This window comes from Paenibacillus sp. FSL H7-0737 (genome assembly GCF_000758545.1).
Taxonomy (GTDB): Bacteria; Bacillota; Bacilli; order Paenibacillales; family Paenibacillaceae; genus Paenibacillus_AQ.
The window spans coordinates 2652888-2710558 of the sequence record NZ_CP009279.1; the positions used below are offsets into that span (position 1 = coordinate 2652888).

Consider the following 57671-nt stretch of genomic DNA (forward strand, 5'->3'; position numbering starts at 1 on the left):
GTTCTACAACTACTTGGTGTACTGCACCGTCTCCAACTGGAGCAATGATGTTACCTTCTACAGCTGTGCCATCCAGGGTAAGACTAACTACACCTTTGGAGACATGGTTCGGGTTCTTGATTTGAATCACATAAGTATCTCCACGGAAGACACGTGTGATTTCAAAGCTATCCCATTCAGTAGGAATACAAGGATCGATCTTCAGACCATTGAAATCCGCTTGGATGCCAAGGATCGATTGAGTGATGGCTACATAGTTCCAAGCAGCAGTACCAGTCAACCAGGAGTTTTTAGCTTCCCCGTGACGAACGGCATCTTTACCTGCGATCATTTGGGAGTAGACATAAGGCTCTGTGCGGTGAATTTCGCTGATATCCTCCAGGTAAGCAGGAGCAATTTTTGCGTAAATTTCAAACGCTCTGTCGCCATGTCCAAGTACAGTTTCAGCGATCATGATCCAAGGGTTATTATGGCAGAAAATACCGGCATTTTCTTTGTAGCCCGGAGGGTACGTAGAAATTTCACCCAGGTTCAGATAGTACTTGGAATACGGTGGCTGTTGCAATACGATACCGTATTTAGTATCCAAATGCTCTTGTACGGATGATAGAGCTTTTTCAGCTTGACCATTTTCCACACCGATACCGGCCATTACGCAGATCCCTTGTGGTTCGATGAAGATTTTACCTTCTTCATTTTCTTTGGAACCGATCTTGTCGCCATAGTGATCATAAGCACGCAGGAACCAATCGCCATCGAAGCCGTGCGTCAATGTGATTTCTTTCATGTTGTCAATCTTAGCTTCTGCATCCACAGCTACATCGTTAAGTCCGCGCATCCGGCAGATTTCAGCATAGTCCGGTCCAACGAAGACGAACAGACCCGCGATAAATACAGATTCCGCAACGCGACCTTCGATGTTGGCAGTGGTTTGGAAAGATTCACCCGGCTCAGTAGAGAAGCAGTTGAGGTTCAAGCAGTCATTCCAGTCTGCGCGCCCGATCAGCGGCAAGCCGTGAGGTCCGAGATTGTTAGTTACATGCTCGAAGGAACGTTTCAAGTGCTCAAACAGCGTAGCGGTGTTATTCGGATTACTGTCAAAAGGAACCTGCTCATCAAGAATCGAGGTATCGCCAGTTTCTTTAATGTAAGCAGCCGTTCCAAGGATCAACCAAAGCGGATCATCGTTAAAGCCGGTGCCGACTTCGTTGTTACCTTTTTTAGTAAGCGGTTGGTATTGGTGATAGGCACTGCCATCTTCAAATTGTGTAGCCGCAATATCGAGAATACGTTCTTTAGCACGTTCAGGAATTTGATGAACAAATCCGAGCAAGTCTTGGTTAGAATCACGGAAGCCCATACCACGGCCAATACCGGATTCAAAGTAGGAAGCAGAACGGGACATGTTGAAGGTAACCATACATTGATATGGATTCCAGATGTTAACCATGCGATCCAGTTTCTCGTCGCCGCTTTGGATTTGATATTTAGATAGCAGGTTATCCCAGTGAGCAGCAAGTGCAGCGAGTGCAGCGTCTACTTGTGCATCTGTAGCAAATTGCGCGATCATAGCTTCTGCTGGTTTTTTGTTGATTACATTCAGGGATTCCCATTTATCTTCTTCAGGGTTCTCGATGTAGCCGAGTACAAAGATGAAGCTTTGTTCTTCACCTGGTTCAAGCGTAATGTTAAGTGCGTGTGATCCGATAGGGGACCAGCCGCTAGCTACGGAGTTAGTAGGTTCGCCTGCAACTACAGCTTGTGGGCTTTCCAGACCGTTGTACATCCCTACGAAAGCTTCACGATCAGTATCGAAACCAGCGATTTCTTTATTTACGGAGTAGAAAGCATAGTGATTTCTGCGCTCACGATATTCAGTTTTGTGATAGATAACGGAATCCTTCACTTCAACCTCACCGGTGCTGAGATTGCGTTGGAAGTTAGTCATATCATCTTGTGCATTCCAGAGACAGAACTCTGCAAAAGAGAACAGTTTCACGGATTTTTTAGCAGAGCTCGTGTTCTTCACTACAAGACGATGTACTTCAGCATTATGACCCATAGGGACAAAAGCAAGCTGGTTCACAGAAATTCCGTTCCGTTCGCCAGTAATGGAAGTGTAGCCAAGACCGTGACGGCATTCATAGAAGTCGAGATCACGTTTTACTGGCATCCAGCCTGGGGTCCAGAAATCACCATCGTCATAAAGATAGTAGTAGCGGCCGCCGGTATCCAGTGGGATATTGTTATAACGGTAACGGGTCAATCTTCTGAGACGAGCGTCCCTATAGAAGGTGTAGCCACCAGCTGTATTGGAAATAAGTCCGAAAAATTGCTCATTACCAAGATAGTTAATCCAAGGGTAAGGGGTTTTAGGTGTGTTAATTACATACTCTTTTCGAGTGTCGTCAAAGGTTCCGAATTTCATGTGAGAAAGTCTCCTTTCGATTGTGAACGCGCGTTTATAAGTTTCAGAAAAAATTCCCTCGAGGGAAGGGAGTTTTTTCAATGCTTTTAAGCAAGACAATTAAAGCAGTAGTTTCGATACCGAATCAAATAGCAGCTTCACGGAAAAATATGTAGATTTCTTCAGCGAAGGATTGATCTTAAGCTATTTCTTCGGCGGTTGACAGGAATCTCTCTCCACTAAACGAGCTGGAAAGCTGATCGTGCTAAACGTCGGCTGCTGTGAATCACACAGCTCGATTACTTTTTCAACTGCAGCCTTAGACATTTCATAGATTGGCAAGCGTACAGAGGTCAGCTTAGGCTGAATACGGGATGCTAGCTGAATGTCATCAAATCCAACCATGGAGAGATCTTCAGGGACAATGATTCCGTGTTCGGAGAACGCTTCCATCGCTGATATAGCCATATCATCGTTGGAGGAGAAGAAGGCCGTTGGCAAAGGTTCTCCAGAAGCAAGGAGCTTCTTAACCTCTTCGTAAGCAGTCTCTTTCAGAAAATCACCTTTCAGAATAAATCTCTCATTTACAGGCAGGCCATGTTTCTTCAGCGTATCTTCATAAGCCGTATAACGCTCTCGTCCAGAGTACGTATTCATTTGCCCACAGATGATGCCAATCTCTTGATGACCCAGAGAGATCAAATATTCAATCGCTTCTGTGGTGCCCTCGTAATCTTTGGAGTTCACAATGGCCAGATGATTGCGGTCAAGATGCTCCGACATAATCTCAGAAATATCATAATCAATTAATACGAGAGGAGAGTCGAGCCCTACCATTTCTCGGACGATATTAATATCCTTCTGAGTGCCGACAATGATACCGCCGTCAATCCGTTTTTGAAGAAAAGCTTGCTTTACCTTGATGAAATCGTCGGGAGAGTAAACTGTATGAATCAGTACATAACATCCGCGGGCATTCGAGGTGTCGACTACGGCATCAACGAATGGAGCAAAGTAATTATTCTGATAAATTCGGGTAGTATTCTCCTTCTCGTTCATACTGATGGCGAAGAGTCCGATCGTATCGGTCTTCTTACCGGCTAAAGCCCTTGCAAAGCTGTTCGGTTCGTACTGATGTTGCTCAATCACCCGCAGCACTTTGGCCCGGGTCTCTTCAGGGACGTTGGAATAATTGTTGATCACGCGGGATACCGTACTTCGGGAAACCCCGGCCAACTTAGCTATATCTTCGCTGCGCATGTTTCCCCTCTTTTCATAAACGCGCGTTTATGAGTTTATTGTAAGCGAAAGCATTGTATAAATCAATCGTAAATAATAAGAAATTTGTGAAGAAGGGAAGAAACTAGTTAATAGTTTGTATAAGATTTTTGCAGAGAAAGTGCATTGAAAGCTATAAAAGTCATGCTACTATTGTGATAATGATTATTGAGAATGATAATCAATGAAAATATAGCACTGGAGTGAAGGGATAATGGTAAGATGGGGTCGGAAGTTTTTATGGTCAGCAGTACTTATTATGGCATTGACCGCGCTGACGGCATGCGGAACGAATAGCAATACTACGAAAGATAATGTTGCTAAAACACAGAATGCAGAGGAATCAACCTCAGCTAGCAGCACACCGAGCGAAGGAAGTGGAAATGCTTCGGAAGAGGTTGCAACTCGGACGATTACAGGGGAATTCGGAGATGTTGAGATTCCAGTCAACCCTAAACGGGTGGCCGGGATTTACCTTGAAGATTATTTGAAGGCATTGGGGATTACCCCGGTGGTTCAGTGGTATCATCCAAGCTGGGGCAAACAGGATTACTTAAATCTCGATGTGCCAGAATTTGATATCACCGGAAGCTTGGAAGCGTTGTTGGAGAAAGACCCTGACTTGATTATTGCGGACGGAGGCGCGGATGCGGCGAGGTATGAACAATATTCCAAGATAGCACCAACGTATCGTCTCCCTGAGGCGGCGCTGCAGGACTCAAGACAAGTGCTTACAGCGATTGCAGATGCGCTCGGTATTCCGGAGAAGGCTGAGGCTGTGCTCGCCGAGTATGATCAGAAAGTGGCAGATGGAAAAGCTAAACTGCAACAGGCTCTGGGGCAAGAAAAAGTAGCAGTGATCCGGCTCAACGTAGCGGATAAGACCTTTGCTTTGTTCGGTGTTAAAAACCGTTTTATCGGTGTGATTTATTCTCAATTTGGCCTGACACCCGTGCCTATGGCTGCAGAAATGACCGAATATCAATCTATTATTTCCGAAGAACTTATTCCTCAGCTTGAAGCGGATCATATCATCGTATTCCCTGACAACGGGGGCTGGGATACTGAAGGTAATCAGGAAGCGATCCAAATTCTTGATGGGCCGCTGTGGAAGAGCCTGCCCGCAGTGAAGAACGGGAATGTTTATAGAATGGAACGTTCCCACTGGCAGACTGGTGCCATCACGGCCAATTCGATGAAGCTTGATGACCTGCTGGAAGCTATGGTGAAATAAATGGCAGCCGCCTTGAAGGAATAGCAAAAATAAGGTCTATCAGCACCCTTGATAGACCTTATTTTTTGTTTTACACTGAAGTGAATGAAAATGGTTCTCAATTGGGGGCGGGAGAATGGCAAAAGATTTGCAAGACAGCCATAGAAGGAAGCTATTCTATAGCTTGATAAATATAGAAACCCAATCCCTGTCAGGAAGCGGACAGAGTGAGGTGTTTCAGGATCATACACTACTCATTGTATCGGAAGGACAGGGGTATGTTGAGGCTGAGTTGAGGCAGTTTCCACTGGAAAAAGGTACTGGGTTCTTGTTCGAACCAGGGTTATTAAGCAAAATCAATGCCGAGGAGCGGGGGCTTAGCTTTTATCGGCTTACTTTTGAAATCATCGAAACCGGGGAAAACAGGCAGAGTGAAATAGAAGGAAGGACTAAAGAGGACATCCTTCGATCTGGTTTGTTAAGCTGTAGACCCTTTTCACAATGTAAATTACTGCTAGAGGCTATCTACCATAGCCGTAGAAGCACAGATGAGATCGAATGGTTCGCAGGCCATACGCGCTTTCAGGAGCTGCTACTGCTAATCATGCGTGCAAATTCCTCTTTCGTTCAGGTCACGGGTGATCATGAGGCAATACAGCGTTCCATTCACTATATGGAGGAGCATTATAACCAAGCCGTAACCGTTGATCAGTTGGCTGAAGTTGCAGGTATTACACGTGCGCGTTACACACAAACATTTAAAGAGGTGACAGGGAGGGTTCCCTTGGAGCATTTGAACGGGCTTCGTATCGAAAGAGCGCAGCAGCAGCTACTGCTGACGAATGACCGTATGCATGATATCGCGGTATCCGTCGGATATAGTAATGAGTATTATTTTAATCGGCGTTTTAAAAGATCGGTGGGTGTTACTCCAGGCCAATACAGAAGCTTCCATCAGGATGGATTGAGGGTGTTTGCTCCTTTTTTGGAAGATTATCTATTGGCTCTGGATATTACGCCTGTGGCGCAATATTCTCACGCCGAGTGGGGGAAACAAGAGTACTTGGCTCTCCACAATGTGCCTGAGGTAGATATTTCGACTCGTAATTGGCAGGAGCTCTCCCGGTATACGCCCGAATTGATCTTGCTGGATAATGGCTTTCATCGTTGGCATCTGGAGGAGTGCAGCCGGATCGCTCCGTTGTTCAAGCTACCTGTTCATCAAGAGGATTGGCGTGCCACTTTGTATTCCGCAGCAGCCGTCTTTGGCAGAACGGAACGTGTCCAGGAAGTGATCGACAATTATGAACATCAGGCACAGCAAGCCAAGCAGCTGCTTACCCGTTCCGTCCATAGTCAGACCATAGCTTGTTTAAGAATCTCAGTCTACGGAATCACTCTTTATGGATGTGAGCATTTGGGGTATACAGGAAGTGTGCTTCATCATGATTTGGGCTTGCAACCCCATAGCTTGGTTCGGAAGTTGACCCGTGGAAAGAATCGGGTGAACCTGACAAAAGAAGAGCTTGCCAATCTGACTGCGGATCATTTGTTTATTATCTTTGATCAGCTTGAAGGGGGAGGAAGGGAACTGCTGGATACACAACTCTGGCGCAACTTACCTGCTGTACGTAACGGCAGCGTATATGAGGTGGATTTCATGGCCTGGATGAATTACGGCGTATTGTCGCATCAGCGTAAGATTGAGGATGTATTAAGAGCGTTAGGATAAGTCAGAAACTAGACCAGATAAAAAAGAGGACAATAAGTGCCACTATACTGCTGACGCGGGTCATTAATAAATAAGCCTCACTCGGCTCAACGTCACCTTTGACCATCCATCCGTATCTCATGTACCATCCGAATCGTGGGAAAAAGATGTTAAGTAGCGCTAACAGAACAAAGAGGAAAATAAAAAAGCCCATGATTTATCACTCCTTTATGTAATGTATACGCGAAACTGTGTGGAGGGTGTCCCGATTCATGTGTGAGTTTCCATATATTTATTTAAGCTTATGCAATATAGACTGATAAAAAATGAAAATTGCTTAAGGAGCGGATAAATCGTATGGAACACACAGGTCTTTTTTTCGGAGGGGGAGTAGGTGTTTTGTTCTTTTTAATTTGGTTGATATCAATTGGCTTGGGAATCTACTTCTTCGTTCTGCTAGTAAAATTGGCACGTAGAGGAATAGTGGCTTTAGATTTATACATCTACGCTAAAAATCGTGAAATACGTACTCGTTATGAGTCGGTTCCAGACAGGTCAGAGGAAATTTAAGGCCATTAAATGATTAATGATACTTAAAGTATGAGATACCCTAGCTACCTTAACAGGTAGTTGGGGTATTTTTTGTGGAAATATTCAGGACTATGCTATCGATGAGGTATGTTTAGCGGTGTACTGTTGTGTTTACATAAAAAAGAGTTCGTTAAATAAAAAATGGTTTTCTAAAAATAAAGGAGGAATTGATCGATGTCTAACCAATATACGATGCAAGATCCTACCACTCAGTACACCAAGGCAGGACCTGAATTTCAACAGCAGCAACAAGAGCCGGGGCTTCAGAAGAAGATGAATCCCGTGCCTGATACAGGTGAAGATACCTATCAAGGCACCGGACGTCTGACTGGACGAAAAGCGATTGTTACAGGGGCAGACAGCGGGATAGGCCGAGCTGTTGCGATTGCTTTTGCTCGTGAAGGCGCAGATGTTGTCTTATCCTATATGCCGGAGGAAGAAGAGGATGCAAAGCAGGTTCTCAAGCTGGTGCAGGAAGCAGGACGAACCGCAATCGCCATCCCAGGTGATCTTAAGGACGAGGAGTACTGTGAACAGCTCGTCGATACTGCGGTCAAGCAACTGGGTGGGATTGATATTTTAGCCAATGTAGCGGGCAAACAGCAATTCGTCCCCGATATTGCTGATCTTACTACGAAGCATTTTGACGATACATTTAAGACGAATGTGTATGCCATGTTCTGGCTGTGTAAAGCGGCAGTGAAACATATGCAACCGGGTAGCACCATCATCAACACTTCTTCCATTCAAGCCTATAACCCTTCGCCGATCCTATTGGACTACGCGACGACCAAGGCTGCGATCAATACATTCAGTAAATCTCTCGCTCAGCAAGTCGCTGATAAGGGCATTCGAGTTAATGTAGTGGCACCAGGTCCCGTATGGACACCTCTTCAGGTGGTGGGTGGGCAACCAGAGGAAGTGCTGAAGGAGTTCGGCGCGAGCACACCACTAGGCCGTCCGGGACAGCCTGCAGAGATGGCTCCGGCATATGTATTTCTTGCTAGCCAGGAATCGAGCTATATAAGTGGCGAAACGCTAAATGCCAATGGCGGAACTCCAACCCCATAGAATATTTAGTGGGATGTTGCTATTGTAAATACGGAAATTATTCAAAAGTACCCTACTAATTATAGCTGTGGGGTGCTTTTGTTTTTATATAGAGAAAGGTGTATTATAGAATTTAATACTTTTTATCCCATTTTTTTATAGAATATGATCTAGAACTGATCAAGAAATGTCGAATACATAGATTTCCTGCGATTACCCAAGAAATATTTGAGTTGGTACAAGGTTTAGAGTTTAGTGTAGACCATAGAAAGAATTAGGAGCTGTATTATGTGTAAAAAGAAACTAGCAATACTCATTTTTTCCTTTGTTCTGATCATGGCGTGTTTTTCATCAGGAGCAGTCTTTGCGGATAAAGGAAACGGAGCTGCAATGGAAAGTGAAACAAAGGAAAGGCTGATGGAAAAGTATGATCTTGTAGAGCCTGAACTTACAAATCCAAAATCACTTTGGAGCCAAAGCGATTTTGGAGTCAGTAACCCTATTGCTATATTTGTAGGTATCAGTAGGTTATATCTGAATCCATATGTTTTTGCTGCGCAAGAAATGATTAATCATTTGATTGACCGAAGCCGTCCACATTAATGACCCATGAGAGGGTCATTTTTTAATAAGAGATAAATTAATCGCTCGTTATTTGTATATCTTTCAAAATATAATCCCAGCTATCATAATCGTTCATATCATCAGGAAATTCTAACACACAAATATGATTAATATTCCAATGGATTTCTCGTACTGATGTTAATTCACGAACGGGATAAAGGATAAGGACAGTGAATTCGTTCGGCTTTAATATATCAGACAAAATCGCTTGTAGCTCTACAGCCTGTTCGTATGTGGCGAACCATCTAATGAATAGAATTTTTTTACTGCTTAGTAATTTGTCCCAAAATCTCTTAATTCGTAAATCCAGCTTTGCTTTATAAGATGGATAGGTCGTAGACCAATGTTTACCTAAGGTGATAGGAAAATCATGTACCGAGATAATGTTATAAAAGGTATCCTGAATAAAATACGATTTCACTAACGTATTCTTGTTTCCATTAGGATAAGCGGGCACTCCATCCTCTAGAAAAAAATGTGTCTCTTCGAGCATTTGCAGATTTGTTAACTCCATAAAATTCTGAAATCTATTTTTATAAAGTCTGTTTACATCAGTTAATGAATAAGAAATCATCCAGTCGAGAGGCATGGAGAATGTTCTCAAGTTATTTCTTTGCATATTTATAGCAGGAGCACAAGACATACCTAAGCTTACGATTAAATCATAGCTCTTCTTTACATCTTGTAAGTTCATGGACTCACCTAATTTCGATCAGATTCAGGTTCTATTCAACGTTAAAAAAGAGCAGCAACTTAGCTGCCCTCTGAAAATATTAATGGCGTTGTAACAGCAAATAGCCGCTAATCCTTGAAGTTTTTTTACGAAACACCACTTTAAAACCTATGTCATTATCTAATAAACAAGCTAAGGCGGTGTCAAGTAGCCCGTTGGGTCTTAAGCTAGGTCGACAAGGCTCAGCATTTCCAATGATGCGGACAGAAATAATCCTACGTGCAGAGCCACGAACCAAAGGATTTCTGCTCCAAGTGATCAATACCAAATCAGGTTGACGAGTTGCCATTCTGATCCACCCCTTTCTATTAAGCTTCTCTATATAAAATGCACAATAGATTGTAATGTGCTAAACAGAAGCGGAGTGCTATTTTGATCAGCGGTGGGAATTAAAGAGTTACACTTGTTTAATTTAGGTTTTCAGAATACAATAAAGTAAATTTATGGATGTTCGAATAGCGTAAACGTAGATGACCACAAGGGAGCATATATTCATAACACCTTACGACTGAGCAAGTATTTGATCAATGATCAAATACTTTTTTATTTTCGTTTATAAGAAGCTAAATAGGGGGACACGATGAAGATAGGGAAACCGATTAGAAAGAAGGTATACGGATTTATTTTGCAAGACAATGAAGTTGGAGAAAAGACCTTATTAGTTTATCTTAATGTACCAGAAGTACCCTTTAGATTAGTAGGTGGTAATGTCGATGCCGGGGAAACAGAAGAAGAAGCCTTATTCAGGGAAATTCAAGAAGAAAGTGGACTTAAACAATTTAAATTAGTAAAGAAAATAGGAACACAATATTATTATAAGGATTATATAGATGCAAATGTTGAAAGACATGACTACCTTCTGATTCCAGAAACAAGATTACCTGAAAAGTGGAGATTCACTGGAGAGGGTGAAGGAGAGGACTGTGGAACTGTTTTTAACTACCAGTGGATAAAACAAGATGAAATATACTTATTAGATAAAGAATTTAGAGAATATATGTCGGAAAAATACATACAAGAATTGTTCGGCAATGGATAGGAGGTAACTATCATGTCCATTATATGATTCTTACTCTGAGGTGATAGATATGAATAATCGTAAAATCTTCTCTTTTCTTCCTTTGATCATTTTTTTATTTATAATATGGTACCTTTTGATGGCAGGTACATCTGCTGTTGTTAATGTAGTGTCAGTAGATAAAAGAGAAATAGTAGTACAAAATATGAGCGGTGATCAAACTACAGTCACAATCCCAAAAGGAATATTTAAGTTGATTAATATAAATGAGGAGTACTTTGTTTCCTATAATAGTAGAATAGGGCAAAAACCTTTTTTAACTTCAATAGAACCAAGTGCTAAATGATTATTGGAAGCAGATTTAACAATAGAACTTATGAATAAAATGGCTGATATATAAAGCATAAAATTGGTGGGATTACTTTGCGTGTAGTAAAGCATATCATGTTATGGTTTGTTTCGACGATTTTATTCACCTTGGCCACTTTTGGATTAGAGCTATGGGAAGGAAATAAGATCAGTACGACTGAATACTATGGGTTTCAAAATATAGGGTTTGTTTTTATTTTCTTAGCATTTCTTTTTTCAGCCGTTCTTTACCCAATTATAATTTTTCCTTTCTCTTGGGTTGTTCGAATGGTTGCAAATCCTTTGATTACCCGCATAATGATATTGCTTCTGAGTGGTATCGGGGGATATGTTTTCTTTTACAAGGCATACGATGAACGCTTTATACAGGAATATCATTTGAATAGTAGTATAGCCATTATCCTTTTTGGTATTGCCGGTTCCATTTATGTCTTGGTGGATTATTATCTTGATCAGAGGAGTTGAATATATGAGCTATTTTGAAAGAGTTAATAAAATATCAAACATTTTATTTTGTGTTTTTGGATTGTTTTTTATTTTGACTATTATTTTCTTTTCTACTAGCAGCTTCTCAGAAATCTTGCGTTATAATTTCACAAATGACTTAAGAGGAGCAATGATTACAGTCATTTGTTTTATGATCTCTTTATTTTCACTTGTCCTGGGCACTACTTTGAAATGTCTTGTAAAAGACTCTGATGAAACGATCCAGCTTATCGCCACAAGAATAAAGTAGTTGTTGAAATCTCAGCATGTATAACAAATCCCTGCAACATTTGCTTATGATGAAACCATTATATTGGATATTCGTATTCCTATAAAATGATGTTGAAAGGTCGTGTGCGTGATGGATAATGGGTATTTTGTTGGATGGGGTACATTAGCATTAATAAATGCTGGGTTAGCACAAGGTAAAAATAGGAGTGGATTAAACTGGTTTTTAATTTCTTTGCTTTGTGGCCCATTGGCTACATTTTTTCTTGTAATATCGAGTAAGCTGCAAATTCATTAGCCCATTATATTTCGGGAGGGGATTTTTTGCTGAAAGCACTAAGGCTGTTCGGTATTCTATTTAGTGCAGCAACAATCATTCTGGCAATACTATTTTTCCGCGGTCAGGATCAAGCGATCATGTCTTGGACAATGATGGGGATGTGTGGAGCTCTGATTTTTAATGGAGGAGCTACCTATTTTAAAACTAAAGATAAAATGGCTGCTCTGTCTTCGATTGTTGGGATGGTACTCTTAATATTCTCGCTTACTAAATTTCCATTTTAATAAAATACCCCATCAACCTATAAAGGTCGGTGGGGCTTTTTTACGTTTTATTTCTTTTTCAATCAAGTTATAGTAGGTTGCTGCAGGCTATGCTTATTTCTTTTTCTTCTTTGTGGGTCCAATCTGGCGCCTTACTTTATTGTTCTCATCAACCTCAATAATATAAATGTCCTTCACTGTACCGGAAAGAGTAAACCATTCACGTAGAGCATCAGCTTCAGTCATTGGTCCCAATATTCGTTTTCCCCTATAACATATAAAAAACACTCCTACTCCTTAGTGAGTTTGCGAAAATGCAATAATCCTCAAAACGATACTCATTAACGATTTTCAGTAAGTCTCATTATTTTATATTAATGCTAAATTATAGGAGATGCAATATTGAGAGATTATTCCTGTTTAGTTCAAATAACGTTTATATAAGGAACCATAGGCATGATGCCCCATTATGAGAGATAAACGGTTCCAGATATAATTGATAATCATTATCAATGTTTGAGATGTAATTAACTTAAATAGATTGTGTAACGGATCGGAGTGAAATGTAAGATGAAGTTGGAAGATCATATTGCCGCATGGATTTATGCAGCCGTTAATGTGCTGGATATTCGACATGCTGTGATGGAGCCTGGGGATAAGCTGCAAGGCTATATATTGATTTTTCGTATTATTCCGATATCTAATCTTTTGATAAGCAGCTAGATTTTGTAGTTGAGAAGCTAGTGTCAACATATGAAAAAAATAGAAAGCTAGATGATAAAACAGCTGTTATCCCTAATTTAAGAGGGAAATCGTATTTCGGTCTGTTTTTACTCCTAGGAATATTGCTGCTGCTTTCAGTAGCGGCTTCTTTCTCTTTTGGCTCTGATTCCATGAGCCTGAAGATGGCATGGACAGCGATAGAATTGAAAGGATTGTAAACAGGCTTCCACGTATTTCATGTTGCAAAAGTGGGAAGGAAATTATATATCAGTAAAGCGGAATTTAGGAATTGGTTGGAGGGTAGAAGCGATGATATTTTCCCAGAGGATCACATGAACTGATACGAAAAGTAATCGCGATTCGTATCAAATTCGTCTCACAGGGGTTTTTAATAGAATGATAAGTGAATAGAAAACAAAAAAAGCCTTGAAATTCAAGGCTTTTCGATATAGGACGGATGGGGTTCGAACCCATGACCCCTACCCTGTCAAGATAGTGCTCTCCCGCTGAGCTACCGTCCTGCGACGAATTTCATAATACCATACGATAGAGTAGGATGGCAATTCTTTTTTTACAATCTATAGGTATGATAGTTTACATAGTCTTTAAAATAAAAAAGAAAAGGGGATGCCGCTCCATCCCCATGAGCCACGTCAGATAAAGAACGGGAGTAGAAATATATCGCTTATGCCGAAAAAAGGGATGCGTCGTGGAAAGAAGCGACGTCTTGGGAAAAAGCCAGGCCGGAAACCAAATTGTCTATACGCCGATTCGTGTGTAGGCATTCCGTTTAAACGTTCTACCATTTCGTTGCTAGGAACCGCAAGAGTAACATAGTTTTGATCTACATGGGCAATAAAGCCATCAAAGGACTGACCGTCAGTCGTTGTAATACCAACGTATTTGTTCATACAATTCCAACTGACCTGTTGATGTAAATTTGCATTTGTATCCATAAATAACCTCCTCAATTGAATAACCCTGATAACAGTCTATGGTTCGTAGCCTATAACGTTCACGGCGTTAGCCCATAGGGTAACCATAAAATTTGGGTTATTTTGTGTGAGGTGGTGGTTGTGTATTGGAGCGGAATCACTTTCTTCCCTTGAATAATAGTGAAAATTATCCATTATCTGTTTGTTTGACCTTGAAACGATTCTAAAAGTTGCGTCGTATACTTAGCCGAGTGCTTTTTTATGGAAATACTCCTTAAGCACTTATGATAAAATGGAGGGTAATGTACAGCAGTTAGATAAAAATTGAAAGAAAAAGGAGCTTGAGATCTTGCCGCAAAATGAGCAGAAAAAGAATTCTTCCACGCCATGGAAATGGTTGGGGGGCGGGGCGGCGATGCTCCTGTTTAAAGGAAAGGCGATTCTGTCTCTTCTGAAAATAGGTAAAATTGCCGGGCCGTTAATCTCAATGATGATTTCAATATGGGCTTATGCTTTGATTTACCCGTGGGGGTTTGCCGTGGGCTTTGTCCTGCTCTTGCTAGTCCATGAATTAGGACATGTAATAGCAGCGAAACGGATCGGGCTTCCAGTCAGCGCTCCACTGTTTATACCGTTTTTGGGAGCTTTAATTACAATGAAGAAACAGCCGCTGGATGCCCAGACAGAAGCTTATATTGCTTTTGGAGGTCCGATCTTAGGAACCATTGGGGCTACAGCCGTTTTTGGAGCGGCTTATTACATGGATAGTCCACTTCTCTATTCCTTGGCTTATATAGGTTTTTTACTTAATCTGATCAATCTGCTGCCGATTCACCCGCTTGACGGCGGCCGTATTGCAACCGCGGTGACGCGCTGGCTGTGGCTTGTGGGGCTCGTGGGTGGTTTAGCCATCATCATCTATATGCGTTCGATCTTGTTCTTTATTATTTGGGCGTTATTTGCTTACGATCTGTATAACAAATATGTGAAGAGACGCACTAACAATCGCCTTTATTCTGTAACGAAGAGTTTCTTAATTCCAGTAGAGCCACTTAGAGATGCAGGCTACATGATTCCAGGACCAGAGCATAGAAGAGATTTACCTTTTACTACTTACAGTGATTTGGAAAGACAGCAGTATGTAGGGGTGAGATGGGATCAACTGAACTACATTGGTAGAGCTACGCTTCCGCAGCAATGCATCATTGAAAAGGTACGTATCTCGCAGCTAGAGCCTGTGACCTTAGAGAATGGGCTTCATCTAAAGATGAATTGTGATATCAGCTATTCTGTCTATGAGAACGACAAGTATTACGATGTGCCGGCTAGCTCACGCTGGAAATACGGTATCGCTTATTTTGTATTAGCTGGCTTTTTGGGAGGAATGATGTACATGGTCCATGCCGTTGGAAATGTGAATCTATAAGGGTTAGAATCGGGCAATGAAGTGATCCAATGGTTTATAAAACTCATGAACCGTCAAAGCTGTAATGAGAATAACCGCAGTTGAACGGTGAAAGGAGTAAAACCATGCCTAAATTTTTGAAATGGGAAGTCAGCGTTTGTCTGCTGTTACTGATGGTCTTGGGAGGATGTTCCGAGGCGAAGCCAACAAAAATCATGGAAATCAAAGAAATGACTAACCTAGATGGAAAGCCAAAAGGTCAGTACCCTCCATTGTCACCAGTGATGCAAGACACATACAATCGTTCGATTCCTGAAGAAGTATATTCTGCAGATTAGAGTAGTGACAGAAGACGATTTCTCATGCTCAGGCTTTTCTTTCTAGTCGAATTTTTATATAATAGACAACTATCGTTGGATATATATAGAGAGAGGAGTTTGGGACTAACATGGCGGCAGAAATCTTACGGGTAACTACAGAGGAACAGCTTCAAATGGGGCTGGATATTCGTACCAAAGTATTTGTAGAGGAACAAATGGTACCGGCTGAGGAAGAAATTGATGAATACGATGTTATCGGTCCGAATGCGCACCATATTCTAATTATAGATGAAGGTGTACCTGTGGCTACAGGAAGATTGATTTATTACAAAGCAGGTACAGCCAAAATGCAGCGTATCGCCGTACTGAAAGATTATCGAGTCAAAGGATACGGACGTGTTCTGTTGCTAGCTATGGAAGAGCTTGCTCGGGAACTTGGACTGGAAGCTTCGATTCTTGATGCACAGTGCCAAGCTGAGAATTTCTACAAGAAGCTAGGATATGAAGTGATTTCAACGGAACCTTTTTATGACGCAGGTATTCTACATGTACGGATGCAGAAAACGCTTTAAGATTTGCACACATAATTTACCGTCTCATTACGCAAGCTAGGATGTGCCATATGATGGCAAATCCAAGTGCAAGGGGCGAGCTGAAGTGCCAAATAACGAACGCGAAAGTTTCGTAGCTGTACAGAAAAATGGAGACGGAGATTTAACCAGTTTCCAGACCTCTACAGGACGTGTCCTGGCGTATGACCAAGCGCTTCAAGAAGTACAGGCCGGAAATATTGCCGGAGTGAATGCTTTTAAAGGTAAAGACGGAGGAACTTATATTCGCGGCGACGCGGATGGGGATCCAACCAACAATTTGGATAATCTTCCGAGTTTCTCATAGTTCTAAAGGCAAAGACCGTACATACGTCATCGGACGTCAATGTACGGTCTTTTTTTAATCAAATCAGAGTTTATAAATTACATGCTGCTCAATAAACTCCATCTCTCCAGTAAGTCCGACGAATTGAGGTTGTTCATCGCTATAATGCATGAGCTTGATGATACGTCGAACATCTTCAGGTAAAGACATTAACTCCTCCAGCGTGGTGTGAACAACACCTGATCCACCAAGCTGACAGTCATGCAGAATCATTCGGATGCCGCGCTCACGGACAAGGCGTATAAGTAGATCCGGCTGAAAAGTCATATCCGCGCTGTAGAAAATCTCATTATTTATTAGAAGGGAATAGCTATCTTTGCCAGGAATATGCGGCGTATGTATGATCTCGAGCGTAAGAGAAGGAGCGAGCTTGTACGTAATTCCGGGTTTCATAGGTGTAACCTCGAAGATATCCGTCAGGGAGGCTACTGCATCTTTTTGATATAATCCACCCTTTAAGGTGTTGTTCCAAAGTGGCTCAACAAGCGTCTCTGGTAAATGTAATGTCATTGTTTTCCCGTATATGTGTTTTAGCGTAAGTGCTAGCTCTTCTAGACCTCCAACATGGTCCGCATGAATATGCGTAATTAGAGTAGCGTTAACGTCACGGAAGGATTTCCCGATGGTATGCATGGCAAGTGGGGCTGTAATCCCGCAATCAATCAGTAGGGTATAATCATCAGCTAGTAGCAAGCCATTATTGTTAAAATAGTTTTTAGCAAAAGCATTGCCAGTTCCTAGCATTTGTAGGCTCAGACTCATAAGAAAGTACCCTCCTGAAATCGCTGTTAGCTAATATATCAACTTTGAACAAGTACATAATATCATTTTTCGGAAGATGAATGAAATATTTACCTACAATTAGCGCAACTTGCTGAGACAAAGTAAGTATACATTAATAGCATGAATTATTTGGAGGGTTTCAAATGAATAGATGGAAAAAAGTCACTTTATGTGTGTTTGCTTTTTCCTTGATGGGTGGCTCCTTATTGTTCGCCGATTCTGTGAGTAAGAAAATCAGGGTATGGAACAACGGGACGGAAATTGTAGACGGCGGTTATTTGATTGATGGAAAAACATATATTCCCGCTAGAGAAGCGGGCGGGGTAGTGAATTGGGATGGATCTGGAAAAGTGACGATTCTTAAGCCTAATGTTCATATTGTTCTTTTTAAGGATAATACGGTCTTTGGTAACGTAAACGTAGGCAAGCTTAAGATTAAAATATTAACCCAGGTAGATAGCTTAACAGAAGAGGTTTCAGCTGTAAAAGTAGCCATAACGGACCCCTCTGGTAATGTTAAGGATATTCAGTCGCAGGAGCTTGAAGGCTCGCAGAAGGATAATTTCTGGTTTCCGACCTCGGAGTTTACTTATGATTTTAAAGAAACCGGCAAATATCGGGTAGGCTTCTACATGAAAGCTTCCAAAAATGCGGATTACGTTCTTGTGTCAGAAAAGGTAATTACAGCTCTTAATTAAGGGTTCTAAATTGACCTGAACTAATCTAACGTGGTAGTATACCAGATGTAGGATAATACAATTCAAAGTGAGGTATTACAATGAGCGATCACAAACATGAGCATGGTGAAGCATGCGGTTGCGGGCATGATCACGACCATGAGCACGAGGAGTTTGTGCTGACCTTGACGAACGAGCAGGGCGAAGATGTTGAAATGGTATTGGTTGAAACTTTCGACATCGGTGAGAAACTATACGCGCTGCTGTTAGAAAAGGAAAATCCTGAAGCGGATGGCATTATTCTGCGTATGGAAGAAGAAGACGAAGAAATGGTATTGTACAATATCGAAGATGAAGAAGAATGGAAAGCTGTTGAAGAAGCTTACAACAATCTGCTTGCTCAGCAAGAATAGATTTTAGCGACTAAATTAAGCTGTTCTATTGTGTATATGACAGTTGATGTTTATATACAGAAACCCGATACTTATTATGGTATCGGGTTTTTGTATAAATGAATGAAGTTTTTTAGGAAAATGATGGATCTTAGGAAATAGGATCGGCTTCTACAATCACTTTTATGTTCGTGATGCTGCGATCTTCAGGACCTTTAACCGGAAGTCCGATCTCCACATGGTCAATAATATAATCGATGTTATCCTGAGTGATAACCTCGCCAGGGAGAAGAATAGGAATTCCAGGCGGATATACATATATAAACTCTGCAATAATGTAGCCAGCAGATTCACGGAATGGAACTAACTGCGTATCCGCATAAAAAGCGTCCCTTGGAATCAGAGCAAGCTGTGGAATTTCTGGAACCTGAACCTTAAGTTCGTAGATTTCACCCTTGCTGTAATGAATGGCGGACAACACCCTAAGTGCAGCTAATAATTTATCTACTGATTCTTGGGTATCACCTGGGGTAATAAGGCAAAGAATATTATACATGTCACTTAGTTCTACTTCGATGTTGTACTTTTCGCGCAGCCAGTTTTCGGTTTCGTATCCTGTGATCCCTAAATGGCGCACATGAATGTTGAGCTTAGTTGGGTCATGATCAAATGTTGCTTCTGTCCCAAGGATCTCTTTTCCAAAGCTGTACAGGCCTTCGATGGTATTGATCGTTTCGCGTGCGTAGTTGGACAGTCTGATGGTTCTTTCCGCCATTTCATGACCGTTCAGCGCGAGATTACGTCTTGATGTATCCAAAGACGCTAATAAAATATATGAGGTAGATGTTGTAGTCAGCATGCTCATAATGGTCTGTACCCGTTGCGGGTTAATCAGACCCGTCTTAGCATTAAGATTCAGTACCGAGCTTTGCGTCATGGAGCCGCCAAGTTTATGCACACTAGTGGCAGCGATGTCCGCGCCGGCCTGCATGGCCGATACCGGCAGATCCTCATGAAAATGAATCAGTACTCCATGTGCCTCGTCCACCAATACGGGTACACCGTAACGGTGAGCCAGGTCGACAATCGAACGCAGGTCGGCGCATACACCGAAGTACGTGGGATTGATTACTAGAACTCCTTTGGCGTCTGGATGACGCCTTAACGCTCGTTCCAGCGAACTGGTCGTTATGCCGTGATCTATCCCGAGATTCTCATCCTGAACAGGCGAGACAAACACAGGCTTGGCTCCGGAGAAGATAATGGCCGACATCACAGATTTATGAATGTTGCGCGGCACAATTATTTTATCACCCGGTGAGCAGACAGAGAGGATCATCGTCATGATGGCATTGCTCGTGCCCTGTACGCTAAAATACGTATAGTCGGCGCCGAAAGCCTTCGCAGCCAGCTTCTGAGCTTCCTGGATTACTCCAGTTGGCTGATGTAGATCATCAAGCGGTGCGATGTTGATTAGATCGATGGATAGAGCGTTATCGCCGATAAACTCACGGAATTCGGCATCGGTTCCTAGCCCCTTCTTATGCCCCGGGATATGAAATTGAACGGGATTGCCGGCGGCATGCTTTTTTAAAGCTGTGAAGAGGGGAGTACGGTGTTGATTCATTTAATGCTGTCACAACCTTTCGCGAATATTAAAATTTAAGGCAAGCATCAGTATAACAAAACAATCTACAGAATACTAGGATTTGGATGTGATAGAATGTCCACAAAAGCTGCGCAACGTACACATATCAGTTTGACGTCGCCATTTATCATGGAGATGTGGGTAATTATTTTTTTAGTTGAGTTTGTTAAAGGGTCGCTACTTGTCGCTTTGTTACCCGTATATATGGAGAATATTTTGGGTCTATCTGTTACGGTAGTAGGCTTTGCCTTTGCACTCCAGTATTTGGGGGATAATCTATTCCGCAGTCCTTCTGGCTGGGTTATGGAGCGCATAGGATTTCGCTGGACCATGACAAGTGCCTTGTTGTTGATCCTAGTAGCTGTTGGAATGATAATATATGCCAAAACAGCAGTTACGCTCTCGATTGCCTGTCTTATTCTTGGGATCGGGACATCCCCGCTTTGGCCTTGTGTGATGACCGGAATAACGGAATTGGCGGGATCTACTAAAAGCGGCAGCAGTGGAGCAGCTATGGGTGCTGTAGAGATGGCATCGCTCGCAGGAACGGGAATCGGTCCGATTGTAGTGAATTTTTTGATGGATCAGGGTGGACAAAGCTATCGTGTAGCCTTTTTGGTCCTGCTAGGGTGTGCTGCTGTAGTAGTTGTAGTTGCGCTTTTTCTACCTAAAAGAATCTCGTCAAGTGGCACTCATGCAGTTGTAAGGGACATGCAGGGGCTCGGCGGAGCTATTGAGCGTAAAAAAATCAGTCCATTAGAAAGTATAAAAAGAACACTGCATCAGGTCAGAACGACGCTTAAAGTCAGTCGCCTACTATATCCGGCCTTATTTCTTCAGGCTTTTGCCATTGGCTTGATGACGCCTGTAGTTACCTTGTTTGCACGTACGGAGCTTCATGTTAGTCCGAATCAATTTAGTCTGCTTCTGATTGCAGGTGGGGGAATTACGGTGCTTGCTCTAATTCCAGCAGGCAAGCTGGTGGACCGAATAGGAACAACTGTGTTTCTGAACATTGGCTTTTTGCTTGCCGCCTTTTCCCTTGCCCTGTTCTCACAGGTACGCTGGCTCCCGCTTGCTTTTATCGCGGTGGCATTGGTCGGTATAAGCTACGCGCTTATTCTCCCGGCATGGAACGCCTTTCTGGCTAAGCAAGTGCCTAAGGGGGAACGAGGGACTGTTTGGGGGCTTTTCTTGACCTTGCAAGGCTCAGGGATGGTGGCAGGACCAGTGATATCAGGGAGACTATGGGACCATGTAGGTCACGGTGTTCCGTTTCTGATGAGTGCAATTGTTATGTTGATACTCTTTGGGCTGCATTTACTAATTGTACACAGAACGAAGTTGAAATTTAAAACTAGTTGACCTTAGATGTGAAAAGCCGCTGACAACCTGAGAATTAGTTGTCAGCGGCTTTTTTTAGGAATTAAAAGGACTAAAAGAAATAAAAATTCAATCAGCGTTTGGAGAAAGTGTGTTGCGGGTAAAAATAGTCAATAAACCAAGTTACCGCTACATAAACTGAAGTATAAAATAAGACTAAGACGAACGCAAAAGTAACTACTACTTGAAGAGGTCCGGCAGCCATAAATAATCGGAAATTGAACAATTGTGTTGGCTTTGCAGATGTGAAGTAGTTAGGGGGGAGTGCCGTGAACAAAAACGACGAGGTGGAGTATTGTAACCTGGAGCTGCGTTTCGACAGACAGCATATCCAGGACCTGATCAAGGATTTGATTCAAAAAGGTTATTCCCTATATTGGAGCGAGAACGAACAGGTCTTTGTAATTTCGGTCCGTACGGGTCGTAAACTGGTGAAATTACGTTTTCAAAGGATCAAAGATGGCTATAAACTCGTGGGTGACTATATGATTCGTGATGCTCGCTTGTCAGAATGGATGGAGAAGTTAATTGGGGACATGCGAGGCCATGCCATTGTAAAGCGCTTCAGAGACCGTCAGATTATTATTGAAAATATTTTGTTCGGCGAAGTGATTCGTCTTGTTGAAATCTCGGGTTATCAGCAGCGAGTCTTATACCAGAAGGGTCCTATGCTCACCGATGAGGAGCTGACCAAGCTCTATTATTCTGTTGAAGGAGAGGAACGAATTCGCCAGCGCAGGATTGAAGTGGATGAGCAGCTGGATCGATTAAATGATGCACTTAAGGCTGAGGATATGATTCGCGCGGAGAAATGCCGAGCTCAGCTTACCTTTTTGACGAAGGAATTGTATATGTTAGAATGGTAAACAAGGTGCCGAAATAAGTTGCTTAGGGGCACCCCGAATTTCGGGGTGTCTTAGATTTGTTTGAGAACTTGCAGACAGGGGTTCACTTCTGGTGCTAAAAACGTTAAAATAGTCATTGTGATCATTTTCATATTGGCAATGGATTTGTCGATGAATTTGATCTTTATTCGCAGGGCAGGCTTTGCTGTCTCTGATAAAGGGTGGTATTCTTATACTGCGAGAAATGGATTTCCAAAAAATATAGGGTGCAAAGGGTGGAGGACCAGATGGCAAAACAACAAATCGGCGTTATTGGCTTGGCGGTAATGGGCAAGAATTTGGCTCTAAATATCGAAAGCAAAGGTTTTTCCGTATCCGTGTTTAACCGCTCACCGGAGAAGACACATGATCTTCTTGCTGAGGCGGAAGGTAAAAACCTCGTAGGCACATTTTCCGTTGAGGAATTTGTAGCTTCGCTGGAAACACCGCGCAAAATTCTGATCATGGTTCAAGCTGGTAAAGCTACTGATGCTACCATCGAGCAACTGTTGCCGCATCTTGATCAAGGCGACATTATTATCGACGGAGGAAATGCTTATTTCCCTGATACGGTTCGTCGCAGTAAATATCTGGAAGAAAAAGGTTTCCGCTTTGTCGGAACTGGGGTTTCTGGCGGTGAAGAAGGAGCTCTTAAAGGTCCTTCCATTATGCCTGGCGGTCAAGAAAGCGCGTATAAGCTAGTTGAACCAATCCTAACTGCAATCTCAGCTAAAGTTAACGGTGAGCCTTGCTGTACATATATCGGACCAGACGGTGCGGGACACTATGTTAAAATGGTGCACAACGGTATCGAATATGGTGATATGCAATTGATCTGTGAAGCTTACCAGCTGCTCAAAGACGTTCTAGGTCTGGATGCAAAAGAACTTCACAACATTTTCAAAGAGTGGAATAGCGGTGAGCTCGACAGCTACCTGATCGAGATTACTACAGATATTTTTGCTCAGTATGATGAAGAAACTGGTAAACCAATGGTTGACGTGATCCTTGATTCCGCTGGCCAAAAGGGAACTGGTAAATGGACAAGCCAAAGCTCACTGGATCTTGGTGTACCTTTGTCCATGATTACCGAATCCGTATTCTCACGCTTCCTCTCTGCAATGAAGGATGAGCGCGTAGAAGCAAGCAAAGTGCTTAACGGACCAGAAGCTACACCATTTGATGGTGACAAAGCTGAATTCATCGAGAACGTGCGTAAAGCATTGTTTGCAAGTAAAATCGTATCCTATGCTCAAGGTTTCGCTCAACTTCGCGTAGCTTCCGACGAATACGGTTGGGATCTGAAATATGGCGAGTTGGCTAAAATTTGGCGCGGCGGCTGCATTATCCGTTCCCGTTTCCTACAAAACATCACGGATGCTTACGAGAACAATGCAGATCTTAAGAACCTATTGCTTGATCCTTTCTTCAAGGATGTTATGGACAATTACCAATCCGCATGGCGTAAAGTTATCGCTTCAGCTGTAACGATGGGTGTTCCAGTACCTGGATTCTCCAGCGCATTGGCTTACTATGATAGCTATCGTACAGAAAGACTGCCTGCGAACCTGCTTCAGGCACAACGCGATTACTTCGGCGCACACACGTTCAAACGTGTAGACAAAGAAGGCGTTTTCCACCACAACTGGATGTCTGCAGAATAATCTAGTTTATTACGGTTATAAGCAATGACGCCTTCGGCGTCCCTAAAGGACGGTAAGAAGCGTTTATGCGAGAAATATAAGGTTAATGTATAACATGAAACTTGTACTTTCTTATATTTTAAAAAAGTGGCCCGAATTGCTTCACCAGAAATGGGGAGGCTTTCGGGCCTTTTTTGTTGAAGTTTTGATGTGTATTTACTATGTGAAGCAGATTGTCTAATGTTTTGACCCTGTGTTATGATATGACAAATATCGCGGTTGGAGGATAGACATGGCTGGGGATACAGAAGAATTTAAAAAGTTCAACGAAGAGCAAAGAAATAAGAACATTATTTTAGTAGGGATGATGGCAACTGGGAAGTCAACAGTAGGCGCAATTTTGGCCGAGGAACTGGGTTACGAGCTGGTTGATCTGGATCATGTCATTGTTGAAACTGAAGGCCGAAGTATTGCAGAAATTTTCGCGGAAGATGGAGAGCATTACTTTCGAAGCGTGGAAACAGCAGTACTAAAGCGTATGCTAGAGTCTGAGAATAAATTAATATCTACTGGTGGTGGCGCGGTATTGGCGCCGGGGAATACAGATTTAATGCTGAGTAAAGGGCATGTGGTTGCGCTAACGGCAACAGAAGAAGAGATTATTGCCCGCGTTAGTGGAGATCAGAATCGTCCGCTGCTCGCCGGCAATGCAGAAGAACGGGTTAGACGTATCATGGAAGACCGTCGAGAAGCTTACCTGTTCGCGCATTACACGGTCGATACAACGGGACTGACAGCGGCAGAAGTGTCGCAATATATTTTAATGCATTACCGCGGCTGAGCTTTTAAGAGAGTGTTTCATTCCATTCAATCATACCGCCGCTTAAATTTGTAGCATGATAGCCAAACTGTTGTAGATATTCGCAGACACGCTGGCTTCGAGCACCGGAACGGCAGATAAAGATCACTTTGGCATCGCTTGGAATATCCTCAGTGCGGTGTGGAATTTCTCCCATGGGGATATGCTGTGCACCGGGAATCATCCCGAAGGCAACCTCTTCGTCTTCACGAACGTCGATGAGTACAAGGTCTTCTCCTGTCTCTAGACACTGCCGCAATTCTTGCGGTGTAATTTGTGGAACATTATGCATGGTTGTGACCTCTTTTCATCAGAAGAATGGTTTAATGATAACACAAGCATGGAATACCCTGTCAAACGAGCACTACATACAACTATATCTACTAAGGAGAGTTTATATTATGGACGTTATTGTTAGGCCAACGCCATCCCTGCAAGGAGAATTTGGGGCCCTCTCTTCCAAAAACTATACCACTCGTTATTTGCTGGTTGCCGCATTGTCAGAAGGCGTAAGTACGATTTATCATCCGGCACATAGTGAAGATAGCGATGCCATCCGTCGTTGTATTGCAGATTTGGGAGCTGTACTCACAGAAGATGATGAGAAGATTGTGATTCAAGGCTTTGGACGCAAACCTAAGGATGTTAAGGAACTTAATGTGGGGAATGCTGGAGCAGTATTACGTTTTCTAATGGCTGTAGCTGCTTTAAGCCCTGAGGTCACATTCGTAAATACGTATCCTGACTCATTGGGTAAACGTCCACATGACGACCTGATCGTATCTCTAGAACAGCTTGGTGTGAAGGTAGAGCATAATGAAGGTAAGTTGCCGATCACGATCCGCGGTGGCAAACCTGTTGGGGGTAGAATTACAGTTTCGGGTGCTGTCAGCTCCCAGTTCCTAAGTGCTCTATTATTCTTGACACCATTGCTTGAAGAAGATAGTGAAATTATTGTCCTTGATGATTTGAAATCAAAGGTTGTCGTAGGTCAGACACTAGAAGTGTTGGAGCAGGCAGGAATTGTGGTTCATGCGGCGGATGATTATATGTCCTTTAAAGTGCCAGGTCGTCAAGCCTATGCGGCAAAAACATATACCGTTCAAGGGGACTATCCTGGCTCTGCGGCTATTTTAGCAGCAGCTGCGGTTACAAAGTCAGATGTTAAGGTACATCGACTTGTGGAACAGAGTAAGCAGGGAGAAAGAGCCATTGTTGATGTGTTGCGTATGATGGAAGTACCGCTTACTCATAAAGAGGGAACAGTTCACGTACAAGGGAACGGCGTTCTAAAAGCTGTTGAATTCGACGGAGATGCTGCAACCGATGCGGTGCTGGCTATGGTAGCTGCTGCCGTATTTGCTGAAGGCACTTCACGATTCTATAACGTTGAGAACCTTCGGTATAAGGAATGTGATCGTATAACTGATTACTTGGCAGAATTGACTCGTGCAGGAGCCAATGTTGAGGAACGCCGCGATGAAATTATCGTTCACGGCATGCCTGAAGGCGTCGAAGGTGGTGTGACCATTAACGCGCATTACGACCACCGTGTAATTATGGCGCTGTCAGTAGTAGGTTTACGAGCCCGTAAACCACTATTGATCAAGGATGCTCACCATGTCGCTAAGTCGTATCCGCAATACTTTGATCACCTGCGTGCGCTTGGTGCGAATGTGGAGTGGGTACAATAGAAGTAAGGGAGCTAGCGAATTTAGCTTCAGTCTTCAGTGAAGTAAATCAGGATCATAAAGTGTAACTATGGAAAGGGGCACTGTGTATGAGCTTTGAGAATCCAAGCCGGGAGCAGATCGGAGATATCCTTGCATCTGCCGGTAATATTGCAGTTGTTGGCCTGTCTGACAAAACAGACCGTACCTCCTATATGGTTGCGGGTGCTATGCAAAGTCGGGGATATCGGATCATTCCTGTAAACCCATTGGTTGATGGTGAAATACTGGGAGAAAAGTGCTATCATACGTTAGCGGAAATTCCAGAGCCGGTGGACATTGTTAATGTGTTTCGTCGAAGCGAATACTGCGCAAAGGTCGCACAGGAGGCCGCTGAAATCGGCGCACGTGTGCTCTGGCTTCAGCAGGGTGTAATCAGCCAGGAAGCTGCTGAAATCGCCGCTGAGCACGGTATGACGGCGATTATGGACCGTTGTATCAAGGTCGAAGAAGCGATCACGATGCATGGGCGGACTCGGGCATAAGGTTCGGTAGTTCAACACTTTATCTGACTATTGAGAAAAGTGAAGATCAGAGCGTGTGTCAAGGGATTTCGAACGAACCGACGAGCGGGCAAACGATGAACTGACGAGCTTATGAGCCGACAAACGAACCAACCGAGAGAACAATGAACCGGCGAGCCGACAGACAAAAGAACAAACTAACAAACCAGCGAACTAAATTTTTTGACGCTGAAGTAGTTGCAAATTTAATGTTAAAGAACAGCCAAGATCAAAAGCATTGTTTGATTACGATTGGCTGCACAGACTGTGCAATTTCTAATGCAAATCACTAACTGAGCTTGTTATACTGAAGTTAGACGAAGAACGTCCTTTATCCGCATAATTTGCGGTGAAGGGCGTTTTTTTATTTTTATAGGGGAGGATACCATAATGGAATTTGAAGAAGCACATGGTATGTTCATTAACAAGCACTTGACTGAAAGATCAGGAGAAAGAAGGGGGAGGCTGGTTAGAGGGCATAATTATGCGGAGAAGTTGTTCTTGCAGAATGTATGGTGGCCATTGTTTGAGAGCCTTGATGATTTGCATCCAGAATACGAAGTGTACGACTGGAATCGTAAATCTCAGTTTCTGGACTTCGCTTTTCTTCCGCAGAGCGGCGGCAGTCTCGGGATTGAGTGTGACGGGTTTCAAAGTCATGTGAAGGACATGGACCGCGAGAGATTCAACTACGCAGTTAATCGGGACACTTTTCTGACCGGAATGGGGTGGAAAATGATTCATTTTTCTGTTGATGATCTTCAGCACCGCCCCGAGGTGTGCCGGATGCTTTTGCAATTGGTGCTGGCACCTCATTTGGCGCGCAAATCTGCAGGCGTGGATATTTTGTCTGAGGAGAAGGAGGTTCTACGGTTGGCTTGGCGACTGGGTAGGGCGATCCGTCCAAAGGATGTGACCACCTATTTCAGCATTAACTTTCGAACGGCGCGCAGATTGTTGCACTCGTTGAGTGAGAAGGGACTAATAAAGCCTGTAATTACGGGAGAACGGGTTCGACAATACGAAGTGAAAGCTATGCGACCAGATCAAATATGGTAGGAGAGGGAGAATAATTGCACTATATACAACTATATCGGAAATATCTCTGTTCTATTGTGGTTTAGTTGTACTTTGTACACTTATTACACACCAAAGGTAAGAAAAAGGGTGAAATTATTAAAAATAATTGCACAAAGTACACTTATATGGATTTCAGTTTTTCTAGGATATAAATAGCTGCACAAAGTACAATTAACTTCTTTTCTAATCAGCGGCAGCGAAAGAAAGAGACTCAGTCAGCAGACAAAACTTAATTCAATAAAATATTACTCATTCACTTGAAGCATTATCAGCATCCATACGGAGTAACTTTTTATCGGTTTTAACCAGCTTTAGCATTGTTTGCTTTAGTGCTTTGGAATCCTGAGCCCAGAGAATGGTGTTTCTAGGTGATTTTATTGTGGAGTGAGTGTGTATTTGTTTTAAATATACCCTGATCTTTTCCTTCAGTTTATTTTGACAAAAACCCCCGCAGCGCTTACCATTCAATATAGAAAGAAAGGAGAGGGTAGCCTTGAATTGGCTCGGATCATTGCAGCAATTGGGCAGAGCCATAATGCTTCCTACCATGGTACTGCCGGCGGCAGCCATTTTGCTTAGTTTGGGCAGCTTACCTTGGTCTGCATGGGGACTTTCTTCGGTATCCGAAGTGGCTACATACGCTGGGCAGGGAATCTTTTATTTTATGCCTTATTTGTTCGCTGTGGGTGTAGCATGGGGATTATCCAATCAAGCTGGAACGGCGGGTCTTGCAGCATTGGCTGGAATGTTCACTTACGACCGGATTGTTACCCATATGGGAGACGGGCTTGTACAACCTGCAACACTTATCGGAATTTTGCTGGGTATAGTTGCCGGTATCGCTCAAAACCGGTTCAAAAATATCAAGCTTCCAGAGGCGATACAGTTTTTTGGAGGTTCGCGTTTTGTTTTGCTGTTCATGGGATTGTTTTCGGCTGGCTTTGCATGGGTGATGTTAGGGATCTCTCCACTGCTGCAAAGAGGACTGGATGATCTTTTTCAAGGAATATTGCAGACAGGCGGCTTTGGCGTATTTATTTATGGAGTGCTATATAGAGTACTAACAGCCTTCGGTCTTCACCATATTCTCAACAATGTGTTTTGGTTTCAGTTTGGAAATTTCACAACTCCTGATGGTAGCACTGTCGTTCAGGGGGATTTGCCACGTTTTTTTGCAGGCGATCCTACGGCGGGGATTTTTATGGCAGGTTTGTTTCCGATTATGATGTTCGCACTGCCAGCCATTGCTTTTGCAATTATTCAGGAAGCGCGCGAGGACTTGAAGCCTAAGATTAAAAAGACTTTTGTGCGGGCGGCTCTGGTCTGTTTTCTAACCGGGGTTTCGGAGCAGATTGAATTTGCGTTTTTGTTTGCTTCTCCCTACTTATTTGCGGTACATACAGTAATGTCCGGTCTTGCTATGGTGATTACCTACATGTTGGGGATTCATCATGGGTTCTCCTATTCCGCAGGGGCTATTGATTTCTTTTTGAATATGCATCTGTCCCAGAGGGCTTGGTTGTTAATTCCGATCGGTATAGCTTATGGGATTGTATATTATAACTTGTTCCGCTGGGCGATTCGCCGTTTTCAGATCCCGACACCAGGGCGTGAAGAAGGTTCGGAACTCGGTGATTGGGCAGGAAACATCCCTTATCAGGCACCATTGATCTTGGAGGCGCTTGGTGGTAAGGAGAATATCGTACAAGTACAATCCTGTATCACTCGTTTGAGGCTTACCGTCCATAATGATCGATTTATAGATACCGGGGCGCTCAAAGGTCTTGGCTCTGCTGGGATTATCAAGCTCGGTGGCGGGAATGTCCAGGTAGTATTTGGTACGTATTCAGAGCTGATCCGCGAGGAGATTAATAAGCTAATGCTTCGTGATTTGCCTCAGGTATTGTTCAGTTCTCCGATGCAGGGTAGAATGATGCCCATTGAGGAAGTGCCGGATCACATCTTTGCAGCGAAGCTGGTGGGTGATGGAGTTGCATTTTTGCCGGAAAAAGGGGAGCTGACTTCGCCTGTATTCGGGAAGGTTATGCACGTCTATCCTACAATGCATGCCGTTGGTATTGCTACGCCGGAAGGGCTGGAGGTACTTATGCATATAGGGATCGACACTTCGCAGCTTAAAGGGCCATTTGAGGCGGTTGTAAAAGAAGGCGACAGCGTGGAACCAGGTCAATTGCTTGTTAAATTCGACCTCGCTTATTTGCGTGAGCATGCAGCTTCACTGGCTACACCAATGGTGATTACGAATCCTGATCGAGTAAAATCATGGAGCTATGCTCCATTTAAAAATGTTAAAAAGGGGCAATCTTCAGTAATGTCCGTAGTCTTACATGAAAGTAACGTTGGAGGGATAGAAGGATGATACAAGGCATAGGCGCAGCAGCAGGTGTAGCTATCGGGAAGGCCTTTGTCTTACCGAACTGGGAGTGGAGCTTACCAGACACACAAGTGAACCCAGTGGATCTAGCTAAGGAGTTTGAGCGTTTATACGAAGGTATCCGTACCTCTAAGGACGAGATTGAATTCATCAAAAAAGAATTCAGAGAAGTAGTCGGTCCGGAGGAATCCAGCATTTTTGATGCTCATCTGGCGATTTTGGATGATCCGGTGTTTATGAGCGAAATCCGGGGGATTATTGAACGCCAGTATAAGGCGGCGGAAGTGGCTGTTAAGGAAGCGATTGATCATTTTGTAGCGATGTTTGATCTGCTGGATGATGAATACATGAAGGAGCGGGCGGTGGATATCAAGGATGTCGGTAACCGTCTGTTAAAGCATCTTTTAGGTGCTCCTGAGGTCACGCTGCCATCGGATACACAGCCGTATATTCTCGTTGCGAAGGAGTTATCTCCTTCCCAGTTAGCTCACTTGAACCCAACTTATGTTCTAGGTATTGTTACTATGATGGGCGGTAAAACCTCACATTCTTCCATTATGGCTCGTGCACTGGGCATTCCGCTCGTGGCAGGTTTGGAGAATAATTTGTCTAACCCTATTCAGACCGGAGACATGCTCGTGATAGATGGAGACACGGGATCTGTGCAAATTCATCCTGATGAGGTAACGATCAATGAATATGTTTCTCTTCGGAATAAGCAGCATAAAAAGAAAGAACAACTGGAATTGCTTGCTACAGTCGATGCCGTCACTAAAGATGGCGTTAACCTGCGATTGGCCGGTAATATCAGCTCAGTCAAAGAACTGAATTTAGCGCTCAAGTATGGAGCCGAGGGTGTAGGTCTATTCCGTACAGAGTTTCTTTACATGGATCGCAGTTCTTTTCCAACTGAGGATGAACAATTTGAAGTGTACAAACAGGTTGTCGAGAAGGTAGGCAGTAATATGGTTGTGATCCGTTCGCTGGATATAGGCGGGGACAAGCATCTGGATTACTTCCAGCTACCAGAAGAACAGAATCCGTTCCTTGGCTATCGTGCCATTCGAATCAGCTTGAATCGACAAGATATGTTCAAAACTCAGCTAACCGCCATTTTGCGGGCGAGCGCATACGGGAATGTAAAGCTAATGTTCCCTATGATATCTTCCGTAGAAGAAGTACAAGCAGCAAAAGCTGTACTGGAAGAAGTGAAGGCTGAACTGGAGCTACGGGGCATACCGTTTAATCGGAATATTCCAGTCGGTATTATGATTGAAGTTCCAGCTGCGGTTATGATTGCGGATTTACTGGCGGAGGAAGTTGACTTTTTCAGTATCGGTACGAACGATTTGGTGCAATATGTACTAGCCGTAGATCGTATGAATGAACAAATTGCGCATATGTATCATCCATATCATCCAGCGGTTCTGCGAATGATCCGTATGACTGTAGAAGCAGCCCGTAATGCAAAAATAGATATAAGTGTATGTGGTGAAATGGCGGCAGATGAGCGTTCTTTACCACTTTGGCTGGAGTTAGGGATTAGTGATCTTAGCATGTCGCCACAGGCACTGCTGAAGGTTAAACACCGTACCCTGAATACACTGGCTATAGACGCTACAAGGGTTGCCAAAGCTTGCTTCCATCATCGTACAAGCTCGGAGACAGAAGAAATCCTAAGTGCTTATGCTCAGAAAAGCGGTATTACGCTTGGAACGAGCGTGGAAACAAAGGAGAAAGCTTCTTCATAGTTATCAAGCGCTCCATCATCAAGTCCACATCAAGGTTCGGCATTCTTGCTGGGCCTTTTTCTTTTGTATTTTATAAAAAAACAAAACCGTTTGCGCTTCGGCGCAGTCTATACATAGAGCGAGTTGCACAGGAATGATTTATGCGTGAAAGCAAGGGGGGAGGACAAAACAAGCATGGAACACATTATTAATGACGAAATGGAAATAGTCGCTACGGATGAAGACATATTTTATGAGCTGGTAGCTGAACAGAAAAGAAAGCTATACAGCATTGCGTATAGCTATTTACGAAACGAAGCGGATTCGTTGGAAGTTCTACAGGAGGCAACCTGCCGTGCATGGATTAAACGTAAAAGCTTAAAAGACTCCGAGAGATTTGCTCCATGGCTAACACGTATTCTGATCAATTGCTGTAACGATGAGTTGAAGCGCAGAAAGAGGAACGCTGTCACAGAAGCTGCTCGAAGTGATGTAGGGATCATGGAGATGAAAAGCGACCGCAGATTAGACATGGAACAGGCGTTGGAAGGGGTAAAGCCGAAGTATCGCCAGGTGCTTGTACTCAAATATTACAAGGATATGACCCTTGCAGAAATTGCAGAGGTACTGGATAAACCGGAGGGCACCGTGAAGACATGGCTCAATAAAGGTCTGAAACAGCTGCGTGTCAGAATGAAACGGAAGGGGGATCTATTTTATGGCTGAGTCTGAAGAAAAGCTGCTTAACGATTATTTTCAGAGAATTGATGTCGAGGCTGAGGAGATCCCGGATGTTAAGCTGGATGCCGCGATTCGCAAGGGGATGCAGCAAGGTAGCCACAAAAGATTCTCTTTTAGAAAAAGATACGCTGTTGTTGCGTTGGCGGTCCTAGCCATCGCTTTATTAATTATTGTACCTTGGGCACATCAGATGGCCAATCCTGTTCGTGCGCAGTTACCACCAAAAAGCTGGGGTCAGCTTGAAGTGTTTAGACCCATTGTTGCTGATAATCTGACGATTAAATCAGCACTTGATGCAGGTATACTGAAGGAGGTAAATATCTCCTCTCCTGAGATGGATGGGATACAGTGGACGGTTAACGGAATCATGGCAGATCATAGAGGTATTGCTGTGCTTTATACAATCCAGAATAATACAGATCAGAAGATGCAAATGATAGGCCTGTCATTGAAAAAAAATCAAAAGAATAATTACGACCTCACCGGATATAGCGGGTTTAGCAATTCTAATGCACAAGAGGCAGGTTCACCTGGGACGACCCGCATGTTAGAACAAATCGTCTGGGATAAATATCGAGATGATCTGACAGATGAGTTGAATATTACATTATCTCTATATCCAGAATCTAAGGACCCTTCTAGCTCGAGCATGGATATTAAAAAGCTAAGTGTTAAAATTCCGCTGGAAGACGATAACAACTATTTTAAGGGAGAGATTGTTGATCTGAAGGATAGTCTGTCTATTGGTGGACAGAAAATCAAAATGGATAATATCTATATTGGACCTACGGGTATTTACATGCGGGAAACCTTTGACAAAGAGAATAAAATGAGGATTTTTAATATAATTTCACCTAAGCTGGTTATCGGGAAAGGGGAGCATCAAGAGGAGTTAATGAGGGTAAGTGGTGCTTCTTCAGTAGTAGGGGGCTTGAAAACTTATATTTTCAACAATGACAATATGAGACCTGCTGAACCAATCAAACTAGAAGTTGAAGGAATCTCCGCTCTAGATCAATCAAAGGTCGAGCTCGTGATTGACACGGAAACACAGCAGATTCTAAAGGCACCGGATAACAATCTAACGATTTCAAAGCGGATGGAGAACGAAGAGCAGGGAATTCTGGTTATGGATTACTTTATTCCTAAAGATGATATGGAGGCGTTTGCTGATAGCGGTTTTGCATTGGACGATAATTTTGTGGATAGCACTGGTAGTGGGCATTGGTTAGGATGGGTTAAAGATGGCTACTCAGGATATAAAGAGTTTAATGAAGATAGCAGGGGAACTACAGTAACCTTTTTCTTTAACGTAGGGAAGGAAAAGCTCCCCCAACCCTTGACTTTCAAATTTAATTCTTATCCAACCTTATTCAAGGAGAAGGCTTCCCTTCGGATTAAGTAATGAACTCTGATGTAGAGCGAATCAAATCACAAGCCCTGTTCCTCAAAAAGTGAGAAACAGGGCTTGTTTATTTTTTAACCAATATATTTATACAGTACCCTACTCCCCTGCTAACGCATCACAAAAAGCTTTGCCATAGGGCGGCAGATCTGGCGGGCGACGAGCAGAAATAATATGTCCATCCGTAACCACAGCTTCATCTTTCCATATCGCTCCGGCATTCTCCATATCATCACGGATGCCGGGAGTGGAGGTGACGGTTACACCTTCCAGAATTTTAGCGGAAATTAATACCCAGCCTGCGTGGCAGATCTGCCCAATAGGTTTCTTAGCTGCATTGAAATCCTGTACTAGTTTTAGTACGGCACTGTATCTACGGATTTTATCAGGAGCCCAGCCGCCAGGAACTAAAATCCCGTCATAATCTGCGGCATTAAGATCGTCCCAGGAGTACTCCGCTTTTGCTGGCACACCATATTTGCCGATGTATGTTTTATCTTTTTCCAAACCTGCCAAGTGAACCTCAGCGCCTTCTTCTCTAACTCGGTACACGGGATACCAGAGCTCCAAATCTTCAAATTCATCGTCTACGAGTGCTATGACCTTTTTTCCAGCTAGTCTCATTTTGTTAAAGCTCCTTTCGTATCACATGATCCTTCATATTCTATCAAATTTAAAATACGAAGTCATCTGAAGGGTTGTAAATTATAGACGAATTGCCAATTTAATCATTATATGCAATTAAGGAGGGTTTTAATCGAGGGAGGTCGAATATAGAAATTGAAAAGTCATACTTTGTACTTAATTCATTTCTTGCAAGAGGTGTAGAAGATGTATACAGATAACTTAATGGAGAAGTTGTGCAGCTGCGGTGGCCTCATGAACTTACATATGCATTCATTGATTTTTAATACGAGGGTGAAGATTACACATGTCCCTGTCTATACTTGTCCGAAATGTACTAGTTATGAGCCCTTGTCGTTTATTAAAGCAGATCTAGGAAAGCTAGTGAAAGAATTGAACGCGGATGTGCCAAGACAAGATTTTTCGTTTACTCAAAGAAATGAATTAGCTAGTGTCCTAAAAGAAGCTTTGACAGAGGTTGTTGTCGGAGGATTTCAAGAATTAGAGTTGGCTATCCGAGAGACAATTCAGGCTAGAGTGGATATGTTACTTGATCTATACCGACTAGCTGAGGGGCTTAAAGACCAGAATTGGATGGAAGAAACTAGTCGAAGACTGTCTCAATTAACGTTCCAAACGACTAAAAACGCAAATTATTAAAACATTCTGTGAAAATAATGAAAAACTTTCACGGAATGTTGGATTTTTCACTCACTTTTTGTTACGATAGATAGAAGTTACATTATTGTGCTCGTGAATAGGGAAACCTACACTAGTCAAAAATTGTAATTAGGGGTTACGTCTTCAGCCTTGAAAGAAATTTTGAAAGGAAAATGAAGCGTTATCATTGCACAATTGTACAAAGTGTCGTATCATATTTTTAATTAGTCGAACGATAAAATTTATCGCAATGGAGAGAGTAATTTGACGGTAACCATTTACGATGTAGCTCGAGAAGCAGGCGTATCTATGGCTACGGTATCACGGGTTGTGAACAATAACCCTAACGTGAAACCGCAGACCCGGAAGAAAGTTTTTGAAGCGATTGAGCGTTTGGGATATCGTCCCAATGCCGTGGCGAGAGGACTTGCCAGTAAGAAAACGACAACCGTTGGGGTTGTCATCCCTGATATTTCAAACTCGATTTTTGCAGAAATTGCACGCGGGATTGAAGATATCGCGAACATGTATCATTACAATATTATATTGTGTAACGCGGATAAGCGTAAAGAAAAGGAAATCCGTGTCATCAATACCCTTTTGGAGAAACAGGTCGATGGTCTGCTCTTCATGGGTGGTACGGTAACCGAAGAACATATTCAAGCTTTCCAGACTTCTGCAGTTCCGATTGTCCTATGTGCTACACGGGATGAGAAGGGAACTTATCCTTCCGTTGACATCGATCATGAAACCGCTGCTTTTGATGCAGTGAATACTTTGATTCGTCACGGTCACCGAGAAATCGCAATGATCAGTGGTACACTCCAGGATCCTGCGAATGGATATGCACGTTTCCATGGTTATAAGAAGGCACTTGAACAGGCTGGAATCGAGTATCAAGAAGACTTGGTACGTATCGGTAACTACCGCTATGAATCTGGTGTCGAAGCCATGAAGTATTTCCTTGGACTCAAGAAGAAGCCAACCGCTATTTTTGCCGCAACCGACGAGATGGCTATTGGTGCAATTCACAGTATTCAGGATGAAGGCCTGAAGGTACCGGATGACTTCTCCATTATTAGTGTGGATAACATCCGTATGGCTTCGATGGTTCGTCCATTGTTGACAACTGTAGCCCAGCCTATGTATGACCTAGGTGCGGTAGCAATGAGACTTTTGACGAAACTCATGAAGAAAGAGACGGTTGAGAATCCGCGGGTTATCTTGCCTCATGAAACGATTCTCCGCCTGTCTGTTAATCATCTGAATAAGTAATTTAAGAACTAAACAGTATTTCCGTAAAAAGCTCCTTTTGGAGCTTTTTATGTTTTTTACAGAGTAAATCATCAGAGGAGGCGGTATCTTTGCCTGAAATAATCGGATTAATTGGTGCGATGGATGAAGAGATTAAGCTATTACTAGAAAGGATGGAGAATAAGGAGACGAAGGTCAAGGCAGGAATTCATTATTACATAGGAAATATATTAGGAAAGTCTGTAGTGCTCTGTAAATCTGGGGTAGGTAAAGTAAATGCAGCAGTTACGACACAAATTCTAATTGATTCCTTTGGTGTGTCTCGTGTGTTGTTTACTGGGGTTGCTGGGGCTGTGCACCCTGAATTGAATATTGGAGATATTGTAATATCATCTACTTGTGTTCAGCATGATATGGATGCTACAGCACTTGGCTTTTCAAAAGGTGAAATACCTTATCAGGATAATTCTGTCTTTCAGGCAGACCCTTCATTGGTACTCCTTGCTGAGAGGGCGTGTAACGAGTTAGGCCAAAAGTACTTGGTCGGCAAAGTACTTTCAGGTGATCAATTCATTTCTAATGCGAAGATTGTAGCCAAATTAAGAGAGGAATTGGACGGAGCGTGCGTGGAGATGGAAGGGGCGGCGGTTGCACAAGTGTGTGTGATGAACGCCACTCCCTTTGTTATTATTCGTTCGATGTCTGATAAGTCTGACGGGTCAGCAAATGTGAGTTTTAAGGAGTTCACGGTGGAAGCCTCAGGGCGCTCACATTCTATATTAGAATATATGCTGCAGCATCTTTAATACTCGTTTAGTACATGAAGCGCTGTCTAAAGCGTACCCTGTCGAAAGTCTCCTGTGAGGACATAGGTACCTCTTGTCCAATACGAACCATTAGGCAGTTTGCTGGATGTGAACAGATTTCAGGATCATCCGTAGCATACCAAACCATATTTACAGTTTTCATTAGCCGCTCCATCATTTGACGATAAGCCCACACATCAAGCCCACTCCCTTTTAAATCCCAGTGCCAATAATACTCTGTTGTAAAGACGATACAATTCTCCAATTGCTCTTGCTCAAAAGCAGTGGAAATCAGCAGCCGGCCTAGTCCGGCTCCCCTATAATCATTACTCACCTCAATAGCTCCAAGCTCAATTAGATCCATCATTCCACCCTGTGACCAAAGCTCCATTTCATCCGGATAATGAAAGGTTACATAGCCTATTATAGTGCCATCCTCTACAGCTGTAATTATACGTCCTTCTGGCAGGCTAGCAATCTCTATGAGAGCTTCTTGCTGTTCAATCGGCTTGCGGAAGGCATCAAGATCATGATGCATGTGAAGGGCTTTAAGGTCCTCTGGAGATCGGGGGCCACTTATTGTTATTGTTCTACCTGTATATGAAAGCGTATGGGAAACAGGGATTTTACGATGCTCCATAGCCGTGCTCCTTTCGGATGATAAAATATGGAATGTAAACGTTTGCTATGTTATACTAATTCAGACATAAAAAATTCACATTCATTGCATTGACATCATTATCTAAGAGAAGAGTCTTACCCTTAAAGCTTAAATCAAACGAGTGAGGGAGGCAAGAGTGATGGGTCAAGTCCATAGCGAAATTTTGCCTGGCCGTGTGCAGAGCTCCAATATGTCTGATTACACCCAGGCAGTAGCCAATTTTAAGTGGGAGGATGTTGAACGTAACTTCTCATGGTATGACACTGGAAAGGTTAATATGGCACATGAAGCAGTGGATCGCCACGTTCAAGAAGGACGGGGAGCGGCAACGGCCCTGCTCTACAGTGATGCGGTGCGGGATGAATCCTATACATTTGCCGATCTGCAGGAACGGTCGAATCGGTTCGGAAATGTATTGCGTAAATATGGTATCGGTAAGGGAGATCGGGTATTTATTTTTATGCCTCGTCAACCGGAACTATATTTTAGTTTACTAGGTATTCTGAAGATTGGGGCAATAGCGGGCCCTCTGTTCGAAGCCTTTATGGAGACAGCAGTTAAGGACCGGCTGGAAGATAGTGGTGCGGTTGCTTTGGTTACTACACCTGAACTACTTCATCGTGTGAAGCGTGATGAGCTTCCGAATTTGCGTCATATTTTTCTAGTAGGCGGTACCACTGATATCGAGCAAGGTAACTTAGGTTTCACTGAGGAGATGGATAACGCGTCTTCTGAGCTCGAATTGGAATGGCTTGACCTGGACGATGGCCTTATCATGCATTATACATCTGGTTCTACAGGAAAACCTAAGGGCGTTTATCATGTGCAAAGAGCAATGATTCAACATTATTATACAGGTAGAGTGGTGCTGGATCTACGTCCAGATGATATTTACTGGTGTACAGCTGATCCAGGCTGGGTGACAGGAACATCTTACGGAATATTTTCTCCCTGGTTAAATGGAATAACGAATGTCGTGAGAGGGGGACGCTTTAGTCCTCAGGATTGGTATAAGACGATTGAACGAAATAAGGTTAGTATTTGGTACAGTGCACCTACAGCATTTCGTATGTTGATGGGGGCAGGAGAGAGTTCAATTCAGGGAATTGATTTGAGCAGCCTGCGCCATGTCCTGTCTGTTGGAGAACCGTTAAATCCTGAAGTCGTGCGATGGGGAGATAAGTTCTACAACCAGCGCATTCATGATACCTGGTGGATGACAGAGACGGGAGCGCAACTGATCTGTAATTATCCTGGAATGGATATCAAACCAGGTTCTATGGGCCGTCCGTTGCCAGGCATTGAAGCAGCGATTTTAGATGATCGAGGCAATGTTCTCCCACCATTCTCAATGGGGAATCTTGCAATACGGACTCCTTGGCCATCCATGATGAATTCGATCTGGAACAATAAGGCGAAGTATGAGGAGTATTTCCGCATTCCTGGTTGGTACATTTCTGGTGATTCTGCTTATATGGATGATGATGGATATTTCTGGTTTCAAGGACGGATTGACGACGTTATCAACTCTTCTGGTGAGCGTATAGGACCTTTTGAAGTGGAGAGTAAATTGGTAGAGCATCCTGCTGTGGCAGAAGCGGGTGTAATTGGTAAACCAGACCTGGTGCGTGGGGAAATTATCAAGGCTTTCATTTCGCTGAGAGAAGGCTATACTCCTACAGCTGCTCTCAAAGAGGAGATCGCGGCATTTGTTAAAGCCGGACTGTCTGCGCATGCTGCGCCGAGAGAGATCGAATTTAAGGATAAACTTCCTAAGACACGATCAGGTAAAATCATGCGGCGTGTATTAAAGGCTTGGGAGCTTCATCTCCCAACTGGCGATTTATCAACGATAGAAGATTAGAATGGATCATAAAAAACACCGTTCCCTAATGAATTTAAGGGAACGGTGTTTTGTTGTGTGAAGTTATTCTTCGGACTACCGGTTAATGGTTTCCAGTCGTATTGCCGGCTGTACCACTATTACTGTTTCCGTTACTGCTACCTTCGCCAGATGGCGTTGAAGTAGGCGTAGGTAGAATGGTTCCAGGAATCTCGATATCCTCTCCTGGTGTACTTTCAGAGCCTGTAGGAGGCGTTGTCTCCGGTTGCTGATCCGGAGTTGGTGTTGCTTCCGGAGTTGGTGTAGTGCCTCCAGCAACGCTGCCAGAAGCTGTCTCATTACCTGCGACATCAACAGCACTGACATAGAATGTTGCATTAGCACTCGCAGGCGTTCCTGGCGAGAATACCTTGCTCTCGTCAGCCATAATTACAGCTTGCTTCTGGAAAGACCCGCCGTTTAAAGAACGGTATAAGCGGTACCCTACTACATCTGGAGAGCCGCTTGGGGAGAAGCTGATCACAGCTTTTCCAGTGCTATATGAGACACTAACATTCCCAGGAGCAGAAGGGGAAGCACCATCGTCCACACGTGGATCGACTTCAGTAGGGAAATCTGTCTTAGCATCGGCTGGCATATAATACTCCAGCGATTTATGCTCCTTCATCTTAGGGAAGGCTGCCAAGAGCTCCTTAACTAATTCCTGGATCGGCTTTTCACGTTTAACGACGATTTTTTCTTTCAGGAAATCCTCCGGTGTACCTTCGAGTGGGATATAGTTGACGCCATTGTAAGTAATATACTTGGCTTTGGAAATCCCATCGTCGCTCTCTTTAGGTACATATTTCGTATTGAAAAGATCCGTTGTAAATTTGTCAGTTAGAGCCGTTGGCAGCTTACCGCTGTACGCGGAAACTGTCTTTTTGGTAATTCCTTCAGGTTGTGTGAATTTGTCTGTAACGAATAAGTCTGGCTGCTTATCAATAACAGCATTCATGACTTTAGCCCATAAGGTCTGTGCTTGTCGTTTTTGTGTATCTCCTGTAAGGGTATTAATTTGTTCCTTATAACCAACCCACATGCCAAGTGTGACATCAGGGGTGTAGCCCATGAACCAGACATCGCCATAGTTCTGAGTGGAGCCAGTCTTACCTACAATCGGAACGTCTTTAAAGTGTTTATAATCTCTTCTTACTGTGCTTGCAGTACCTTCTGTGATTACTGTACGCAGCATATCGGTCATTAGATAAGCAGTTTGCTCAGAGAATACTTGTTCAGGGTTAACCTTGTGCTGATAAACGATCTTGCCTTCCGAATCCACAATCTTCTCAATCATATAAGCATCATTAAATGCTCCCTTATTGCCAATGGCGGAATAGGCATTGGTTAATTCCTCAACGGATGTACCGTATCGAAGACCACCTATAACCCCAGTCTGCGCTCTGTAATCATCTTCGGTGAGTGTAGTGATCCCTAGCTTTTTAGTAAAGGCCCAAGCATCCTCTATTCCGACCTTCTCGTTAAAAAGTTTAAGCGCCGGTAGGTTGAGGGATTTATTAAGTGCATAGCGAGCCGTAACTAAACCCTGATAGCGATTGTTAGCATTTTTAGGGATATGGAAGCCTTTCCCGCCATCCTTCAAAATGATTGGAGCATCATCTAAGATTCCAGCAGGTTGAATTAGTCCTGCATCTAAGGCAGGTAAGTATGCTGAAATCGGCTTCATCGTTGAGCCGGGTTGCCGGACCATTTGGGTTGCGTAGTTCATTTGCTCGATATTAAAATCGCGGCCCTCAATCATACCGAGAATGGCTCCGGTCTTGTTGTTGATCAAAATGCCCGCCGTCTGTTCAACACCTTTTGTTTTGCTGTCCTTGGTGAAATTACTACTATCTTCGGAAATACTGTGCATTGCACTGTATACTTTCTTATCAATCGTGGTATAGACTCGGTAACCGCCGGTCATTAACTGTTGTCTTGCTTCCTCAAGAAGTACGGCATTATCACTAGAGCTATTGGTATCAGCTGTACTGTTATTCTTTTCATTTAGTGACAAAAGAATCTCAGATGCTTTACGCTCCGTCTCCATCATTAGGTATGGATATGTAGCATAGGCTTTCTTAGTGTGAGGAGCGAGAGAGCTTTTAATATCAAACTTGAGTGCTTCATCATATTGGGAGGTAGTGATCTTGTTCTCCTCTAGCATACGACGAAGTACAAGCTGTTGACGATCCATAGCTCTATTGAACGCCTTTGCGTTGAATTCTCCAACGCCATTGAATGCTGAATAAGCGGATGGGAGCTGTGGAAGACCGGCCAAATACGCCGCTTGGGCAATATTCAACTTGTCTAGATCATCCAGACCGAATATACCTTTGGATGCAGCTTTAATCCCAAATACGTTATAGCCATTCGAGCCATTTCCGAACGGAACCTTGTTCAGATAAGCCGTTAAAATCTCTTGCTTGGTCAAGAAGCGCTCTAGTCTAAGTGAAAGTAGAATTTCTTTTGCTTTACGATCTTCTGTTCGATCCAGATTGAGGAATACACGTCTTGCGAGCTGTTGAGTAAGTGTACTGCCTCCGGTCTGAACGGATTCATTTAATATCTTTTGTTTGACGGCACGTAAGGTGCCTTTGAAATCCACGCCATTATGCTCATTGAAATTATTGTCCTCTATCGCGAGAACTGCATCAATAATAATCTGGGGGATGTCGTTGTATTGAATGAGCCTTCGATCTTCTTCTGTACGAAGCTGGCCGATCGGTGCGCCATCACGGAAGTATGCGAATCCGGTGATCGCATTTTGTCCTACTTGCTGTTGAATCATTTCCTCAGAGCGAACAGGTTCATCTTTCACCATGGAAGTGACGTATCCTGCTGCTGCACCACCGACGAACAGAATGCCTATTATGCCAAGAATAAACATCCACTTAACTACAGAACCGAACCTGCTAAGCCCAGATCTGCGGGGTGAAGGCTTCTTTACGTTTTTTTTCTTGTTCTCTTGAACCATCGACGATAATTCCTCCTTTTAACGGAATTATTATAGCACAAATTGGCGGTTTTGAATGCAGTCGGAGTGTTCATTACCTATTAGAATAACAAAAAGCCTCCGGATAAATCCGGAGGCTTTGGTCATACTCGCTATAAGCGAGATATTAACGGTTGTAGAACTCGACGATTTGTTTCTCATCGATATCCTGGGAAAGCTCGGAACGTTCTGGCAAACGAATGTATTTACCTTCGAAAGATCCTTCAGCAGATTCCAGGTAAGCTGGAAGGTGGGAACGGTTAGCAAGAGCTTCTTTGATGGAAGCCATGCTTTGGCTTCTTTCGCGAAGACCGATAACGTCGCCCAAGCTTACACGATAAGAAGCGATGTCGACTTTTTTGCCGTTAACAGTTACGTGTCCGTGGGATACCAACTGACGTGCACCAGCACGGGAGTTAGCAAATCCAAGACGGTAAACTAGGTTGTCCAAGCGGCTTTCAAGCAAGAACATGAAGTTTTCGCCCGCAAGACCTGGAAGCTTTTGTGCTTTAGTGAAGAGAGTTTTGAATTGTTTCTCTCCCAAACCATACATGTGACGCAGTTTTTGTTTTTCCAAAAGCTGCATTCCGTAGTTACTTACTTTTCTGCGTTGGTTAGCTCCGTGTTGTCCTGGTGGAAAAGGGCGTTTCAAGTCTTTTCCTGTACCGCTAAGGGAAATTCCCAGACGGCGGCTGAGTTTGAATTTAGGTCCGGTGTAACGTGCCATGTTATAGTAGACTCCTTTATAATTGAAATTTCAGGGTAGGGCCTATTTGCGCCGCATTTCGTATCCGTGATTAGTATTAATGGCTTCCACACTGCCAGGGAAGTTCAGCCGCTGCCCTGGCAGTAACGAAATGCGTGAGGGTGACACAACGTTACGCCCAAGTAAGACTTGTTACAGTCTTGTTCAACAATAAATATTATATGAATACAGTATATAAAGTCAAGCGCTTATTAAAAGAGTTTTTGTCAATCTTTGTCGATAGTTCTTTGGTCCTAAAAAAAAGTCCCGGAAATGATGAAAATATAATGCAATGCACAAAGAAAGGGAGTAAAATATAGTTAATTAGTTATTACTAGGGAAGATAGTTTTCTTAATCAAGATGCAAAGGGGATCTTCGTTATGTCAGAGCAGAAAGCATACGTCCATAAAGACAGCCGTATGCTGTTACAGGACAACTTACACGCTAGTAGAGATTCCGAAGATCCCACCGCCTGGCTTAGGGAAACGGAAATAGTAACGCATGACTTCCCTTATCTAGCAAATTTGATTGCAGACAGTTTCAATGAATGGTTTGGTGGGCTCAATGTCCTTCCATTCTCTAGATCATGGGAATGGTGTGTGCTGAATTTTGAAGGTAAATATATAAACAATAGTTTGGATCAACAAGAACTATGGAGGCAGCAGTGGGAACAGGCGGCGGCTTCTAGCTTGATTTCAGAAACAATCTCTGCCGTTACGTTAACCGTAGAAGGTAAGGATCTGAGTTTTTTTACCATACCGCTATTCACTCGCGTCGACAATAAAATTTTTGCGTTTTTGGGCTGTTCTATGCCTACGCAACAATATGAAATGGGTGGACGAGATACTGCAGAAGCTATGTCGCTGCATTACCGCACCTGTTTTTATCATAAGTTTGAACATATATTTGTAGCTGATCTTGCAAGTACCCATATTCATGCAGAACGTGAAAGCAATCGTCGTTCATTGTTATTTCAGATTGTTCAGCGGATGCATGACAATATTGATGTAGATGCTGTACTTTCGGAAGTCATTGATAGCATCTCTGCGATGTATCCTGGAGCCAGACTCGACCTGTATATGTCACAAGATCATCGCAGCACTAATCCGCAGGTCAAACCGTTACCTTTCCACATGTCCAGTGATGATGTCTGTGCCAGGGCGTTCAAGGATGGACGTGTTGCGCTGCACACTAGTGATGAAAATCACCGAAATGTAGAAATAGGGCTTCCGTTAGGTGGTAAGCAGGGGGTCTATGGGGTATTCCATATGGTGATGGATAATCCAATCTTCCCTGACGTTGATTTACGGTTTCTCACAATGGTAGCCGATACGGCAGGGACTGCTTTTGAGAACGCCAAGCTTTATGAGCGCTCCAATCAGCTAATCCGTGAGCTTCGTATGAGTAATGAGCTTACCCAGCGTTTGAATCAAAGCTTGCGTTTAGGCGATATTTTTCAATTTGCGTTTGAAGAGCTACTTGAAATGTTTGGTGCAGATTACTGCTGTATCTTACATATGAATGAGGAAAAGGGTGGCCTAGAAGTTATTGCCTGCAACCATCCTTCATTGCAGAATGAAGTATTAGAAGTAGGAGCAGGTTTAGGTGGAAAGGTGTATTCCACAGGTGAGTCACTGATCATGTCTGACTACATAGATAATCCTAAGACAACTTCCCGACTAATGAATGCTACCGGTTCACAGTCGTTGATTGCCACACCTCTTAGTGTGGGTGGAGAAGTGCGAGGTGCGATTATGCTGGCACATCGAGATTCTCATTATTTTTCCTATGACAACTACAGGCTATTGCAGGCGATGGCGGGACATATTGGTCTAGCAGTAGGTAACGCCAGGCTACATGCTGAAGTTAGACGTCTAGCGAATAGAGATAGCCTAACAGGTCTCTATGCTCGTCATTATTTGGACGAAGAGATAAAAGAAAGACAGTCTACGGACTTCTGCGGTTGTTTAATTGTTGTGGATATTGATCAGTTCAAAATTGTGAATGATACCTATGGTCATCAAAAAGGCGATAAGATTCTAAAAGAGGTTAGTGAAATTGTGAAATCTTCCATCCGTCAAGGCGACATTGCTGCGAGGTGGGGTGGGGAGGAGCTCTCCGTTTATTTACCGTTAATGGGAATGCAGCAGGCGGGTTATGTAGCTGAGCGTATACGCAAACGCGTTATGGAAGAAACTGAACCTAGTGTAACGGTATCCTGCGGAATAGCGGAATGGAGCTGGATGGACGATCGAGTAAGTGTTGAGTCATTATTTTATCGAGCGGATATGGCACTGTATAAAGCTAAGAATAACGGCCGGAACCAAGTTGTTTTTGATACGAAAGAAAATGATAGCAATATTAAGAATCCGTGAGGTAAGCCTCATGGGTTCTTTTTTTATATGCACAGTTATTCTGGCTCTAATTGCGGTATAAGGCTTGCAGGAAGGGAGAACCCTATACATGGGTTGTACTTAAGCAAAATACTCCGAGAAAGGCCTGAGGTCCGTGAGAAAGCTATTATTACTTAAGGGAGGAGTCCCTCTAGTTCTGACACTGTATTGCCTGTTATGTAGCGGATGTAGCGTCATAAGAGACAAACCTGCGAAGGAGGATTTAAGTTTGGCGTTGGCAGGGATGGCTGGAAGTGATGAGGTTGTTTTTGAAGGGGCGAATATGCTGAAACACGGGGGAACAACGGTTCCTGAATCCTTATTGTTCTACGGAGGCACAGTGAAGGATCATAAAAAGGTCAAGCTGTACACGCTTCTTCCAGATAAATCTATGACCAAAAAAGCAGCAGCTGATGGCGTTAAAGACTTAAAGAGTAGCGCATATGCTCTGAAACCTTATTACAGTCAGTTAGAGAAAAAAGAGGGCAGATGGGAACTTCAGACTACTGAAAATTCCTCGGAGGAGGGAAATCCATTACCTGCGCTAAATCCGCTAAAGCAACTCGAGGAGCTTGAGTCCATGGAGACGAGTGTAACCGAAGAGGCTGGAGCAGGCAGAGGGACAAGTGTGCTGCGAATCGAATTGACGCCTTCAGAGGCTAGGAAGCAGCTGTCTGCTGAATTGGAGAAAGAAATGCAGAACCTTCGTCCTAAAGTCCCCGAATCCGCTGAGAACAACACAGAGGCGGTTCAGGCAGTGACGAAAGCTTTGGAGAAGCTGTGGCAGAAGAAAAATAATGAGCTACAGCAAAAGCTGAAACAGGCTAATGTTGAAACGGTCTACCACCTAACGGTTGATAAGAAGCATAATCTTCCCAGAAGGCTTACCTTGAATCGAAAAGTAAGCTATTCCGGTGAAATGATGAATAAATCTGAAAATGAAACTTATGTATCTAAGGTGGATTTCACAGGTTACCGTTAATCTTTACATGGTTATGCAGGTCTTGCGCTCCATAAAGGGCGTGCTACAATAGAACAGCATGCTTATTTTTCAGACAGAGGAAGGAAGAGTACACAATGAAAGATCCCAGAATTCAAAAGCTGGCGGCAAATCTTGTAGGTTATTCCGTAGATGTTCAGCCAGGCGAGAACGTGCTTGTAGAAATGATTGGCAATGAAAGAGATTTAATCAAAGCTGTTGTTGAGGAAATCGGTAAAGCTGGCGCTCATGCTTTTGTTCAGTTGACAGATCGTACAGTCCTACGCAGCATGCTTAAATTTGCAACACGTGAGAGTCTTCAGACATGGGCTGAAATTGACTTGAACCGGATGAAGCAAATGGATTGCTATATCGGCATCCGTGCAGGTGAGAATGTAAATGACCTGTCCGATGTTCCAGAAGAAAATATGAAATTGTATAATTCTTTGTATTCCCATCCAGTGCATAGTGAACAACGCGTGAAGCATACGAAGTGGGTAGTATTACGTTATCCCAATGCGAGTATGGCTCAGCTTGCAAATATTAGTACAGAAGCATTTGAGGACTTTTATTTCGAAGTGTGTAATTTGGATTACGCCAAAATGGACAAGGCTCAGGATGCATTGGCTGATCTCATGCGCAGAACAGATAAGGTACATATTTCAGGTCCTGGAACAGATCTTAAGTTCTCCATCAAAGGAATCGGTGCAGAGAAATGCTCTGGACAAAAGAATATTCCGGATGGCGAGGTTTACAGCGCTCCTGTTCGTGATTCTGTAAATGGAACGATCAGCTATAATGCACCATCCGTTTATAACGGAGTGACTTTTGAAAATATCAAATTCAAATTCGAGAACGGTAAAATTGTTGAAGCAACAAGCAATGACTCCGCTCGCTTGAATGAAATCCTGAATTCAGATGACGGCGCACGTCACATTGGAGAATTTGCCATAGGCTTTAACCCTTACATTTTGCACCCAATGAATGACATTCTGTTCGATGAGAAAATTGCAGGCAGCCTGCACTTTACACCAGGACAAGCATATGATGTTACAGATAACGGAAACCGGTCCTCCATTCACTGGGATCTTGTATTAATCCAACGTCCAGACTATGGCGGCGGGGAGATTTATTTTGACGATGTATTAATCCGTAAGGATGGAATCTTCGTGTTACCAGAACTGGAAGGTCTGAATCCTGAAAACTTGAAATAAGCTGTAAAAGTAAGAAAACACCTTGCACAAGTAAGCGGATTCAAGGTATCATAAGAAATGATTACAAATGACTTATGTTTCATAATCAAGTTGCGGAGGGATTTCTATGTCCAGTAACAATGCGGCAATCGTTGATATTGCTCAAACGGCAGGTCAGTTCAACTCTTCAATCGTTCTTCAAGCGGACAACAAGTACATTGATGTTAAGAGTATCCTTGGTTTGTTCACGACTTTGGTATCAAGCCAAAGCTACGAGCTTCATGTTCACGGAACAGATGCAGAAGAAGCTAAGAAGGCAATGAGTGAAGTTTTTGCTAAACACGGTTTGAACTTTACAGTTGTAGCTGAGTAATAGTTGTATGTAAAGACGTCCTACCGATTTACGGTGGGGCGTTTTTTCTAGAAATAGATGTGGAATTAATGGCATCCCTTATAAACAACATAGCTGCTTCTTTCAAATAAATGGTTAGTATAAACAGAATTGTTGTATTGATATCCGATTTCGACTAATATTAAGTAAAATAGTAAAAGCAGCTTAACTTTTGGACATGGGGGGGAAGAGGCATGACTTCGTCGGAATTACAGGAACAGTTTAATCTTAAAGCGATCAATCTTCTACAAGAAGATGCCGATAAAATTCAGCAACTTATTGAAGTGCAGATGGAAAATCTGGCAACACGCTACTGCCCTCTCTATGAGGAAGTGCTTGATACCCAAATGTACGGTTTCTCAAGAGAGGTCGATTTTGCGGTTAGAGCAGGTTTGGTGCCAGAGATTACCGGTAAAATGGTGCTGAGTAAGCTGGAGCGGAATTTAGCAGTACTCTATGAGGCATTGAATAACAAAGCAAAAGAAGAATAAGTTTTGATTTATAGTATTCATAGAAACGCACATGAGAGGACTTTCGTCACTCATGTGCGTTTTTTTTTAGAACTATAGAATGAAAAGGGAAGTATTTATACTAGATAAAAGGAGACTCCGAGAATTAGATAAACCGTTAATAGCAAGAGACCCTCATACCAGTTGGTCGAACCATCCTGAGTGATTGATTTGGCAATAAAGACGGCGACACCAATGGCGACAATTTCGATCGTTGTAAACACAATGTCCATAGTATCACCCATGAAATAACTGGCGAAGATAAGTACAGGCGCTACAAATAGTGCAATTTGAAGACTGCTCCCGACAGCTATTTCTACTGCCGCACCGATTTTGTTCTTCATGGCTAGCATAATGGCTGCACTATGTTCTGCGGCATTACCGATGATTGCCACGAGGAAGGCGCCTACAAACAGTTCACTAAATCCAAAGCGCTCAGTTAGTGTCTCTAGCGTCCCTACCAGCCACTCACTCACAAAGGCTACCATCACGGTAGCAAGAAGTAGATAAAGGATGGATCTGTTTCTGGACCACTTAGGCGCATGCTCATGAGCCATTTCTTCCTTACCGGCTTCTGTAACGTCCTCTAGATGTTTCTTGTGCGTAATCATGGAGAAGACAAGCCAGGCCATGTACGAAGCGATGAGCAGCCCAGCAACGATTAAACTCAGCACGTCTGTATCTTTTTCAGTTATGGAATGGGTATTGAAGAACATAGCCGGTACAAATAAAGCGATCACCGCTACGATCATAAGGGAACCGTTCATACCGGCAAGGGTTACGTTAAAGTTCTGTACTTTGAACTTCATTCCGCCAGCGAAAATACTTAAACCGAGGACAAGCAGCAGATTGCCAATAATGGAACCGGTAAGACTGGCTTTCACCATGTCGAACAGTCCTTCCTTCACTAGGAAAAAGGCAATGATTAGCTCTGCGGCATTACCGAAGGTAGCGTTTAGGAAGCCGCCTAACCGCTGTCCAGCATAATGTGCTACACTTTCTGTGGCGCGGCCCAGAAAGCCAGCCACAAACACAACGGCTACTGCAGAGAGAACGAACTGAAGCGTGTGGTCCCAATCTGCATAATGTCCTATGGCACTAAGGATAAAGGTGATTGCCAGCAAAGCTGGTGAAATCCATTTTTTCAAGGTAAAGTACACTCCAATCTATGTATTCAGGATCAATTCATAATCAATATACCCAAATTATTCCTAAGTGTAAACGAGAAAGCGAGAAACTGATTTGCTTTTTAGCCTGTTTAGGAATTACAATAATTGATAATGAGTTAAGGGGGGATATGGCATGGCAGAACAACTTCAATTGGAAATGGGAAATATACGAATTTCAAATGACGTCGTCTCGAAAATTGCCGGATTGGCTGCCTTGGAGACTCCAGGTATTGCAGCCATGTCAGGTGGCCTATCAGAGGGCTGGGCAAAGCGTCTTAGTGGCAAGAACGTCCAAAAGGGCGTTACCGTTGAAGTGGGACAGCTAGAAGCAGCAGTAGACCTGCGTATTATAGTTCTCTATGAAACTCCGATACATGAAGTGTGCCGGATGCTTCAACAGAACGTACGCGAAGCTGTGGAGAGCATGACTGGACTTCATATTGTTGAAGTGAATGTCAAAGTTGAAGGCGTAGCCTTTAAGAACGATGAAATTGCTTAATGCAAAAGTGCTTGTACACAAAAAAGCAGTCCAAGATACTTAACTTGGACTGCTTTTTTATATATTCCATTACATCCGGATTTATGAATCTTACCGGGAACGAACTTGTCTAACCGTAGTTACAGATTTCGTGACTTCCTCTTTAGCTGGAAGATTAGTTTCTCTTGAAATGCTCAGCATAATTCCCATGGACAGCATACTCACAAGAAGTGAAGAACCGCCGTAGCTGATAAATGGCAAAGTTACACCAGTAAGCGGAATCGTCTTCGTTACGCCACCAATATTGACAAAGGCCTGAATGGCAATGAGGCCCATAATACCAATGCCCACTAGTGTGCCAAAGGGATCTTTACACCTTAATGCGATTAAAATACCTCGCCAGATAAAATACAGATATAACATCAGAAATAATGCCGTTCCTACAAAGCCGAATTCTTCACCAATGACGGGGAAAATAAAGTCCGTATACGGGTATTTAAGATAATCCAGCTTTTGAATGCTTTTGCCAAAGCCAGAGCCACTGACTCCACCTTGTCCGAGAGCGGTCAAAGACTGAATAATATTATATCCTTCGCCTTCAGCATCCTGATAGGGATCTATGAAAGCTTGAATACGGCCTTTTCTATAGTCCTGATTGGCAGCTACTTTGTCGGTTGCGGGGGAAAGAGAATCAATCGCTGCTTTAGCCCCCATAACAATTCCTACACCTAGCACCAAGAGTGCAATAGAGCCAAGGATATGCTTCATGCTGGCACCGCCTGCATAAATGACAAGTCCACTGGTAGCCACGAGAATAAGGCATGAGCCCAAATCTGGCTGCATCATAATAAGTCCGGCAACTATACCCACAATGACCATTACAGGGATATATCCTGTACGGAAATCTCTAAACCGTTCACCTTTTTTGGTAATCAGTGCAGAGAGATACAGGATAATTGATATTTTGGCCAGCTCGGTAGGTTGAATCCCTAGCTTCCCGATACTTAACCAGCTCTTGGCGCCATTGATTCTTTCGGAGAAGGCTACAATTAGCAGGAGAATAACGGTGATGATGAAGATAGGGACATACCACTTTTTGAATTTACTGTAGTGAATATTCATGGCTATAAACATAACAACGATTCCAAGTACGATCCAAATCATTTGGCGTTTCATGAAATATAGAGGGTCATTACCGAACTTCGAGCTTGCTAAGGTCAAACTGGAGCTAGCACTGAAGACCATGACTAGACCGAAACCCACAAGTAGTAGTGTTAAGATGAGTAGTTGGAAATCGGGTGTTCCTCTTTTGGGCAGGCTGACATTTTGTTTCGTCTTTCCCTTTCTGTTACTCAAGCCTCCAACAGCTGCTTTAATTCGAGAATCCGAGTAGCAGCAGTGTCCAATACTGGTTTAGGCACCGGGGAGTCATACTCCAGGCCATGGGGGAATGTTGCTTTCCCTAAGTATACGGCTTCAATTGCAAGTACGGCATCAGCTTTCTCCAGCTTCCCCTCGACAGCGCGAGTGTTGATGCGTAGAAAGTATTCGCCACCATCCTGTGGGTCTTCAATTTTGCAGTCGTAAGTGGCACGATAGTATTCCCATTGCCAGCGAATGAAGCCAGCCTTTGTCGCACTCTCGTCCAGATAGAGAAGATCACTCTTCAATCCTACGAGGCCCGTGTTCTCAAAAATCATAGCACGCATATCCCCCTTATGAAGTATAATGATGAATTCATGATCCGTTTGCTGATGTTCTACCTCATGATAGTATGTTTCTAAACGTTGTGCAAGAGTAGGCACCTCCTAACGATACCCAGTTTTTTGCGTTTCTGCTACAATAAAAGAATTATAGCCGTATACGGCTGGAACAAAGTGTACAGGACTGCTGTCGCATGCTATTGATGCGGGTTTATGAAGAAGGGGATGGAGAACGTATGAAGAGCTTAGCGGTTGATTCTCTCATGCCGGAGATCGTGGAATGGAGACGCCATTTACACCGTCATCCGGAGTTGTCTTTTCATGAAAAGGAAACGTCAGCATTTATAGCAGACAAGTTAGCAGAATTCGGAATTGAAGTTAGGAGAAGCACGTCTGGGTATGGTGTAACGGGTATATTGCGAGGACATCGGCCAGGGAAAACGGTAGTCCTTCGCGCGGATATGGATGCACTACCTATTAAAGAAGAGAATAAGAATGACTACGTTTCGCAAAATGAAGGAGTTATGCATGCCTGTGGGCATGATGGACACACTTCAATACTGCTGGGTGTAGCCTCTTACTATAGCAGCCGCCTTGAAGAGTTAGAAGGGGAGCTGCGTTTTCTTTTTCAGCCAGCGGAGGAGGTATGCCCGGGTGGTGCACAGGGGATGATTGCCGAAGGCATGCTGGAAGGCGCGGATGCGGTGTATGGTTTGCATTTGTGGACTCCGCTTCCAATGGGGACCGTGGGCAGTGCGCCAGGACCTCTTATGGCATCTGCTGATGAATTTTTCATTGATATCATCGGCCGGGGTGGACATGGCGGTATGCCGAATCGCACGATAGACAGTATTGTGGCCGGGGCGGCGCTTGTGACTCAGCTTCAGAGCATCGTAAGCCGCTCTGTGAACCCGCTGGAGCCCGCTGTTCTTAGTGTAGGAACCATTCAAGGGGGATTCGCCCAGAATGTCATTGCTGAGCATTGTCGCATTACAGGAACCGTACGGGCGTTCGACGAGGAGACCCGTTATCTGATCCGCAGCAGAATCGAAGAAATGACAGTTTCAATAGCTGGCGCATACGGTGCGGAAGCTAAGATAGACTATGTGATGGGATATCCGCCACTCGTAAATCACGAGGGCGAATACCAGCGTTTTTCCGAGGTGGCACCAGGAGCACTAGGAGAAGCTGTTCAAGTGATTCGGATGGAAAAGCTGATGCCAGCTGAGGATTTTGCCTACTATGTAAAAGAAATTCCTGGCTGCTTTATGTTCGTAGGGGCTGGGAATCCAGATAAAGATGCAGCTTACCCGCATCATCATAGCAAATTTGATTTTGACGAGGATGCTATGTTGCATGGGATGAAATTATTAATCGCTATGGCGAATTCCTGTTTGCAAGAGAAGACAATCGTATAATTTCGTTTCATAGAGGAGAACCTATTCCATAACATGGAGATTACGTTTAGGAGGGTTCGTTCTTGAAGACAGTGAAAGAGGTTATGACGAAGGATCCAGTAACAGTTACACTACTGGATAATGTGTATGAAGTCGCTGTTAAAATGAGAGAGCATGACACTGGATTTATACCAGTCATTGATAATGAAGACAATAAGACATTACTCGGTGTAATTACAGATCGTGATCTAGTGATTAGAGGTTACGCGGCTAAACACCCTGGATCAACAGCTGTGGAAAAGGTAATGAGTAGAGAAATTCAGACCGTCTCAGAGAATACATCTGTAGATGAGGCTGCAGAACTGATGTCGAGCTGGCAAATTCGCAGATTGGCTGTGACTAGTGGCCAGAAGCTGATGGGTGTAGTGTCCATCGGTGACTTGGCTGTGCGCAACATTTTTGCGGACGAGGCTGGAGAAGCGCTTCATGATATTTCGCAGCAGCATTTACATTAAATAGTTTGATAGGGAAGCTCATGACCGTTATGCGGGGATGAGCTTTTTCCTGTTCAAATCTAAGAAAATATAGATTTCACACTATACATTATCCTAATATTTCTCGCATAAACGCTTACCGTCCTTTTGAGACGCCGAGGACGTTTTTGCTTGTATGAATGTAAGCAGATTATATAGCGCAGGCTTGAATAAAATTAATGATTGGGGAGGGAACGTTATGAATGAAACAGGGGCTTGCATTGTGCGAAGGGATCGGACGATTCTACTGGAATGTGCACATCCTGGTTTTGAGAAGGCTAGGAAAGAACTAGGAGCCTTTGCAGAGCTCGTAAAGAGTCCTCCGGCTTATCACACCTATAGAATCACTCCATTATCATTATGGAATGCTGCAGCGCTTAATTATACAGCTGAAACGATTATTTCAAGTCTGCATCAACTTGCGCGCTGGGGTGTTCCTGCCGGGCTGGAGGATGAGATCGCAACTCTTCTCTCTAGGTATGGAAAGCTCACCCTTCACGGTCAAGAGACTTCGAATGAGCTCATTACGCTTAGGGCTGAGACAGCTGAGATTCTGAATGGACTAGTTAATGAATCAGGTCTAAAGGAGTTAGGTTTGCAGAGAATAAATCCACTAGAAAGCTCATGCCGTGCGGAGAACAGAGGGCTTTTAAAGCAAGAGCTGATGAGACTAGGCTACCCTGTACTGGATTATGCTGGTTATCATGTCGGACAAGCTCTAAGTTTGACCTGGAAGGAGTCTCACAATCACGCAAAGGATGGAGCGAAAGGTGAAACTTTTGGACTGCGTGAATATCAGCAGGAGGCTGTCCAGATGTTTCAAGGCATAGAAGGGCAGGGAGGCAGCGGGGTAGTTGTGTTGCCTTGTGGAGCGGGTAAGACGGTAGTGGGACTGGCCGTTCTTGAAAGTCTACAATGCGAAACACTGATCTTAACTTCAAATACAACTTCGGTAAGACAATGGGTAGATGAGCTGCTTGAGCGAACCGATTTGGCTGATGAGGCTATTGGCGAATACTCCGGTGAAAAAAGAGAAGTGCGGCCTGTTACTATAGCTACCTATCAGATATTAACGCACCGTCAATCCAAAGGCGGTCCTTTTCTCCATATGAAGCTGTTCAATGAACGCAACTGGGGTTTGATTATTTATGATGAGGTTCATCTGCTTCCAGCTCCAGTATTCCGGGCTACAGCAGATATTCAGGCTACTAGAAGACTAGGTCTCACTGCAACTCTGGTTAGAGAAGACGGGAAGGAAGGGGACGTATTCTCATTGATCGGGCCTAAGCGTTACGACATGCCTTGGAAGGAGCTGGAGCAGCAGGGCTGGATTGCAGAGGTAGAATGTGTCGAGATGATCGTACCGATGAGCTCTGAGCTGAGACAGAAGTATTTGTATGCGGAAGCGAAAGAGAAATTTCGTATGGCCTCATGCAATCCTGCAAAAGCTGAGGTTATAGTCGAGCTTCTAAAAGCCCATCAGGGATCATCGGTTCTGGTTATTGGACAGTATCTCGACCAATTAATTGAACTGGCGGATAAGATCGGTGCACCTCTGATTACGGGTAAAACGAAGCAGCGAGAAAGAGATGAGTTGTATGCAGCTTTTAACGAGGGAATAATACAGGTGCTTGTTGTCTCTAAAGTAGCGAATTTTGCGGTGAATTTGCCAGATGCGTCGATTGCTATTGAGGTTTCAGGAGCTTTTGGATCCAGGCAGGAGGAGGCCCAGCGCTTGGGTCGAATCTTGCGTCCGAAGGCGGGTGAGAACAAAGCGTACTTCTATACGCTGGTATCTGAAGATAGCCGGGAGCAGGAATTCGCTATGCGCCGACGGATGTTTTTAACAGAACAGGGGTATGAATATGTCGTTAAAATGGTGCCGAACGGAAAGGAGCGGACGATCCATTGAACCAGCTATCAGCGGAAGCCCTAGAGGTCTTAAAGCGATTATGTGCTGCTTACGCGGCCCAGCCCTTTGACGAGGGAAAAGAAGAGCGTTGGCGTCCTTCGACGCTCTGCCGGGCAGAGCAAAAGCTTGCAATGAATGAACTGCGGCGCGCTGGGTTGTTAACTGCGAGGCATAAAATATTGGGGGAGAAGCTGTATCAGATTCCAGTTGAACAATTATTAGTGCTAGAACAAGAATTCTTCCCATACCAACCTAAGTTTATTGAGGGTTATTCAGTAAATCTATCCATGGAGGCGGGTGCTGGACTGGCAGTAGATCTGTTTCGGGCCTTGCTGTTCATGGCTCGTGAAGGCCTGCCTTTTACCGCTAAGGGAATTATTCATAAAAAGAATTTAAATCGTTTAGCGGCTCAGCTTTCTTTTCAGGAAAAGCATTTAGCGGGGCTCTCTATGGGTAATCCTTCGAATGAGGTGGATGCCCTGTCAGCGGCTCTTGTAGTAGATATCATGTTGTGTCTTGGGCTTATTAGCAAGCTGAAAACAGGCTATAGACTTGACAAGGATATACTGGGACGTTGGTTGCAACTTCCTGAGACAAGAATGACTGACATCCTGTATGGGATTGTTATTCATCGTTTTGGAAGCATTGGGCCTGCCGATCAGCATTTTCGCTATTTAATATCCAGCACTGCTTTTGTACCCGAGAAATGGACAGTGTTGCCTGAGCTTCTGGACTGGATGGCAGATATGAATTTAACCGGAACAGTTGCCCGAAAAGAGCTGGAACAATCAAGCTTAAACTGGCTTCGTTGTCTAACAGGCTTTGGATGGTGTGAACTGGGGAGCACGCCTGAGGGTATCCAGTGTTTTCGCTGGACTGCTGCAAAACCGAAGCTGATGTACAGTAGTGAGTCCTTCCCTGATTCTGTGGCAGAGCATTCGAATGACCAGTTTATTGTGCAAC

At 43.5% G+C, this 57671-nt stretch carries 57 protein-coding genes and 1 tRNA gene (2 of these 58 cut by a window edge); 40 read left to right on the plus strand and 18 right to left on the minus strand.

Translation table 11 applies throughout. The annotated features are described in order from the left end of the window. Positions 1-2428, minus strand: partial view of a glycoside hydrolase family 94 protein gene (locus H70737_RS11300; protein ID WP_042187263.1) — the 5' portion only. Its footprint begins 8 nt before the window's first position; the window shows 2428 of its 2436 coding nt (coding positions 1-2428); it begins with the start codon at positions 2426-2428; the stop codon falls past the left edge of the window. 183 nt (positions 2429-2611) lie between these two features. Beyond that, positions 2612-3667 carry a LacI family DNA-binding transcriptional regulator gene (locus H70737_RS11305; RefSeq protein ID WP_042187264.1) on the minus strand — a complete coding sequence of 352 codons (1056 nt, stop codon included), beginning with the start codon at positions 3665-3667 and terminating at the stop codon, positions 2612-2614. Between the two features lie 232 nt (positions 3668-3899). Here H70737_RS11305 and H70737_RS11310 point away from each other — a divergent pair, with 232 nt between their 5' ends. Then, the gene (locus H70737_RS11310; protein WP_042187266.1) at positions 3900-4919 is read left to right on the plus strand and encodes an ABC transporter substrate-binding protein; all 1020 of its coding nucleotides are present in this window, start codon (positions 3900-3902) and stop codon (positions 4917-4919) included. Between the two features lie 115 nt (positions 4920-5034). Next, positions 5035-6630, plus strand: coding sequence for a helix-turn-helix domain-containing protein (locus H70737_RS11315; protein ID WP_042187268.1), 1596 nt, complete (start codon positions 5035-5037; stop codon positions 6628-6630). Position 6631: 1 nt separating this feature from the next. On the opposite strand, the gene H70737_RS11320 is transcribed toward H70737_RS11315, so the two are convergent. Beyond that, positions 6632-6823 (minus strand): DUF6199 family natural product biosynthesis protein, encoded by a 192-nt coding sequence (locus tag H70737_RS11320; protein WP_042187270.1) that lies wholly within the window; start codon positions 6821-6823, stop codon positions 6632-6634. A gap of 551 nt (positions 6824-7374) precedes the next feature. Between H70737_RS11320 and H70737_RS11330 the strand changes: the two genes are divergently transcribed. Together H70737_RS11330 and H70737_RS11335 are read left to right on the plus strand one after the other, a co-directional pair. After that, positions 7375-8271 (plus strand): SDR family oxidoreductase, encoded by an 897-nt coding sequence (locus H70737_RS11330; protein WP_042187274.1) that lies wholly within the window; start codon positions 7375-7377, stop codon positions 8269-8271. Between the two features lie 267 nt (positions 8272-8538). Beyond that, entirely contained in the window at positions 8539-8853 is a 315-nt protein-coding gene (locus tag H70737_RS11335; protein WP_042187276.1) for a hypothetical protein, read from the plus strand. A gap of 37 nt (positions 8854-8890) precedes the next feature. Here the strand turns inward: H70737_RS11335 and H70737_RS11340 are convergent, their stop codons facing one another. Continuing rightward, positions 8891-9568, minus strand: coding sequence for a DUF1796 family putative cysteine peptidase (locus tag H70737_RS11340; protein WP_042187278.1), 678 nt, complete (start codon positions 9566-9568; stop codon positions 8891-8893). Positions 9569-9647: 79 nt separating this feature from the next. Then, on the minus strand, positions 9648-9896 hold the full coding sequence (locus H70737_RS30235; protein WP_076299475.1) for a hypothetical protein: 249 nt from the start codon (positions 9894-9896) through the stop codon (positions 9648-9650). Positions 9897-10187: 291 nt separating this feature from the next. On the opposite strand from H70737_RS30235, the gene H70737_RS29770 reads away from it, so the two are divergent. The 4 genes from H70737_RS29770 (at position 10188) to H70737_RS11365 (ending at position 12272) form a co-directional block, all read left to right on the plus strand. Then, entirely contained in the window at positions 10188-10646 is a 459-nt protein-coding gene (locus tag H70737_RS29770; protein ID WP_052404253.1) for an NUDIX domain-containing protein, read from the plus strand. 49 nt (positions 10647-10695) lie between these two features. Then, positions 10696-10971 (plus strand): hypothetical protein, encoded by a 276-nt coding sequence (locus tag H70737_RS11350; RefSeq protein WP_042187280.1) that lies wholly within the window; start codon positions 10696-10698, stop codon positions 10969-10971. A 77-nt stretch (positions 10972-11048) separates the two neighbouring features. Then, entirely contained in the window at positions 11049-11459 is a 411-nt protein-coding gene (locus H70737_RS11355; RefSeq protein ID WP_052404254.1) for a hypothetical protein, read from the plus strand. 573 nt (positions 11460-12032) lie between these two features. Beyond that, complete coding sequence (locus tag H70737_RS11365) at positions 12033-12272, plus strand: hypothetical protein (protein ID WP_042187283.1); 240 nt, start codon at positions 12033-12035, stop codon at positions 12270-12272. 93 nt (positions 12273-12365) lie between these two features. Here H70737_RS11365 and H70737_RS30690 read toward each other — a convergent pair whose 3' ends face one another. After that, positions 12366-12506, minus strand: a complete 141-nt coding sequence (locus H70737_RS30690; RefSeq protein WP_156113100.1) for a hypothetical protein — start codon at positions 12504-12506, stop codon at positions 12366-12368. 315 nt (positions 12507-12821) lie between these two features. Between H70737_RS30690 and H70737_RS30695 the strand changes: the two genes are divergently transcribed. Next, the gene (locus H70737_RS30695; protein ID WP_156113101.1) at positions 12822-12974 is read left to right on the plus strand and encodes a hypothetical protein; all 153 of its coding nucleotides are present in this window, start codon (positions 12822-12824) and stop codon (positions 12972-12974) included. Between the two features lie 449 nt (positions 12975-13423). On the opposite strand, the gene H70737_RS11375 is transcribed toward H70737_RS30695, so the two are convergent. Together H70737_RS11375 and H70737_RS11380 are read right to left on the minus strand one after the other, a co-directional pair. Further along, a tRNA-Val gene (locus H70737_RS11375) sits at positions 13424-13495 on the minus strand. 132 nt (positions 13496-13627) lie between these two features. Next, a complete protein-coding gene (locus tag H70737_RS11380; RefSeq protein WP_042187286.1) occupies positions 13628-13930 on the minus strand; it encodes a hypothetical protein in 303 nt (100 codons plus the stop codon). 328 nt (positions 13931-14258) lie between these two features. On the opposite strand from H70737_RS11380, the gene H70737_RS11385 reads away from it, so the two are divergent. The 4 genes from H70737_RS11385 (at position 14259) to H70737_RS11400 (ending at position 16531) form a co-directional block, all read left to right on the plus strand. Beyond that, a complete protein-coding gene (locus H70737_RS11385) occupies positions 14259-15335 on the plus strand; it encodes a site-2 protease family protein (RefSeq protein WP_042187288.1) in 1077 nt (358 codons plus the stop codon). Between the two features lie 104 nt (positions 15336-15439). Beyond that, positions 15440-15652 (plus strand): hypothetical protein, encoded by a 213-nt coding sequence (locus H70737_RS11390; protein WP_042187290.1) that lies wholly within the window; start codon positions 15440-15442, stop codon positions 15650-15652. 110 nt (positions 15653-15762) lie between these two features. Continuing rightward, the gene (locus H70737_RS11395) at positions 15763-16206 is read left to right on the plus strand and encodes a GNAT family N-acetyltransferase (protein WP_042187292.1); all 444 of its coding nucleotides are present in this window, start codon (positions 15763-15765) and stop codon (positions 16204-16206) included. 85 nt (positions 16207-16291) lie between these two features. After that, positions 16292-16531, plus strand: coding sequence for a DUF3892 domain-containing protein (locus H70737_RS11400; protein WP_042187294.1), 240 nt, complete (start codon positions 16292-16294; stop codon positions 16529-16531). Between the two features lie 63 nt (positions 16532-16594). On the opposite strand, the gene H70737_RS11405 is transcribed toward H70737_RS11400, so the two are convergent. After that, the gene (locus tag H70737_RS11405) at positions 16595-17332 is read right to left on the minus strand and encodes an MBL fold metallo-hydrolase (RefSeq protein ID WP_042187296.1); all 738 of its coding nucleotides are present in this window, start codon (positions 17330-17332) and stop codon (positions 16595-16597) included. Positions 17333-17496: 164 nt separating this feature from the next. Here H70737_RS11405 and H70737_RS11410 point away from each other — a divergent pair, with 164 nt between their 5' ends. Together H70737_RS11410 and H70737_RS11415 are read left to right on the plus strand one after the other, a co-directional pair. After that, on the plus strand, positions 17497-18051 hold the full coding sequence (locus H70737_RS11410) for a copper amine oxidase (protein ID WP_042187298.1): 555 nt from the start codon (positions 17497-17499) through the stop codon (positions 18049-18051). Between the two features lie 80 nt (positions 18052-18131). Further along, a complete protein-coding gene (locus H70737_RS11415; RefSeq protein ID WP_042187300.1) occupies positions 18132-18443 on the plus strand; it encodes a DUF1292 domain-containing protein in 312 nt (103 codons plus the stop codon). A 130-nt stretch (positions 18444-18573) separates the two neighbouring features. Here H70737_RS11415 and H70737_RS11420 read toward each other — a convergent pair whose 3' ends face one another. Continuing rightward, complete coding sequence (locus H70737_RS11420) at positions 18574-20049, minus strand: aminotransferase class I/II-fold pyridoxal phosphate-dependent enzyme (RefSeq protein ID WP_042126789.1); 1476 nt, start codon at positions 20047-20049, stop codon at positions 18574-18576. 96 nt (positions 20050-20145) lie between these two features. Between H70737_RS11420 and H70737_RS11425 the strand changes: the two genes are divergently transcribed. The 4 genes from H70737_RS11425 to H70737_RS11440 all read left to right on the plus strand — a co-directional run bounded on the left by H70737_RS11425 (position 20146) and on the right by H70737_RS11440 (position 24821). Beyond that, entirely contained in the window at positions 20146-21435 is a 1290-nt protein-coding gene (locus H70737_RS11425) for an MFS transporter (RefSeq protein ID WP_042187302.1), read from the plus strand. A gap of 287 nt (positions 21436-21722) precedes the next feature. Continuing rightward, complete coding sequence (locus H70737_RS11430; RefSeq protein WP_042187304.1) at positions 21723-22319, plus strand: hypothetical protein; 597 nt, start codon at positions 21723-21725, stop codon at positions 22317-22319. A 266-nt stretch (positions 22320-22585) separates the two neighbouring features. Continuing rightward, a complete protein-coding gene (gene gndA, locus H70737_RS11435; RefSeq protein WP_042187305.1) occupies positions 22586-24001 on the plus strand; it encodes an NADP-dependent phosphogluconate dehydrogenase in 1416 nt (471 codons plus the stop codon). Positions 24002-24272: 271 nt separating this feature from the next. Then, positions 24273-24821, plus strand: a complete 549-nt coding sequence (locus H70737_RS11440) for a shikimate kinase (RefSeq protein WP_042187307.1) — start codon at positions 24273-24275, stop codon at positions 24819-24821. Between the two features lie 4 nt (positions 24822-24825). On the opposite strand, the gene H70737_RS11445 is transcribed toward H70737_RS11440, so the two are convergent. After that, a complete protein-coding gene (locus H70737_RS11445; RefSeq protein WP_042187309.1) occupies positions 24826-25131 on the minus strand; it encodes a rhodanese-like domain-containing protein in 306 nt (101 codons plus the stop codon). 109 nt (positions 25132-25240) lie between these two features. On the opposite strand from H70737_RS11445, the gene aroA reads away from it, so the two are divergent. From aroA to H70737_RS11485, 7 genes are all read left to right on the plus strand, one after another. Then, the gene (aroA, locus tag H70737_RS11450) at positions 25241-26533 is read left to right on the plus strand and encodes a 3-phosphoshikimate 1-carboxyvinyltransferase (protein WP_042187311.1); all 1293 of its coding nucleotides are present in this window, start codon (positions 25241-25243) and stop codon (positions 26531-26533) included. 86 nt (positions 26534-26619) lie between these two features. Beyond that, a complete protein-coding gene (locus H70737_RS11455) occupies positions 26620-27054 on the plus strand; it encodes a CoA-binding protein (protein WP_042187313.1) in 435 nt (144 codons plus the stop codon). 408 nt (positions 27055-27462) lie between these two features. Further along, complete coding sequence (locus H70737_RS11460) at positions 27463-28131, plus strand: PDDEXK family nuclease (RefSeq protein ID WP_042187315.1); 669 nt, start codon at positions 27463-27465, stop codon at positions 28129-28131. A 514-nt stretch (positions 28132-28645) separates the two neighbouring features. Next, positions 28646-30532 carry a glucose PTS transporter subunit IIA gene (locus tag H70737_RS11470; protein ID WP_042187319.1) on the plus strand — a complete coding sequence of 629 codons (1887 nt, stop codon included), beginning with the start codon at positions 28646-28648 and terminating at the stop codon, positions 30530-30532. Beyond that, positions 30529-32298, plus strand: a complete 1770-nt coding sequence (gene ptsP / locus H70737_RS11475) for a phosphoenolpyruvate--protein phosphotransferase (protein WP_042187321.1) — start codon at positions 30529-30531, stop codon at positions 32296-32298. Before H70737_RS11470 ends, ptsP begins: the two co-directional genes overlap by 4 nt. A 174-nt stretch (positions 32299-32472) precedes the next feature. Continuing rightward, positions 32473-33003: a sigma-70 family RNA polymerase sigma factor gene (locus tag H70737_RS11480; RefSeq protein WP_042187324.1), complete on the plus strand. Its 531-nt coding sequence runs from the start codon at positions 32473-32475 to the stop codon at positions 33001-33003. Continuing rightward, entirely contained in the window at positions 32996-34423 is a 1428-nt protein-coding gene (locus tag H70737_RS11485; protein WP_042187326.1) for a hypothetical protein, read from the plus strand. Before H70737_RS11480 ends, H70737_RS11485 begins: the two co-directional genes overlap by 8 nt. A gap of 99 nt (positions 34424-34522) precedes the next feature. On the opposite strand, the gene H70737_RS11490 is transcribed toward H70737_RS11485, so the two are convergent. Further along, positions 34523-35047 carry a type 1 glutamine amidotransferase domain-containing protein gene (locus H70737_RS11490; protein WP_042126813.1) on the minus strand — a complete coding sequence of 175 codons (525 nt, stop codon included), beginning with the start codon at positions 35045-35047 and terminating at the stop codon, positions 34523-34525. A gap of 207 nt (positions 35048-35254) precedes the next feature. On the opposite strand from H70737_RS11490, the gene H70737_RS11495 reads away from it, so the two are divergent. From H70737_RS11495 to H70737_RS11505, 3 genes are all read left to right on the plus strand, one after another. Continuing rightward, on the plus strand, positions 35255-35707 hold the full coding sequence (locus tag H70737_RS11495; protein ID WP_042187328.1) for a hypothetical protein: 453 nt from the start codon (positions 35255-35257) through the stop codon (positions 35705-35707). 264 nt (positions 35708-35971) lie between these two features. Then, positions 35972-36982, plus strand: coding sequence for a catabolite control protein A (ccpA, locus tag H70737_RS11500; protein ID WP_042187330.1), 1011 nt, complete (start codon positions 35972-35974; stop codon positions 36980-36982). Between the two features lie 89 nt (positions 36983-37071). Beyond that, on the plus strand, positions 37072-37767 hold the full coding sequence (locus tag H70737_RS11505; RefSeq protein ID WP_081951093.1) for a 5'-methylthioadenosine/adenosylhomocysteine nucleosidase: 696 nt from the start codon (positions 37072-37074) through the stop codon (positions 37765-37767). A 7-nt stretch (positions 37768-37774) separates the two neighbouring features. On the opposite strand, the gene H70737_RS11510 is transcribed toward H70737_RS11505, so the two are convergent. Then, the gene (locus tag H70737_RS11510; protein WP_042187332.1) at positions 37775-38407 is read right to left on the minus strand and encodes a GNAT family N-acetyltransferase; all 633 of its coding nucleotides are present in this window, start codon (positions 38405-38407) and stop codon (positions 37775-37777) included. A gap of 160 nt (positions 38408-38567) precedes the next feature. On the opposite strand from H70737_RS11510, the gene acsA reads away from it, so the two are divergent. After that, positions 38568-40292: an acetate--CoA ligase gene (gene acsA, locus H70737_RS11515; RefSeq protein ID WP_042187334.1), complete on the plus strand. Its 1725-nt coding sequence runs from the start codon at positions 38568-38570 to the stop codon at positions 40290-40292. 82 nt (positions 40293-40374) lie between these two features. Here acsA and H70737_RS11520 read toward each other — a convergent pair whose 3' ends face one another. Further along, positions 40375-43287, minus strand: coding sequence for a transglycosylase domain-containing protein (locus H70737_RS11520; RefSeq protein ID WP_042187336.1), 2913 nt, complete (start codon positions 43285-43287; stop codon positions 40375-40377). 145 nt (positions 43288-43432) lie between these two features. Continuing rightward, positions 43433-44032, minus strand: a complete 600-nt coding sequence (rpsD, locus tag H70737_RS11525; RefSeq protein ID WP_042187338.1) for a 30S ribosomal protein S4 — start codon at positions 44030-44032, stop codon at positions 43433-43435. A gap of 399 nt (positions 44033-44431) precedes the next feature. Between rpsD and H70737_RS11530 the strand changes: the two genes are divergently transcribed. From H70737_RS11530 to H70737_RS11550, 5 genes are all read left to right on the plus strand, one after another. Continuing rightward, positions 44432-46426 (plus strand): sensor domain-containing diguanylate cyclase, encoded by a 1995-nt coding sequence (locus H70737_RS11530; protein WP_042187340.1) that lies wholly within the window; start codon positions 44432-44434, stop codon positions 46424-46426. Between the two features lie 247 nt (positions 46427-46673). Next, positions 46674-47426, plus strand: coding sequence for a hypothetical protein (locus H70737_RS11535; protein WP_042187343.1), 753 nt, complete (start codon positions 46674-46676; stop codon positions 47424-47426). Positions 47427-47521: 95 nt separating this feature from the next. Then, complete coding sequence (locus H70737_RS11540; RefSeq protein WP_042187346.1) at positions 47522-48637, plus strand: aminopeptidase; 1116 nt, start codon at positions 47522-47524, stop codon at positions 48635-48637. A gap of 106 nt (positions 48638-48743) precedes the next feature. Then, positions 48744-48989 carry an HPr family phosphocarrier protein gene (locus H70737_RS11545; protein WP_042126831.1) on the plus strand — a complete coding sequence of 82 codons (246 nt, stop codon included), beginning with the start codon at positions 48744-48746 and terminating at the stop codon, positions 48987-48989. 212 nt (positions 48990-49201) lie between these two features. Further along, positions 49202-49498 (plus strand): Fpa/YlaN family protein, encoded by a 297-nt coding sequence (locus tag H70737_RS11550; protein ID WP_042126833.1) that lies wholly within the window; start codon positions 49202-49204, stop codon positions 49496-49498. A gap of 95 nt (positions 49499-49593) precedes the next feature. Here H70737_RS11550 and cax read toward each other — a convergent pair whose 3' ends face one another. Next, positions 49594-50664 carry a calcium/proton exchanger gene (gene cax, locus H70737_RS11555; protein WP_042187348.1) on the minus strand — a complete coding sequence of 357 codons (1071 nt, stop codon included), beginning with the start codon at positions 50662-50664 and terminating at the stop codon, positions 49594-49596. A 154-nt stretch (positions 50665-50818) separates the two neighbouring features. Here cax and H70737_RS11560 point away from each other — a divergent pair, with 154 nt between their 5' ends. Further along, positions 50819-51184 carry an Asp23/Gls24 family envelope stress response protein gene (locus H70737_RS11560; protein WP_042126837.1) on the plus strand — a complete coding sequence of 122 codons (366 nt, stop codon included), beginning with the start codon at positions 50819-50821 and terminating at the stop codon, positions 51182-51184. Between the two features lie 90 nt (positions 51185-51274). Here H70737_RS11560 and ftsW read toward each other — a convergent pair whose 3' ends face one another. Next, complete coding sequence (ftsW, locus tag H70737_RS11565; protein WP_042187350.1) at positions 51275-52519, minus strand: putative lipid II flippase FtsW; 1245 nt, start codon at positions 52517-52519, stop codon at positions 51275-51277. Continuing rightward, positions 52516-52863, minus strand: a complete 348-nt coding sequence (locus H70737_RS11570) for a YugN family protein (RefSeq protein WP_042187352.1) — start codon at positions 52861-52863, stop codon at positions 52516-52518. Before H70737_RS11570 ends, ftsW begins: the two co-directional genes overlap by 4 nt. 239 nt (positions 52864-53102) lie before the next feature. Here H70737_RS11570 and H70737_RS11575 point away from each other — a divergent pair, with 239 nt between their 5' ends. The 4 genes from H70737_RS11575 to H70737_RS11590 form a co-directional block, all read left to right on the plus strand. Further along, a complete protein-coding gene (locus H70737_RS11575) occupies positions 53103-54284 on the plus strand; it encodes a M20 family metallopeptidase (RefSeq protein ID WP_042193734.1) in 1182 nt (393 codons plus the stop codon). A gap of 62 nt (positions 54285-54346) precedes the next feature. Continuing rightward, positions 54347-54778 carry a CBS domain-containing protein gene (locus H70737_RS11580; protein WP_042187355.1) on the plus strand — a complete coding sequence of 144 codons (432 nt, stop codon included), beginning with the start codon at positions 54347-54349 and terminating at the stop codon, positions 54776-54778. A 217-nt stretch (positions 54779-54995) separates the two neighbouring features. Next, entirely contained in the window at positions 54996-56708 is a 1713-nt protein-coding gene (locus H70737_RS11585; RefSeq protein WP_042187357.1) for a DNA repair helicase XPB, read from the plus strand. After that, positions 56705-57671, plus strand: partial view of a helicase-associated domain-containing protein gene (locus H70737_RS11590; RefSeq protein ID WP_042187360.1) — the 5' portion only. Its footprint extends 965 nt past the window's final position; the window shows 967 of its 1932 coding nt (coding positions 1-967); it begins with the start codon at positions 56705-56707; the stop codon falls past the right edge of the window. The genes H70737_RS11585 and H70737_RS11590 overlap by 4 nt, the downstream gene beginning before the upstream one ends.

Coding starts and splice junctions, on each gene's coding strand:
- H70737_RS11305 (WP_042187264.1), bottom strand. CDS start 3,667: ATGCGCAGCGAAGATATAGCTAAGTTGGCCGGGGTTTCCCGAAGTACG.
- H70737_RS11310 (WP_042187266.1), top strand. CDS start 3,900: ATGGTAAGATGGGGTCGGAAGTTTTTATGGTCAGCAGTACTTATTATG.
- H70737_RS11315 (WP_042187268.1), top strand. CDS start 5,035: ATGGCAAAAGATTTGCAAGACAGCCATAGAAGGAAGCTATTCTATAGC.
- H70737_RS11320 (WP_042187270.1), bottom strand. CDS start 6,823: ATGGGCTTTTTTATTTTCCTCTTTGTTCTGTTAGCGCTACTTAACATC.
- H70737_RS11330 (WP_042187274.1), top strand. CDS start 7,375: ATGTCTAACCAATATACGATGCAAGATCCTACCACTCAGTACACCAAG.
- H70737_RS11335 (WP_042187276.1), top strand. CDS start 8,539: ATGTGTAAAAAGAAACTAGCAATACTCATTTTTTCCTTTGTTCTGATC.
- H70737_RS11340 (WP_042187278.1), bottom strand. CDS start 9,568: ATGAACTTACAAGATGTAAAGAAGAGCTATGATTTAATCGTAAGCTTA.
- H70737_RS30235 (WP_076299475.1), bottom strand. CDS start 9,896: ATGGCAACTCGTCAACCTGATTTGGTATTGATCACTTGGAGCAGAAAT.
- H70737_RS29770 (WP_052404253.1), top strand. CDS start 10,188: ATGAAGATAGGGAAACCGATTAGAAAGAAGGTATACGGATTTATTTTG.
- H70737_RS11350 (WP_042187280.1), top strand. CDS start 10,696: ATGAATAATCGTAAAATCTTCTCTTTTCTTCCTTTGATCATTTTTTTA.
- H70737_RS30695 (WP_156113101.1), top strand. CDS start 12,822: ATGAAGTTGGAAGATCATATTGCCGCATGGATTTATGCAGCCGTTAAT.
- H70737_RS11380 (WP_042187286.1), bottom strand. CDS start 13,930: ATGGATACAAATGCAAATTTACATCAACAGGTCAGTTGGAATTGTATG.
- H70737_RS11390 (WP_042187290.1), top strand. CDS start 15,440: ATGCCTAAATTTTTGAAATGGGAAGTCAGCGTTTGTCTGCTGTTACTG.
- H70737_RS11395 (WP_042187292.1), top strand. CDS start 15,763: ATGGCGGCAGAAATCTTACGGGTAACTACAGAGGAACAGCTTCAAATG.
- H70737_RS11405 (WP_042187296.1), bottom strand. CDS start 17,332: ATGAGTCTGAGCCTACAAATGCTAGGAACTGGCAATGCTTTTGCTAAA.
- H70737_RS11410 (WP_042187298.1), top strand. CDS start 17,497: ATGAATAGATGGAAAAAAGTCACTTTATGTGTGTTTGCTTTTTCCTTG.
- H70737_RS11415 (WP_042187300.1), top strand. CDS start 18,132: ATGAGCGATCACAAACATGAGCATGGTGAAGCATGCGGTTGCGGGCAT.
- H70737_RS11420 (WP_042126789.1), bottom strand. CDS start 20,049: ATGAATCAACACCGTACTCCCCTCTTCACAGCTTTAAAAAAGCATGCC.
- H70737_RS11425 (WP_042187302.1), top strand. CDS start 20,146: ATGTCCACAAAAGCTGCGCAACGTACACATATCAGTTTGACGTCGCCA.
- gndA (WP_042187305.1), top strand. CDS start 22,586: ATGGCAAAACAACAAATCGGCGTTATTGGCTTGGCGGTAATGGGCAAG.
- H70737_RS11440 (WP_042187307.1), top strand. CDS start 24,273: ATGGCTGGGGATACAGAAGAATTTAAAAAGTTCAACGAAGAGCAAAGA.
- H70737_RS11445 (WP_042187309.1), bottom strand. CDS start 25,131: ATGCATAATGTTCCACAAATTACACCGCAAGAATTGCGGCAGTGTCTA.
- aroA (WP_042187311.1), top strand. CDS start 25,241: ATGGACGTTATTGTTAGGCCAACGCCATCCCTGCAAGGAGAATTTGGG.
- H70737_RS11455 (WP_042187313.1), top strand. CDS start 26,620: ATGAGCTTTGAGAATCCAAGCCGGGAGCAGATCGGAGATATCCTTGCA.
- H70737_RS11460 (WP_042187315.1), top strand. CDS start 27,463: ATGGAATTTGAAGAAGCACATGGTATGTTCATTAACAAGCACTTGACT.
- ptsP (WP_042187321.1), top strand. CDS start 30,529: ATGATACAAGGCATAGGCGCAGCAGCAGGTGTAGCTATCGGGAAGGCC.
- H70737_RS11480 (WP_042187324.1), top strand. CDS start 32,473: ATGGAACACATTATTAATGACGAAATGGAAATAGTCGCTACGGATGAA.
- H70737_RS11485 (WP_042187326.1), top strand. CDS start 32,996: ATGGCTGAGTCTGAAGAAAAGCTGCTTAACGATTATTTTCAGAGAATT.
- H70737_RS11490 (WP_042126813.1), bottom strand. CDS start 35,047: ATGAGACTAGCTGGAAAAAAGGTCATAGCACTCGTAGACGATGAATTT.
- H70737_RS11495 (WP_042187328.1), top strand. CDS start 35,255: ATGTATACAGATAACTTAATGGAGAAGTTGTGCAGCTGCGGTGGCCTC.
- H70737_RS11510 (WP_042187332.1), bottom strand. CDS start 38,407: ATGGAGCATCGTAAAATCCCTGTTTCCCATACGCTTTCATATACAGGT.
- acsA (WP_042187334.1), top strand. CDS start 38,568: ATGGGTCAAGTCCATAGCGAAATTTTGCCTGGCCGTGTGCAGAGCTCC.
- H70737_RS11520 (WP_042187336.1), bottom strand. CDS start 43,287: ATGGTTCAAGAGAACAAGAAAAAAAACGTAAAGAAGCCTTCACCCCGC.
- rpsD (WP_042187338.1), bottom strand. CDS start 44,032: ATGGCACGTTACACCGGACCTAAATTCAAACTCAGCCGCCGTCTGGGA.
- H70737_RS11530 (WP_042187340.1), top strand. CDS start 44,432: ATGTCAGAGCAGAAAGCATACGTCCATAAAGACAGCCGTATGCTGTTA.
- H70737_RS11540 (WP_042187346.1), top strand. CDS start 47,522: ATGAAAGATCCCAGAATTCAAAAGCTGGCGGCAAATCTTGTAGGTTAT.
- H70737_RS11545 (WP_042126831.1), top strand. CDS start 48,744: ATGTCCAGTAACAATGCGGCAATCGTTGATATTGCTCAAACGGCAGGT.
- H70737_RS11550 (WP_042126833.1), top strand. CDS start 49,202: ATGACTTCGTCGGAATTACAGGAACAGTTTAATCTTAAAGCGATCAAT.
- H70737_RS11560 (WP_042126837.1), top strand. CDS start 50,819: ATGGCAGAACAACTTCAATTGGAAATGGGAAATATACGAATTTCAAAT.
- H70737_RS11570 (WP_042187352.1), bottom strand. CDS start 52,863: ATGATTTTTGAGAACACGGGCCTCGTAGGATTGAAGAGTGATCTTCTC.
- H70737_RS11575 (WP_042193734.1), top strand. CDS start 53,103: ATGAAGAGCTTAGCGGTTGATTCTCTCATGCCGGAGATCGTGGAATGG.
- H70737_RS11585 (WP_042187357.1), top strand. CDS start 54,996: ATGAATGAAACAGGGGCTTGCATTGTGCGAAGGGATCGGACGATTCTA.